The organism is Streptomyces sp. Ru73, from assembly GCF_002920575.1.
Lineage (GTDB): Bacteria > Actinomycetota > Actinomycetes > Streptomycetales > Streptomycetaceae > Streptomyces.
In genome coordinates this window covers 1-56,521 of the sequence record NZ_PQSQ01000029.1, presented here as the reverse complement: position 1 = coordinate 56,521, position 56,521 = coordinate 1, and the positions used below count along the sequence as shown (strand labels likewise).

Annotated in this window: 50 protein-coding genes, 1 tRNA gene and 1 pseudogene (1 of these 52 cut by a window edge); 26 read left to right on the top strand and 26 right to left on the bottom strand. The window is 73.4% G+C overall.

Features of this window, described 5'->3' with window-relative positions:
• The 5 genes from C3486_RS15550 to C3486_RS15530 all read left to right on the top strand — a co-directional run.
• Positions 1 to 4: the 3' portion of a 3-keto-5-aminohexanoate cleavage protein gene (locus C3486_RS15550; protein ID WP_103833293.1), read on the top strand. Its footprint begins 884 nt before the window's first position; the window shows 4 of its 888 coding nt (coding positions 885-888); its start codon lies beyond the left edge, outside the window; its stop codon occupies positions 2 to 4.
• Between the two features lie 117 nt (positions 5 to 121).
• A complete protein-coding gene (locus C3486_RS15545; RefSeq protein ID WP_103833292.1) occupies positions 122 to 1,090 on the top strand; it encodes a 3-hydroxyacyl-CoA dehydrogenase NAD-binding domain-containing protein in 969 nt (322 codons plus the stop codon).
• Positions 1,087 to 1,566, top strand: a complete 480-nt coding sequence (locus C3486_RS15540) for a thioesterase family protein (RefSeq protein ID WP_103833291.1) — start codon at positions 1,087 to 1,089, stop codon at positions 1,564 to 1,566. Before C3486_RS15545 ends, C3486_RS15540 begins: the two co-directional genes overlap by 4 nt.
• Before the next feature lie 89 nt (positions 1,567 to 1,655).
• A complete protein-coding gene (locus tag C3486_RS15535; RefSeq protein WP_103833290.1) occupies positions 1,656 to 1,991 on the top strand; it encodes a DUF427 domain-containing protein in 336 nt (111 codons plus the stop codon).
• A 155-nt stretch (positions 1,992 to 2,146) separates the two neighbouring features.
• A complete protein-coding gene (locus C3486_RS15530; RefSeq protein WP_103833312.1) occupies positions 2,147 to 2,653 on the top strand; it encodes a DUF309 domain-containing protein in 507 nt (168 codons plus the stop codon).
• A gap of 66 nt (positions 2,654 to 2,719) precedes the next feature.
• On the opposite strand, the gene C3486_RS15525 is transcribed toward C3486_RS15530, so the two are convergent.
• From C3486_RS15525 to C3486_RS15485, 9 genes are all read right to left on the bottom strand, one after another.
• Positions 2,720 to 3,688, bottom strand: a complete 969-nt coding sequence (locus tag C3486_RS15525) for a D-alanyl-D-alanine carboxypeptidase family protein (RefSeq protein ID WP_103833289.1) — start codon at positions 3,686 to 3,688, stop codon at positions 2,720 to 2,722.
• Between the two features lie 201 nt (positions 3,689 to 3,889).
• A complete protein-coding gene (locus tag C3486_RS15520; RefSeq protein WP_103833288.1) occupies positions 3,890 to 5,119 on the bottom strand; it encodes a cytochrome P450 in 1,230 nt (409 codons plus the stop codon).
• Between the two features lie 244 nt (positions 5,120 to 5,363).
• Positions 5,364 to 6,578: an MAB_1171c family putative transporter gene (locus tag C3486_RS15515; RefSeq protein WP_103833287.1), complete on the bottom strand. Its 1,215-nt coding sequence runs from the start codon at positions 6,576 to 6,578 to the stop codon at positions 5,364 to 5,366.
• On the bottom strand, positions 6,571 to 7,230 hold the full coding sequence (locus tag C3486_RS15510) for a hypothetical protein (protein ID WP_103833286.1): 660 nt from the start codon (positions 7,228 to 7,230) through the stop codon (positions 6,571 to 6,573). The genes C3486_RS15515 and C3486_RS15510 overlap by 8 nt, the downstream gene beginning before the upstream one ends.
• The gene (locus C3486_RS15505; RefSeq protein WP_103833285.1) at positions 7,217 to 7,708 is read right to left on the bottom strand and encodes a helix-turn-helix domain-containing protein; all 492 of its coding nucleotides are present in this window, start codon (positions 7,706 to 7,708) and stop codon (positions 7,217 to 7,219) included. Before C3486_RS15505 ends, C3486_RS15510 begins: the two co-directional genes overlap by 14 nt.
• Before the next feature lie 131 nt (positions 7,709 to 7,839).
• Positions 7,840 to 8,709 (bottom strand): alpha/beta fold hydrolase, encoded by an 870-nt coding sequence (locus tag C3486_RS15500; protein WP_103833284.1) that lies wholly within the window; start codon positions 8,707 to 8,709, stop codon positions 7,840 to 7,842.
• A 72-nt stretch (positions 8,710 to 8,781) separates the two neighbouring features.
• Positions 8,782 to 10,134 carry an MFS transporter gene (locus C3486_RS15495; RefSeq protein ID WP_103833283.1) on the bottom strand — a complete coding sequence of 451 codons (1,353 nt, stop codon included), beginning with the start codon at positions 10,132 to 10,134 and terminating at the stop codon, positions 8,782 to 8,784.
• A 161-nt stretch (positions 10,135 to 10,295) separates the two neighbouring features.
• Entirely contained in the window at positions 10,296 to 11,516 is a 1,221-nt protein-coding gene (locus tag C3486_RS15490; RefSeq protein WP_103833282.1) for an acetyl-CoA C-acetyltransferase, read from the bottom strand.
• A 120-nt stretch (positions 11,517 to 11,636) separates the two neighbouring features.
• Positions 11,637 to 12,551 (bottom strand): LysR family transcriptional regulator, encoded by a 915-nt coding sequence (locus C3486_RS15485; protein ID WP_103833281.1) that lies wholly within the window; start codon positions 12,549 to 12,551, stop codon positions 11,637 to 11,639.
• Positions 12,552 to 12,669: 118 nt separating this feature from the next.
• Here C3486_RS15485 and C3486_RS15480 point away from each other — a divergent pair, with 118 nt between their 5' ends.
• The 4 genes from C3486_RS15480 to C3486_RS15465 all read left to right on the top strand — a co-directional run bounded on the left by C3486_RS15480 (position 12,670) and on the right by C3486_RS15465 (position 17,334).
• Positions 12,670 to 13,641: a CoA transferase subunit A gene (locus C3486_RS15480; RefSeq protein WP_374936873.1), complete on the top strand. Its 972-nt coding sequence runs from the start codon at positions 12,670 to 12,672 to the stop codon at positions 13,639 to 13,641.
• Positions 13,638 to 14,417, top strand: coding sequence for a CoA-transferase subunit beta (locus C3486_RS15475; protein ID WP_103833280.1), 780 nt, complete (start codon positions 13,638 to 13,640; stop codon positions 14,415 to 14,417). The genes C3486_RS15480 and C3486_RS15475 overlap by 4 nt, the downstream gene beginning before the upstream one ends.
• Positions 14,418 to 14,698: 281 nt before the next feature.
• A complete protein-coding gene (locus C3486_RS15470) occupies positions 14,699 to 16,243 on the top strand; it encodes a 3-hydroxyacyl-CoA dehydrogenase (protein ID WP_103833279.1) in 1,545 nt (514 codons plus the stop codon).
• A 218-nt stretch (positions 16,244 to 16,461) separates the two neighbouring features.
• Entirely contained in the window at positions 16,462 to 17,334 is an 873-nt protein-coding gene (locus C3486_RS15465; protein WP_103833278.1) for a 4Fe-4S domain-containing protein, read from the top strand.
• Positions 17,335 to 17,403: 69 nt separating this feature from the next.
• On the opposite strand, the gene C3486_RS15460 is transcribed toward C3486_RS15465, so the two are convergent.
• Positions 17,404 to 19,449, bottom strand: a complete 2,046-nt coding sequence (locus C3486_RS15460; RefSeq protein WP_103833277.1) for a beta-N-acetylglucosaminidase domain-containing protein — start codon at positions 19,447 to 19,449, stop codon at positions 17,404 to 17,406.
• Between the two features lie 153 nt (positions 19,450 to 19,602).
• On the opposite strand from C3486_RS15460, the gene C3486_RS15455 reads away from it, so the two are divergent.
• Complete coding sequence (locus C3486_RS15455; protein ID WP_103833276.1) at positions 19,603 to 20,763, top strand: isoaspartyl peptidase/L-asparaginase family protein; 1,161 nt, start codon at positions 19,603 to 19,605, stop codon at positions 20,761 to 20,763.
• A gap of 115 nt (positions 20,764 to 20,878) precedes the next feature.
• Positions 20,879 to 22,111, top strand: a complete 1,233-nt coding sequence (gene larC / locus C3486_RS15450; protein ID WP_103833275.1) for a nickel pincer cofactor biosynthesis protein LarC — start codon at positions 20,879 to 20,881, stop codon at positions 22,109 to 22,111.
• A gap of 14 nt (positions 22,112 to 22,125) precedes the next feature.
• Here larC and larB read toward each other — a convergent pair whose 3' ends face one another.
• From larB to C3486_RS15435, 3 genes are read right to left on the bottom strand one after another with little or no spacing between them, the layout of a single operon-like run.
• Entirely contained in the window at positions 22,126 to 22,875 is a 750-nt protein-coding gene (gene larB / locus C3486_RS15445; RefSeq protein ID WP_103833274.1) for a nickel pincer cofactor biosynthesis protein LarB, read from the bottom strand.
• Positions 22,868 to 23,740, bottom strand: a complete 873-nt coding sequence (gene larE, locus C3486_RS15440) for an ATP-dependent sacrificial sulfur transferase LarE (RefSeq protein WP_103833273.1) — start codon at positions 23,738 to 23,740, stop codon at positions 22,868 to 22,870. Before larE ends, larB begins: the two co-directional genes overlap by 8 nt.
• 10 nt (positions 23,741 to 23,750) lie before the next feature.
• On the bottom strand, positions 23,751 to 25,064 hold the full coding sequence (locus C3486_RS15435) for a lactate racemase domain-containing protein (protein WP_103833272.1): 1,314 nt from the start codon (positions 25,062 to 25,064) through the stop codon (positions 23,751 to 23,753).
• A 139-nt stretch (positions 25,065 to 25,203) separates the two neighbouring features.
• Here C3486_RS15435 and C3486_RS15430 point away from each other — a divergent pair, with 139 nt between their 5' ends.
• Positions 25,204 to 26,367: a hypothetical protein gene (locus tag C3486_RS15430; RefSeq protein WP_103833271.1), complete on the top strand. Its 1,164-nt coding sequence runs from the start codon at positions 25,204 to 25,206 to the stop codon at positions 26,365 to 26,367.
• Between the two features lie 42 nt (positions 26,368 to 26,409).
• Here the strand turns inward: C3486_RS15430 and C3486_RS15425 are convergent, their stop codons facing one another.
• From C3486_RS15425 to C3486_RS15415, 3 genes are all read right to left on the bottom strand, one after another.
• Positions 26,410 to 27,435, bottom strand: a complete 1,026-nt coding sequence (locus C3486_RS15425) for a hypothetical protein (protein WP_103833270.1) — start codon at positions 27,433 to 27,435, stop codon at positions 26,410 to 26,412.
• 150 nt (positions 27,436 to 27,585) lie between these two features.
• Positions 27,586 to 28,497: a YceI family protein gene (locus C3486_RS15420; RefSeq protein WP_103833269.1), complete on the bottom strand. Its 912-nt coding sequence runs from the start codon at positions 28,495 to 28,497 to the stop codon at positions 27,586 to 27,588.
• Between the two features lie 292 nt (positions 28,498 to 28,789).
• Entirely contained in the window at positions 28,790 to 30,232 is a 1,443-nt protein-coding gene (locus C3486_RS15415) for an MFS transporter (protein WP_219822227.1), read from the bottom strand.
• Between the two features lie 111 nt (positions 30,233 to 30,343).
• Between C3486_RS15415 and C3486_RS15410 the strand changes: the two genes are divergently transcribed.
• The 4 genes from C3486_RS15410 to C3486_RS15395 all read left to right on the top strand — a co-directional run bounded on the left by C3486_RS15410 (position 30,344) and on the right by C3486_RS15395 (position 33,982).
• A complete protein-coding gene (locus tag C3486_RS15410; protein ID WP_181138562.1) occupies positions 30,344 to 31,123 on the top strand; it encodes an IclR family transcriptional regulator in 780 nt (259 codons plus the stop codon).
• Between the two features lie 68 nt (positions 31,124 to 31,191).
• Positions 31,192 to 31,953, top strand: a complete 762-nt coding sequence (locus tag C3486_RS15405; RefSeq protein ID WP_103833266.1) for a (Fe-S)-binding protein — start codon at positions 31,192 to 31,194, stop codon at positions 31,951 to 31,953.
• Positions 31,950 to 33,485, top strand: coding sequence for a lactate utilization protein B (locus tag C3486_RS15400; protein ID WP_103833265.1), 1,536 nt, complete (start codon positions 31,950 to 31,952; stop codon positions 33,483 to 33,485). The genes C3486_RS15405 and C3486_RS15400 overlap by 4 nt, the downstream gene beginning before the upstream one ends.
• Entirely contained in the window at positions 33,482 to 33,982 is a 501-nt protein-coding gene (locus C3486_RS15395; RefSeq protein ID WP_103833264.1) for an LUD domain-containing protein, read from the top strand. The genes C3486_RS15400 and C3486_RS15395 overlap by 4 nt, the downstream gene beginning before the upstream one ends.
• A 65-nt stretch (positions 33,983 to 34,047) precedes the next feature.
• Here C3486_RS15395 and C3486_RS15390 read toward each other — a convergent pair whose 3' ends face one another.
• Positions 34,048 to 35,664, bottom strand: coding sequence for an AMP-binding protein (locus C3486_RS15390; protein WP_103833263.1), 1,617 nt, complete (start codon positions 35,662 to 35,664; stop codon positions 34,048 to 34,050).
• A 450-nt stretch (positions 35,665 to 36,114) separates the two neighbouring features.
• Between C3486_RS15390 and C3486_RS15385 the strand changes: the two genes are divergently transcribed.
• The gene (locus C3486_RS15385; protein ID WP_103833262.1) at positions 36,115 to 36,975 is read left to right on the top strand and encodes a GNAT family N-acetyltransferase; all 861 of its coding nucleotides are present in this window, start codon (positions 36,115 to 36,117) and stop codon (positions 36,973 to 36,975) included.
• Positions 36,976 to 37,132: 157 nt separating this feature from the next.
• Positions 37,133 to 37,924 carry a VOC family protein gene (locus tag C3486_RS15380; RefSeq protein ID WP_103833261.1) on the top strand — a complete coding sequence of 264 codons (792 nt, stop codon included), beginning with the start codon at positions 37,133 to 37,135 and terminating at the stop codon, positions 37,922 to 37,924.
• A gap of 147 nt (positions 37,925 to 38,071) precedes the next feature.
• On the opposite strand, the gene C3486_RS15375 is transcribed toward C3486_RS15380, so the two are convergent.
• Positions 38,072 to 38,893 carry an alpha/beta fold hydrolase gene (locus C3486_RS15375; RefSeq protein ID WP_103833260.1) on the bottom strand — a complete coding sequence of 274 codons (822 nt, stop codon included), beginning with the start codon at positions 38,891 to 38,893 and terminating at the stop codon, positions 38,072 to 38,074.
• Positions 38,894 to 39,069: 176 nt separating this feature from the next.
• On the opposite strand from C3486_RS15375, the gene C3486_RS15370 reads away from it, so the two are divergent.
• From C3486_RS15370 to C3486_RS15360, 3 genes are all read left to right on the top strand, one after another.
• Positions 39,070 to 40,320, top strand: coding sequence for an EfeM/EfeO family lipoprotein (locus C3486_RS15370; RefSeq protein ID WP_181138564.1), 1,251 nt, complete (start codon positions 39,070 to 39,072; stop codon positions 40,318 to 40,320).
• A 143-nt stretch (positions 40,321 to 40,463) separates the two neighbouring features.
• Positions 40,464 to 41,723 carry an iron uptake transporter deferrochelatase/peroxidase subunit gene (gene efeB, locus C3486_RS15365; RefSeq protein ID WP_258052802.1) on the top strand — a complete coding sequence of 420 codons (1,260 nt, stop codon included), beginning with the start codon at positions 40,464 to 40,466 and terminating at the stop codon, positions 41,721 to 41,723.
• A gap of 53 nt (positions 41,724 to 41,776) precedes the next feature.
• Positions 41,777 to 43,711: a phospholipase C gene (locus C3486_RS15360; protein ID WP_103833257.1), complete on the top strand. Its 1,935-nt coding sequence runs from the start codon at positions 41,777 to 41,779 to the stop codon at positions 43,709 to 43,711.
• Between the two features lie 58 nt (positions 43,712 to 43,769).
• Here the strand turns inward: C3486_RS15360 and C3486_RS15355 are convergent, their stop codons facing one another.
• Together C3486_RS15355 and C3486_RS15350 are read right to left on the bottom strand one after the other, a co-directional pair.
• On the bottom strand, positions 43,770 to 45,209 hold the full coding sequence (locus C3486_RS15355) for an MFS transporter (protein WP_181138561.1): 1,440 nt from the start codon (positions 45,207 to 45,209) through the stop codon (positions 43,770 to 43,772).
• 358 nt (positions 45,210 to 45,567) lie between these two features.
• Positions 45,568 to 45,641 (bottom strand) — tRNA-Pro (locus C3486_RS15350).
• Between the two features lie 165 nt (positions 45,642 to 45,806).
• On the opposite strand from C3486_RS15350, the gene C3486_RS15345 reads away from it, so the two are divergent.
• The 3 genes from C3486_RS15345 (at position 45,807) to C3486_RS15335 (ending at position 47,810) form a co-directional block, all read left to right on the top strand.
• Positions 45,807 to 46,097, top strand: a complete 291-nt coding sequence (locus tag C3486_RS15345) for a YiaA/YiaB family inner membrane protein (RefSeq protein ID WP_181138560.1) — start codon at positions 45,807 to 45,809, stop codon at positions 46,095 to 46,097.
• 69 nt (positions 46,098 to 46,166) lie between these two features.
• Positions 46,167 to 46,904, top strand: coding sequence for a transketolase (locus tag C3486_RS15340; protein ID WP_103833310.1), 738 nt, complete (start codon positions 46,167 to 46,169; stop codon positions 46,902 to 46,904).
• 3 nt (positions 46,905 to 46,907) lie between these two features.
• A complete protein-coding gene (locus tag C3486_RS15335; RefSeq protein ID WP_103833254.1) occupies positions 46,908 to 47,810 on the top strand; it encodes a transketolase family protein in 903 nt (300 codons plus the stop codon).
• Positions 47,811 to 48,030: 220 nt separating this feature from the next.
• Here C3486_RS15335 and C3486_RS15330 read toward each other — a convergent pair whose 3' ends face one another.
• On the bottom strand, positions 48,031 to 48,960 hold the full coding sequence (locus tag C3486_RS15330) for an alpha/beta fold hydrolase (protein ID WP_103833253.1): 930 nt from the start codon (positions 48,958 to 48,960) through the stop codon (positions 48,031 to 48,033).
• A 206-nt stretch (positions 48,961 to 49,166) separates the two neighbouring features.
• Here C3486_RS15330 and C3486_RS15325 point away from each other — a divergent pair, with 206 nt between their 5' ends.
• Entirely contained in the window at positions 49,167 to 52,379 is a 3,213-nt protein-coding gene (locus tag C3486_RS15325) for an amidohydrolase family protein (protein WP_103833252.1), read from the top strand.
• Positions 52,380 to 52,822: 443 nt separating this feature from the next.
• Complete coding sequence (locus C3486_RS15320) at positions 52,823 to 54,064, top strand: acyl-CoA dehydrogenase family protein (RefSeq protein ID WP_103833251.1); 1,242 nt, start codon at positions 52,823 to 52,825, stop codon at positions 54,062 to 54,064.
• Positions 54,065 to 54,184: 120 nt separating this feature from the next.
• Here the strand turns inward: C3486_RS15320 and C3486_RS15315 are convergent, their stop codons facing one another.
• The 5 genes and pseudogenes from C3486_RS15315 to C3486_RS36940 form a co-directional block, all read right to left on the bottom strand.
• Entirely contained in the window at positions 54,185 to 54,793 is a 609-nt protein-coding gene (locus C3486_RS15315) for a GAF domain-containing protein (protein ID WP_103833250.1), read from the bottom strand.
• A complete protein-coding gene (locus C3486_RS15310) occupies positions 54,790 to 55,431 on the bottom strand; it encodes an ATP/GTP-binding protein (RefSeq protein WP_103833249.1) in 642 nt (213 codons plus the stop codon). Before C3486_RS15310 ends, C3486_RS15315 begins: the two co-directional genes overlap by 4 nt.
• Complete coding sequence (locus C3486_RS15305; protein ID WP_103833248.1) at positions 55,409 to 55,810, bottom strand: DUF742 domain-containing protein; 402 nt, start codon at positions 55,808 to 55,810, stop codon at positions 55,409 to 55,411. Before C3486_RS15305 ends, C3486_RS15310 begins: the two co-directional genes overlap by 23 nt.
• Before the next feature lie 2 nt (positions 55,811 to 55,812).
• Positions 55,813 to 56,259 carry a roadblock/LC7 domain-containing protein gene (locus tag C3486_RS15300; RefSeq protein ID WP_103833247.1) on the bottom strand — a complete coding sequence of 149 codons (447 nt, stop codon included), beginning with the start codon at positions 56,257 to 56,259 and terminating at the stop codon, positions 55,813 to 55,815.
• Positions 56,249 to 56,521, bottom strand: a pseudogene (locus tag C3486_RS36940) (ATP-binding protein); the annotation flags it as partial. The pseudogene C3486_RS36940 and the gene C3486_RS15300, both read right to left, overlap by 11 nt.

Below are 56,521 nucleotides of genomic sequence, written 5' to 3'. Positions count from 1 at the left end.
CTGACTCGCTCCCCGTTGTGGGCAATCGTTCCGCAGGGCGGAACGGGTGGGCACAACGGAACCCCCACCGGCGGGCAGCCGGCCCCAACTCCCGCACCCCCGACCACAGGAGCCGTACAGCATGGCCTCCACCCCCGCACCCCCCGTCACCCCGGAAAATGTGCGCCGCATAGCTTGCATCGGCGCCGGCGTCATCGGCGGCGGCTGGGTCGCGCACTTCCTCGCCCGCGGTTACGACGTGACCGCCTGGGACCCGGCCGACGACGCCGAGGAGAAGCTGCGCCGCCTGGTCTCCGCCGCCTGGCCGGCCCTCGAGCAGATGGGCCTCGCCGAAGGCGCCTCGCAGGACCGCCTCACCGTCGCGTCCACCCTCGCCGAAGCCGTCGCCGACGCCGACTTCGTGCAGGAGAGCGCCCCGGAGAAGCTGGAGCTGAAGCGCTCGCTGCTGGCCGAGCTGACCGCCGCCACCCGCGACGGCGTGATCATCGCCTCCTCCACCTCCGGCTACCCGATGTCGGACATGCACTCCGACGCCGCCGACAACGGCCGCCTCGTCGTCGGCCACCCCTTCAACCCGCCGTACCTGATCCCGCTCGTCGAGGTCGTCGGCGGTGAGAAGACCGATCGCGCGGCCGTGGAGTGGGCCTCCCGCTTCTACGACGTAGCCGGCAAGTCCGTGATCACCATGGACCGCGAGCTGCCCGGCTTCATCGCCAACCGCCTCCAGGAGGCCCTGTGGCGCGAGGCGCTGCACATGGTCGCCAACGGCGAGGCGAGCGTCCAGGACATCGACGACTCGATCACCGAAGGGCCGGGCCTGCGCTGGGCGTTCATGGGCCCGCTGCTGACGTTCGCGCTGGCCGGCGGCGAGGGCGGCATGGGCCACATGCTCGACCACTTCGGCCCGTCCCTGAAGTCCCCGTGGACCCGCCTGGAGGCCCCCGAGCTGACCCGCGAGCTGCGGGACGCGATGGTCGAGGGCTGCGAGGCGGAGGCGGGCGAGCGCACGTACGCGGACCTGGTGGCCGAGCGCGACCAGGGCGTCATCAACGTACTGCGCGCCACCGGCCGGCTGGGCGGCGCCAAGTGACCGCCCCCGCCGGGGCGTTGCCGCTCTTCCGGCAGGCCGTCAAGGACGAGTGGATCGACTACAACGGCCACCTGAGCGAGGCGTACTACGTCCTCGTCTTCGGGTACGCCACGGACGCGCTGATGGCGGAGACCGGGCTGGGCCCGGAGTACCGCGAGGCGAGCGGCTGCTCGCTCTACACGGTCGAGGCGCACGTCCGGTACCTCCGTGAGGTCGACCGCGGCGCCGGGCTGATCGTGCGCACGACGGTGCTGGGCGCGGACGCCAAGAAGGTCCGCTTCCTGCACGAGATGTACGTCGACGCCGGGACCGGCGAGCCGGCCGGCGACCCCGTCGCCACGGAGGAGCTCTTCGCCCTCCACGTCGACCGGGCCACCGGCCGCTCGGCACCGCTGCCCGGACCGGTCCGCGACCGCCTCACGGCCCTGACCGCCCCCGCACCGGACTGGGCGGGCCGGGGCATCCGGGAGGTCTGACGGCGGTGCGGGTCCGGAGGGCCTCCGGACCCGCACCGCCCGTGGGTGACATCCTGGGAGGGACCGTTCCTCGTCCGGGAGGACCACTCATGACCACTGGCCACCGCATCACCGTCGAGCGGAGCACGGACCACGTGCGCGTGGTGCACGGCGGGCAGGTGCTCGCCGACAGCACCCGGCCGCTCGTGCTCCGCGAGACCGGGTACCCGGCGCGGTACTACCTGCCGCCGGAGGACGTCCGCACCGACCTCCTCGTCCCCTCCGGGACCCGGACCCACTGCCCCTTCAAGGGCGACGCGTCCTACTGGTCGCTGCCGGACGGGCCCGCGGACGCCGTGTGGGCGTACCGGGAGCCCAAGGAGGGCGTGGCGGAGATCAAGGACCACTTCTGCTTCTACGAGACCGAGGTCGTCGACGGCCGATGAGCACGCGGGACCACGAAGAGGGCGGCGACCCGGCCTGCTGGCTGGACCGGGTCTGTGAGGAGTGCGGCCGGATCCGCGAGGACCCGGCCGCCGCCTGCCCGCACTGCGCGGCGGAACAGGCGCGGGACGCGGCGGGGAACGCCGGGGGCACGGCGGTGCCCCGTGGCGCGTCCGCCGAGGCGCCCCGGCGCCGGGACCGGGACACCGAGGGCCGGGCGCGCAACGCCCGGCCGCGGGACGGTCTGGGCCGCCCCCTGCCGTACGGCTCCCCCGGCGTCGCGCGGCAGCCGGAGGGCGTCGTGCGGGCGCCCGAGGAGTCGCTGGCGGAGGCGCAGCGGCTGCTGGACGAGGGGATGCCCTTCCACGCGCACGAGGTGCTGGAGGACGCCTGGAAATCGGGTCCCGAGGAGGAGCGCGAGCTGTGGCGCGGCCTCGCGCAGCTGGCGGTCGGCCTCACCCACGCGGCGCGCGGCAACGTCACCGGCGGCACCGCGCTGCTGACCCGGGGCGCCGCCGCCATCGGTCCGTACGCGGACGCGCCGCCGTACGGCATCGACGTCACCGGGCTGGCCCGGTGGGCCGGTGAGCTGGCGGCCTCGCTGCGCGGTCCGGTGCCGGCGGCGGCCCACGCGCCCCGGCTGCGCGCCGCTTCCGGACGCTGAGCCGGGCGCCGACGGGCCGGGGAGCCGCCGCACGGCTCCCCGGCCCGGTGCTGCCCGGCGGGCCCGTCAGGACGCCTTGAAGCCCCAGTCCAGGAGCGAGGCGGCCTCCTTGTAGACGGCGTTCTTCTTGTTGTCGGGCGCGAGGACGGTGGCCACGAGGGTGTGCCCGTCCCGTTTCGCCGCGGCGATCAGGGTGTTGCCTGCCTTGCTGGTGTAGCCGTTCTTCACGCCGAGGACGCCGGGGTAGCGCGGCACCCCGTTCGTGCCGGACAGCATCCGGTTGGTGTTCACGATGGTGTGCGAGCCCTTGGCGCCGCCGGGGAACTCGGCCCGTACGGTGCCGCAGTACCGCGCGAAGTCGGCGTTCTTCAGGCCCTTGCGCGCGAAGAGGGTGAGGTCGCTCGCCGAGGAGACCTGCCCCGCCGCGTCGTAGCCGTCCGGCGTCTTCACGGTCGTGTCCTGTGCGCCGAGCGCGCGCGCCTTGGCCTGCATCTCCTTGGCGGTGGCCTGCCAGCCGCCGTTCATGTTGGCGAGGACGTGCACCGCGTCGTTGCCCGAGCGCAGGAAGACGCCGCGCCAGAGGTCGGCGACCTTGTAGCGCTTGCCCTTCTTGATGCCGACGAGGCTGCTGCCGTCGCCCACGCCCTTGAGGTCGGCCGCGGTGACCGTGCGCACCATGTCGGCGGGGAACTTGGGCAGGACGGTGAGCGCGAAGAGGGTCTTCAGGGTGCTGGCGGGCGCCAGTTGGCGGTGCGGCTGTTTCGAGGCCAGTACCCGGCCCGTGGTGGCGTCGGTGACGGTCCACGCCTTGGCGGTGAGGCCGGCGGGCGGCGCAGCGGCGGGCCGGGCGGAGAGGAATCCCGGGAAGTTCGGTCCGGGCCAGGCCGCCGTACGGGTCACGGAAGGTCCGGTCAGTGCCCTGCCCTGGGCCGCCGGTGCGGCGTGCGCGGGGACGGGCAGTGCGGTGAGGGCCCCCGCCACGGCTATGGCCGTCAGGGTGCCCGTGGTCCTGGTCGAAGCAGCGTCGGTTCCCATGGAACCACGCTAGGGAGGCACGGGGTCACGCGCAGTATCTGTTGCGCCAGACGGCTCACGGGGCGCGCCGGGCGGCGCGGGGCGGCTTCCGGCGCCGAGGAAGGCCCGCCCGGTGCGACGGGGGATGCACACCGGGCGGGCTCAGAACCTTTCTACCGCATGCCGGAACGGTTATGCAGGAAAAGCCTGTTCGAGTCGCTGTTACCAGGCGACCGGGAGCGACATCAAGCCACGCGCACGGATGGACCGGCGCCACCGCAGCTCGGTCCGCGGCACGGCCAGCCGAAGCCCGGGAAACCGCTGAATCAAGGCGCCGAGGGCGGTCTGCGCCTCCATCCGGGCGAGCGGTGCGCCGAGGCAGTAGTGGATGCCGTGACCCAGCGCGAGATGGCCGAAAACATCGCGGTGCGGATCGAGCTTCGCGGGCTCGGGGAACCGCTCCGGGTCACGGTTGGCCGACGCGAGCGAGAGCAGCACGCTCTCCCCGGCCGGCACCGTCACGCCGCCGATCTCCACGTCCGCCACCGGAAAGCGGCGGATCGCCAGCGGCGCGGGCCCGTCGTACCGCGCGAACTCCTCCACGGCGGCGGGCAGTCCGGCCGGCTCGGCACGCAACCCGGCCAGTACGTCCGGGTGGTCCAGCAGCGCGAGGACGGCGTTGCCGATGAGGTGGACGGTGTTCTCGTACCCCGCGAAGAGGATCAGGAAGGCGAGCGAGGTCAGTTCGTCCTCGCTGAGCCGGTCCCCCGCCACGGCCCCGGTCCCGTCGTCCGGCTCGTCGCGCACGGCGATCAGGTCGGAGAGCAGGTCGTCGCCCGGCTCGGCGCGCTTGGTGGCGATCAGTCCGGTGAAGAAGGCCAGCATGGCGCCGATCGCCTCCTTCATCGCGCCGGGCCGGTTCGGGTCGGGCGTGATGAGCTGGTCGGTCCAGGCGCGGAAGTCCCGCCGGTCGCCCTCCGGGACGCCCAGCAGGTCGCAGATGACGATGATCGGCAGCGGGCCGGCGTAGTCGGCGATCAGGTCGGCCGAGCCCCGGTCCGCGACGGCGTCCAGCAGGTCGTGCGCGACCTTCGCCACCGGGGCGCGCAGCTTCTCGACGCGGCCGGGCGTGAACGCCTTGACGACCAGGCGGCGGATGCGGGTGTGGTCCGGCGGGTCCATGTTCAGCAGGTTGGCGTCCAGCGCCGGCGGCAGGGAGAACCCCCGGTAGCCGGCCGCGCCGTTCCGCTTGTCGAGCGAGAGCCGGGGGTCGGCCAGCGCGGCGCGGACGTCGGCGTAACGGGTGACGAGCCAGGCGGGCTGCCCGTCGGGGCCGGTGATCCGGTGCACGGGACCGGCCTCGCGCAGCTCCTCGTACGCGGCGTACGGGTCGTCCAGCAGCTGCGCCGGGTCGAGGGGTTCCGGACGGTCGGGCGTGGGGGTCTTCTGCATGGCTCCCGACCTTATGAGGTGCCGGGCCGCCGCCCGTATCCGGGGCAGGACGGGCTCCGGGCGGCACCGGCTATGGCTACGGCCCCGGCTCCGGCTCCGGCTCCGGCTCCGGCTCCGGAACGGACGTACCGGGCCCGGAACAGGAAACAGGGCGGCTCCGGGGTGCCGTACCCCGGTGCCGCCCTGTGCCGTAGGCGGTTCGGACCCCCGTACCGAGCCACCTCGTCTGTGTGCCGCCGGACCGCTAGGCCCCGCGCTCCTCGACCGTGCTGCGTTGCCGCAGTTCGGCGAGGACGGTCTCGGCCAGGGACGACCGGTAGACGTCCGCGACCAGCGCCAGGTGTTCGTACTCCGCCGCCGGCGCCATGTCGGTGGTGACGACGGCGGATTCGGCGTACGGCTCCGGGCACCGTCCGGCGCGCCGGTTGTCCAGCCCCCGGCGCAGCGCCACCGCCTCGGCCACGGCGGCCAGTTGGGAGCCGTCGATGCCCACCGACCGGGCCCGCTCGGAGGCGAAGTCGACGACGTCGGCCTCGACGTGGCGGCGGATGCCGCGCTGCACGTCGCGGATCTCCGCCATCTGCCGGTTGGCCCGCCACTCCAGGTCGGCGAAGGGCCAGCGGCCCGCCCGGGTGCCCTCCATCGTCACCTCCGGGGCCTGCGCGGTGACCTCGCGCCACAGGGGCGAGAGGCGGCGCAGCCGGCGCCAGGCGGAGGCGCGGGGCCCGGCGGCGGGCAGCGCGAACCCGGCGAGGACGAGGATCGCGGCGACCGAAGCGCTCAGCGGGGCCACGCCGTTGGAGAGCCAGGGCGCCGGGCTGCCGGCCCAGGAGAGCGCGAAGCCGATGAGCTTGCAGGCGCAGTACAGCAGGCCCAGCCAGCAGCCGGCGGCCAGCACGCGCAGGCCGCGGGCCAGCCAGGACGGGCCGACCTTGGCGGCGTAGCGCGGGCAGAGCGTGCCGAGCCCGGCCAGGCTGGCGCCGAAGATCGCCAGGTACAGCATCAGGAAGACCATGACGCCGGGCGCTTCGGTGTACGCGGTGCTGAAGTCGCGCGGGTGCTCCACGGTGTCCGGGCGGCCGACGGCGAAGCCGGTGACGGCCACCGCCCACGCCACCATGACCAGCCCGAGGACCGTGCGTGTACGGGACCGGGCCCGGCGGCGGCCCGCCGGGTCCTCGCCGCCGGTCCAGCGGAGCAGCAGCACCAGGGCGCCGGCCGCGAAGACCACGACGGAGGAGTACAGGAAGACCATGGCGAGGTTGGCGACGCCGGTGAGCCGGTCGAAGGCGCGGTACAGGCTCGGCGCCGAGAACAGGAACACCGTGGCGACGCCCGCCGTCATCAGGCAGGTCAGGCCCAGGTCGGCATTGCCGCGGTCGCGCAGCCAGGCACGGAACTTGTAGCCGGCGAGCGCCCAGGCGACGGCCGCGAAGCAGAGGTAGACCACGTCAAACACGCGGCGCCTCCCCGTCGTCGGGGCCGGCCCCGCGGGTGCCGTCCAGCTCGCGGCGGATGTGCTTGAGTGCCGGGCCCAGCGCGGCGGCGATCTCGGCCGCGTCGCCGCTGAGCGGCGGGTCGTCCTTGGCGGTGGCGGGCACCAGGTGCGCCATGAGGAGCGTGCCCAGCACCTCGGTCTCGCGCTCGGTGGCGTCGTCGTAGCAGTGGTGGCGCGCGAAGCGGGCTGTCAGCCCCATGCGCCGCGCCGCCGTCGCGACGTCCACGGAGGGCGTCCAGACCTTGAGCGCGTTCTCGGTGACCGTGGGGTCCTGCTCGTGGCCGAGGAGGAGGTGGCCGATCTCGTGGAGCACGATGTGGGTCTGGTGCCAGGGCGAGGTGTGCCGCTCGTAGAACACCCACCAGCCGTCGTCGGTGCCCGCCGTCATGCCGGAGACCACGCCGCCCAGGCTCATCGGCGCGATGCGCACCGGGCGCCCCACGCGCCGCGCCACGACCTCGCACAGGCCGGGCAGATCGGTGGTGGCGGGCAGCGCCAGCTCCTGGACGAGCTGCTTGCACCTCCGGCGTATGCGCCGTACCCGCATGGCCGTACCGTCCTCGAATCCCGTCCGCCGCCAGGCGGCGAAGAGCTGCTCGTCAGTCGCCGGCATGCGGTTCCTCACCGCCGGCCGCCGACGGGTCCGGCGGCAGGTCCATCTGCTGCCGGAACTGGGAGATGATCGTCGTCAGGCTGTCCTGCACCTCGGGCGGCAGGCCGACCGAGCGCAGCGCGATGGTCCGCACCCGCTGGTCCCGCATGGCCGCGAGGAAGCGCAGCTCCTCCTCCACCCGGTCCGCCTGCGGCTGGGAGAGGTCCCCGACCAGGTAGCCGACCGGCACCGCGAAGAACTTGGCGAGCGCGCGCAGCACTTCGTGGCTGGGGTTGGTGCGCCTGCCCTTGCGGAGCATGGAGAGGTACTGCTCGGAGAGCGTCACGTCGCCGTACTCGGCGCCCGTGCTGATCTCCTCGGCCACGTAGGCGTTGGTGTAGGGCGCGCCGGGCGGGTGCATGTGCGCGAAGAGGTGGTTCAGCCGCTCGGCGAGCGGGCTGTCCCCGCCCTTCGGCGTGCTGCTGCCTCCCTGCGCCATGTCGGTGCCCCATCCCTGTCTGCCTTGGTCACGGCAGCGGACGAACGCCGCACGCGCCCAACGGTCAGTTGAGTCGCGTGCGCTCCGCTGCGCCCATCCTTTCACGAGCGGAACGAGACGCACCAGTCCACCTACGGACGGTGACCACTGTCCGGTTCCGGCCAGGGATCAACTCCTGGTTGAGAAGGTTCTCCGATACGGACGGTGTCGAGGAAGCCGCCGACGGCCCGCGCGAAGCCTTCCGGGTCGTCGGCGTACAGCCAGTGCCCGCAGCCCGGCAGCTCGGCGAGCCGCGTGTGCGGCCGGGCGCCGGCCATCCACTCCGCCGTGGCACGGGACAGCAGGAAGCTCTCGCCCGCCCTGAGCAGCAGGGCCGGCTGCCGGGAGGCCGTCCACGAGGCGGAGAGGTCCCCGGTGAAGGCGCGCTGCGAGGCCATCATGTCGGCGGTGTCGAAGAGCAGCCCCCAGCCGTCCTCGAACTCCGCTGCGCTCTCCATGAAGTACCCGGCGTCCGGGATGCCCCGCGCCTCGATGGCGGCGCGCAGGGCCGCGCGGGAGGCGGCGCGGCGCGGCCAGTCCGTCACGTCCAGCACGGGGTGCGTCTCGGGTGCCTGGTTGCGTACGGTCATGTCCGCCACGACGAGCGCGGCGACGAGCCGGGGGTGGCGCTCGGCCAGCAAATGGGCGACGGCGCCGCCCATGGAGTGGCCGAGCACGGCCGCGGGGCCGGCGTCCAGGGCCCGCAGGAAGGCCGCGGCGTCCTCGACGTACGCCTCGGGGGTGAACTCACCGCCGTTGTCCGAGAGTCCGTGGCCGCGCTGGTCCAGGGCGACGACCCGGTACCGGCCGGCCAGCGCGGCGGCGAGCGGCGCGAAGATCCGGCCGCGGCCGAAGTGGCCGTGCAGCGCGAGCAGGACGGGTCCGGGGCCGCCGAAGTCCCGGTAGGCGAAGCGGCGGCCGCGCAGGCGGACGAAGGACTCGGGGGCGGGCGCGGCGGGCACGGCGGTACCTCTCTCGTGGGCGGCGGACGTCACGGACGCCCACGAGCATCGCAGCCGGGCCCGCCGCCCGCCCTACCGCGCGGGCAGCGGCGCGGTGGCCGCGGCGCCGGACACGCCCTCCGCCGCCGTCTCGTCGTGGTTCGGGCGGCGCAGGAGCAGCAGCATGCAGCCCATGGTCAGCGCGACCTGGAAGACCGCGTAGACGATGACCGCGGTGATCGAGCCGGTCCAGTTCAGCAGCGACTGGCCGATGATCGGCGTGGTACCGCCCAGCAGCGTGCCGCACAGCTGGTAGCAGAGCGAGATGCCGGTGTACCGCAGATGCGCCGGGAAGCGGCTGGCGAGCATGCCGGCCAGCGCCGCGTAGTACAGGCAGTGCGGGATCGTGGCGACCGCGACGCCAAACATCGCCAGGCCGTAGTTCTCGGTGCCGATGAGGACGAACATCACCGGCATCAGCACGAGTTCGGGGACCAGCATCACGCAGACGGCGCGGGACCAGCTCTTCATCCGCGTCGCGAGGACCGCGCCGAAGGGCTGCACGACGATCTGCGTGATGTTGGCGACCAGGATGATCGTGAGGAAGGAGCTGCGGTCGAAGCTCAGGGCGCTGGTGGCCCAGGACAGCGCGAAGGTGGACTTGAAGTACGTCGCCGACAGGCCGATGGTGCACGCCCCGATGCCCAGGACGATCAGCATCGGATGGCTGCGCAGCACCTCCGTCAGCGGCAGCTTCGCGACCTCCTTCTTCTCGATCAGCCGGGCCATCGCCGGGGACTCGGAGACCTTCAGACGGACGAAGAGGCCGACCATGACCAGCAGCGCGGAGGCGAGGAACGGCACCCGCCAGCCCCACGAGACGAACGCGTCGTCCGGCAGCTGGCTGATGGCGAGGAAGCTCAAGGTGCTGAGGGTGTTGCCGACCGGCGAGCCCTGCTGCGCGAAGGCGCCGTACAGCACGGACTTGCCCTTGGGCGCGGACTCGGAGGCGATCAGGACGGAGCCGCCCCACTCACCGCCCAGCCCGATGCCCTGGATCATCCGTATGCAGACGAGCAGGACGGGCGCGGCGACACCGATCGAGGCGTAACCGGGCAGCAGGCCGATGGCGGTGGTGGACAGGCCCATCATCAGCAGGGTGATGACGAGGGTCTTCTTGCGGCCGAGCCGGTCGCCGTAGTGCCCGAAGACGATGCCGCCGAGCGGACGGGCGAGGAAGCCCACCCAGAAGGTCGCGAAGGCGACCAGCGTGCCGAGGGCGCCGTCCAGTTCGGGGAAGAAGACCTTGTCGAAGACGAGGGCCGAGGCGGTGCCGTAGATGTAGAAGTCGAACCACTCGATGGTGGAGCCGATGAAGGCGCCGATCCCGGCGCGGTTGGCGGCTCTGGTGCGGTCGCGTGCGGTGGGCGCGGTGGGCGCACTCATACGGACTCCCTGGGCTTCGTTGATCGAGGGAAGGGGAGACCAGGGGCGCCGCGTCGTCCCGAGCGGCGCCCCTGGGCGGTGCGTGCGGGGGGTGCGCGTGTGTGGCTGTCCGTACGGCCCTCACTGCGAAGGGCCGTACGACGAGGGGTGGGGCCGGGGCGTCAGCCGACCCGCTCGAAGACGGCCGCCAGGCCCTGGCCGCCGCCGATGCACATCGTCTCCAGGCCGTAGCGGGCCTCGCGGCGCTGCATCTCGCGGGCGAGGGTGGCCAGGATGCGGGCGCCGGTGGCGCCGACGGGGTGGCCGAGGGAGACGCCGGAGCCGTTGACGTTCAGCCGCTCGTGGTCGGCCTCGCCCAGGCCCAGCTCCTTGGTGCAGGCCAGTACCTGCGCGGCGAACGCCTCGTTCAGCTCGATCAGGTCCATCTCGGCGAGCTTCAGGCCCGCCTTGTCCAGCGCCGAGCGGGTCGCGCCGACCGGGCCGAGGCCCATGGTCTCCGGCGCGCAGCCGGTCCGCGCGAAGGACACCAGCCGCACCATCGGGGTGAGGCCCAGCCGCTCGGCGGTGGCGGCGCTGGTGACCAGGCAGGCAGCGGCGGCGTCGTTCTGGCCGCTGGCGTTGCCGGCCGTGACGGTGGCCTCCGGGTCCTGCTTGCCCATGATCGGCTTGAGCTTGGCCAGCTGCTCGGCGGTGGTGTCCGGGCGCGGGTGCTCGTCGGCGGCCACCACGGTGTCGCCCTTGCGGCCGCGCACTGTGACCGGCACGATCTCGTCGTCGAAGAGGCCCGCCTCGATGGCGCGCCCGGCCCGCTGCTGCGAGCGGAGCGCCAGCGCGTCCTGCGCCTCGCGGCTGATGCCGTACTGGCGGCGCAGGTTCTCCGCGGTCTCGATCATGCCGCCGGGGATCGGGTGGCGCTCGCCGCCCGCCGTGACCCGGCCGCGCGTGAGGGAGTCGTGCAGCGTGAGATTCGGGCCCTTGATGCCCCAGCGGCCCTCGTGCGTGTAGTACGGCGCCGCGCTCATCACGTCCACGCCGCCGGCGATCACCACATCGCTGAACCCGGCCTTGATCTGCATCGCCGCGTCCAGCACCGCCTGCAGACCGGAGCCGCAGCGGCGGTCGACCTGTACGCCGGTGACGGTGTCGGGCAGGCCGGCGTCCAGGGCGGCCACCCGGCCGATGGCCGGCGCGTCGGAGGTGGGCCAGGCGTGGCCGAGGATCACTTCGTCGACCTTCTCGGGCGCGACGCCGGTCCGCCGGACGATCTCGCCGATCAGCAGCGCCGCCAGGGCGGCGGGGCGCTGCCCGGCCAGCGCGCCGCCGAACTTGCCGATCGGGGTGCGCAGCGGTTCGCAGAGGACGATTTCGGTGGGCTCGGACATGCCACGGCCTTTCCTGGTGGACGCTTCCCGGTGACTTTTCCACCCGAGCACTGAGCCGGTCCAATATCCAATTCGGCCAGGATTCGGACGCCAGCCTTATCAATTGACCATCAGCGCAGGTCAGAGCCTTGTTGGGGCCTTGCCCCCAGGGGTCGGCAGCGCCTCCTCGGCCACCGCGAGGACGGTACGCAGGGCCGCCGAGGGGTTGTCCGGACGCCAGGCCAGCGCGGCCTGCAGCCGGATCGGCGGGCCCGCGAGCGGCCGGTAGACCAGCCCCGTCTGCTGGATGTGCTGGCAGGAGGTGACCGTGAGGGTGACGCCCACGCCCGCGGCGACCAGCGCCAGGATCGTGTACGAGTCGGGCGCCTCCTGCACCACCCGCGGATTGAACCCGGCGTCCTCGCACGCGCGGACCGTGGCGTCCCGGACCGTGGACCCGGCGTTGGCGGGAAAGCTGACGAACGGCTCGTCGGCCAGCGCGGCGATGGGGATGCGCCGGCGGCGGGCCAGCGGATGGTCCGAGGGCAGCGCGCAGACCAGCTCCTCCTCGTCGATCACCCGCGTCGCGACGCCGGGCTGGGTGACCGGGAGGCGTACGAAACCGAGGTCGAGCGAGCCGTCGGCCACCCCGGCGAGCGCGACGTTGGCGTACGTCTGGCCCTTCATCACCAGCTCCAGCGCCGGATGCGCGGCCCGTACGGCGCGGGTGAGCAGCGGCAGCGTCTCGTGCGTGGAGGCGCCCGCGAAGCCGATGGTGACCCGGCCGTACTCGCCGCGCCCGGCGGCCTTCGCGGCGCGGGTCGCGGTGTCCAGATCGGCCAGCACGGTCCGTACGGGGTCGAGGAAGGACTGCCCCGCGCTGGTGAGCCGGACCGAGCGGGTGTTGCGCTCGAAGAGCTGCACCCCCAGCTCCTTCTCCAGCTGGCGGATCTGCTGACTGAGCGGCGGCTGCGCCATCTGCAGCCGCTTGGCGGCCCGCCCGAAGTGCAGCTCCTCGGCCACCGCGACGAAGGCGGTCAGATGCCGCAGCTCCATGTCCGTCCTGCCCGTCGGCCCGTGCCGGCCCACCCGACCGGTGGCCGACTATTTCCGTCTCGATATCAGTCTGACCTTAATTCGGTATTGGACGGGAATCAATGGCCGGTGAAACGGTATGCGGGACCGTTCCACACTTCGCACGCCGAGGAGCACCGTGGACAAGACCATGACGATGCGGGAGGCCGTCTCCTCCTTCGTCCATGACGGGGACACCGTCTCCCTCGAGGGCTTTACGCACCTCATCCCCACCGCCGCCGGTCACGAGATCATCCGGCAGGGCCGCCGGGACCTCACCGTCGTCCGGATGACGGCCGACATCGTCGTGGACCAGATGCTCGCGGCCGGCTGCGTGTCCCGGCTGGTCTCCTCCTTCGTCGGCAACTCCTCGGCCGGTTCGCTGGGTGAGCTGCGCCGCCGGGTGGAGAAGGCCGACCCGGAGCCGCTGGTCTTCGAGGAGTACAGCCACTACGGCATGATCTGCCGCTACCTCGCGGGCGCCCAGCGGCTGCCCTTCTACCCGCTGCGCTCGTACGGCGGCAGCGACCTGCCCTCGGTCAACGACGGTCTGCGCAAGGTCACTTCGCCCTACCCGGGACCGGACGGCGAGCCGGAGCAGGTCTACGTCGTACCGCCCGTCAACCCCGACGTGACGATCATCCACGCGCAGCGCGCCGACCGCAGCGGCAACACCCAGATCTGGGGCCTGACGGGCGTCCAGGCGGAGGCGGTGTACGCGGCGGACAAGGCGGTCGTGGTCGTCGAGGAGATCGTCGAGGACGAGGTCGTCCGCTCCGACCCCAACCGCACGGTGATCCCCTCGCACGCCGTGGACGCGGTGGTGGCCTGCCCGCGCGGCGCCCACCCGTCCTTCGCGCAGGGCTACTACGACCGGGACAACGCCTTCTACCGCGCCTGGTCCGGCATCAGCAAGGACCCCGCCACGCTTCAGGAGTGGCTGAAGGAGTGGGTGTACGGCACCGCGGACCACGCGGAGTACGTCAGCAAGCTCGGCGAGGAGTTCTGGGACTCGCTCGCGGTCGGCGAGGCCATGAGCCTGCCGGTGAACTACGGGAGGCGACTGGGATGACGGATTCGACCACCACCACCGACGTGACCTCGTCCGAGCTGCTCGCCGTGGTCGCCTCGCGCGAACTGGCGGCGCGGCGGACGGTGTTCGCGGGCATCGGCCTGCCGACGCTCGCCGCCTCACTGGCCCACCTCACGGTCGCTCCGCAGCTGGAGATCGTGTACGAGTCCGGCGTGTGCGGCGCGCACCCCTCGCACCTGCCCGAGACCATCGCCGACGCGGTGCTGATCACCGGGGCGGAGGCGGTGCTGTCGATGCCGGCGCTGTTCGGGTACGTGCTGCAGGGCGGCCACATCGACGTGGGGTTCCTGGGCGCTGCGCAGATCGACAAGTGGGGCAACCTCAACACCTCCGTCATCGGCGACTGGGACGCGCCGAAGGTGCGGCTGCCCGGCTCCGGCGGGGCGGTCGAGGTGATGGCCAACTCCCGCGAGGTGTTCGTGGTGATGCGCCGCCACGATCCGCGCTCGTTCACCGAGGAGCTGGACTTCTGCACCACCCCGGGCCCCGACCGGGCGCGCGAGGAGGGCCTGCGGCCGCTCGGTACCGGCGTCACCCGGGTCATCACCGAGCTGGGCATCCTGGCCCGCGCGGGCGTCGGCGAGGAGCTGACGCTGGTGGCCGTGCACCCGGGCGTGACGGTCGACCAGGTACGCGCGAACACCGGCTGGGACCTCGCGGTCGCCGACACGGTCGAGACCGTCCGGCCGCCGAGCCCGGACGAACTCCGGCTCCTCCGCGAGGACGTCGACCCGGACCGGGTGTACCTGCGCTGACGGCGCGGACGGCGCCGGGGGTGGGGGCGGTGCCGCCGGATTGTCAGTGGGTGGGAGTAACTTCACGAGGAGTGTGGTGGAGGCGGGGGAGGGGGTCTCGGCCACGGGGGTCTGCTGGGGCCGGAGGCTCCTTGCGGGGGGGGATTTCCCTCGCGGGGGCGGGACTTTCCTCGCGGGGAGAGGGAGGGGCCCTGCCAAGGAACAGGTGAGGCAAGGGCCCCCGCCAAGCCCCCCACCAGGCCCCCACCAGGCCCCCCGCCAAAACCAAGGGAGTATCTGACGTGCGTATCAGGATCGTGGGTGCCGGTGTCATGGGGCGCGGCATCGCTCAGTGGGCCGCCACCGCGGGGCACACCGTCGAGCTCGGCGACATCAGCACCGATGCGGTCGGCGCGGCCGTGGACTTCGTGCGCGGCATGCTCGACCGGGCCGCCGCCAAGGGCCGGCTGACCGAGGCGGAGGCCGCGGAGGCGGTCGCACGCCTCGTGCCCCTGGACTCCCCCTGGGCACCCGGCGATGACGTCGAGCTGGTCATCGAGGCAGCGCGGGAGGACCTGGACACCAAGGCCGAGGTGTTCGGGAAGCTGGCCGAGGCGCTGCCCTCGTCCACCGTCTTCGCCACCAACACCTCCTCCCTCTCCGTCACCGCGATCGCCGCCACGCTGGACGACCCGTCGCGCCTCGCGGGCCTGCACTTCTTCAATCCCGTACCGCTGATGAAGATCGTGGAGGTGGTCCCGGGCGCGGCGACCCGGCCCGAGATCCCGGCGCTCCTCACCGAGCTGGTACGGGCCACCGGCCACCGTGCCGTCATCGTCGCCGACACCCCCGGCTTCCTCGTCAACCACGCCGGGCGCGGCCTGGTCACCGAGGCGCTGGCGCTGCTGGAGGAGACCGTCGCCGACGTACCGGGCATCGACCGGATCGCACGCGACGTCCTCGGCCTGAAGATGGGCCCGTTCGAGCTGATGGACCTCACCGGGCTGGACGTGACCGCCGCGGTCATCGACACCATCTGGCACGGCTTCCGCCACTCCGACCGGCTCCGCCCGTCCTTCCTCACCCCGAACCGGGTGACCGCCGGGCTGCACGGCCGCAAGACCGGCCGCGGGTGGTACGCGTACGGGCCCGGGGACCCGGCGCCGGCCGCCGTCCCCGAGCCGCCCGTCACCGGCGACGCCAAGCGGCCCGTACGGGTGGCCGGCACCGGGCCGGGGACGGAGGCGCTGCGCTCGGCGCTCGCCGCGTCGGGCGCCGTGCTCGACGACGCCGAGCGCCCGGCCGACGAGGCGCTGGTCCTCGTCGCCACCTGGGGTACGACGGTCGCCGAGGCCGTCGCGGGGCTGGACCTGCCGGCCGCGCGCACCCTGGGCGTCGATCCGCTGTCGCTGCCCACCCGGCGCCGGGTGCTGGCGGCCACACCCGCCACCGATCCGGAGGCGGCGGCCGACGCCCGCGCGGTGCTGGCGGCCGCCGGGGGCGGGTCGGCGGAGCCGTACGCGGTCAGCGTCGTACGGGACTCTCCCGGCTCCGTCGCGCAGCGGCTGCTCGTCTCGATCGTCTCGGTCGCGGCGTCCCTCGCGGAGCGCGGCCTCGCGGCTCCGGCCGACATCGACCTCGCCGTCACCACGGGGCTGGGCTATCCGCACGGCCCGCTGGCGTGGGGCGACACGGTGGGCGCGCCCCGGCTGCTCGCGCTGCAGCAGGCGCTGCACCGCACCACGGGCGATCCGCGTTACCGCCCCACCCGCTGGCTCACCGAGCGCGCCCAGCTCGGCATGTCCCTCACGGACCCGGGCAACAGCCCGTTCCCGCAGGCGGGCTGAGCCCCCGCAGGCCGCCGGCCTGCCCCCCGATCCGGCCGCGGCGCACCGACGACCATGCCCTGACTGCCCGGTGCGCCGCGGCCGCAGCCGTGCCGCGGCGGCCGCTATTTCTGTCATGTACGCGCCATAAGCAAGCCCCGCTCAGAGACCCTCCGGCCCGCAAGTACAAGGCCCGGCCGGCCTTCCGCTTTGCCCCGCGCGGCCGTTGTACTGGCGGCATGGACAACGACTGGTACGTGGACGACCGCTGCACCGACTGCGATGTCGCCAGGCAGCTCGCGCCGGGCCTGATCGACCGGGTCGGCGGGCGGTCGGAGGTGGTGCGCCAGCCGCGCGACGCGGCGGAGGACCGGGCGATGCAGGCCGCCGCCTTCGCCTGCCCGACCCGCTCCGTCCGGCCCGCTTCCGGGCGCCTGGACCCGGCGCTCGACCCGTTCCCGCTGGCCCTCGACGCCACCGTCTCGCTGTGCGGCCACAACTCGCCGCAGACCGCCGCCGCCAACTCCTACCTGGTCCGCCGCCCGGCGGGGAACCTCGTGCTGGTGGACACCCCGCGCTGGAGCCGGGCGCTCGCCGCGCAGTACGCGGCGCTCGGCCCGGTCACCGACGTACTGCTCACCCACCGGGACCACGCGGCACACGGCCGCCGGTACGCGGACCACTTCGGGGCCCGGCTCTGGATCCACGAGGGCGACCTGGACGCGGCCCCCGACGCCGACGTGGTGCTGCGCGGCACGGACAGCACGGAGGTCGGTCCGGGGCTGGTCGCCCACCCGCTGCCCGGCCACACGCGGGGCAGCGTGCTGTACGTCGCCGACGAGCGGTACTGCTTCAGCGGCGACAGCTTCTACTGGTCCCGCACCACGGGTGACATCGAGGTGGCGGAGAGCGTCACCTGGTACTCCATCGAGGTACTGGCCGACTCCCTGGCACGCACCGCGGGGCGGCTGCGCTTCGAGTGGCTGCTGCCCGGGCACGGCGACCGCAAGCGTCTGCCCGCGGACCACATGGCGGAGCGCCTGCGGAGCCTGGCGGACCGTACCCGGCACCTGCGGCCCCGTCCGGTCGACTTCACCGCGGTGCGGTGGTGACGCCGCGCCCGGCGCGGGACGGGCGCGGGCACCGCTCCCCCACCCGAACCCGCACCCGCTCCCCGGCTCTCAGCCCTCCGTCGCCGCGTCCTGGATTTCGCGGACCTTGGCGAGGAAGTCGCCGATGAAGGGGTCGCCGATCTTCACCGGGCCGTGCGGGCGGGTTTCCGCCGGGTCGGAGGTGATCTTGCCGGCGGCGATGGCGTCGGCGTCCATGGCGGCGCGTTCCTTCGCGGCGCGCGCCGAATCGTCGTTCTGAACCGCCGTCAGCGTGGCGAGGCCGTGCCGCATGGCGCTGCCCCACAGGGCCGTGGCGTCCAGCCAGCGGTCGGCGTCGTGCAGGAAGAGCTTGTCGGGCACGCCGGCGCGGAGCACGGCCGGGGCCTCGGCGATGCCGTCGACGGTGGGGCGCAGTTGCTTGAGCGCGGCCTTCGGGTCGGTGTCGTACGCCTTCCAGAACGCGGCCAGCCGGGCGCTGAGCACCGGGGACTGCGGCTGCCACGGCGTGGGCCCGAAGGTGGGCGCCAGGTGGTTGAGGTCGACGAAGGTCTGCACGGCGTCGGCGACCCGCGGGTCACCGCCGGCCAGGTGCAGCGCGGACTGCCGGGCCGAGCGGCGTACGTCGTAGCCGCGGTCGTTCCAGGCGAAGTCGGCGATGGTGAAGACGGCGAGCTTGCTGGCCGCCTCCTGGTTCATGGGGTTGGAGACGATGCCGCTGAGGTGGTCGGAGAGGCCCGCCTCGCGCTTGTCGTACGGGGCGAGCAGCAGCCGGCCGGCGGTCTGGCCGTAGTCGTTGACCGGGTAGTTGTCCCAGACGAAGACCTTGCGGCCGAAGAGTTCGGCGGCCTTGGACGCCTGGTCATTGGTGATGCCGGAGGGCACGACCTCGGTGCCGGTCCACATCACCTCGATGCCCTTGTCGAGAGTCGAGCGGAGCTTCTGCTTGTACGCGGTGTCGGTCAGGTCGCCGTACTCGGTGGGCACCATCTGCAGCGGGTGGGTGCCGTCGTGGGTGGCGATGAAGTCGCGCTGGACGGTGTTGAGCAGGCCGACCTGTGCTTCGGCCGCGGGGCCGCGGCCCGGTGCGCCGAACTTCTTCTCGTCGCCCGCGCAGTTCCACTTGGTGTAGCTGATGTCGTCCAGCGGGACGGAGAAGGAGCGGACGCCCAGGTCGTACATCGACTGCAGCTTGGCGGTGAGCGCCTTGGTGTCGGCCGGGTCGGAGTAGCAGATGGAGTTGCCGGGCGAGACGGCGAAGGTGAAGCGGACGTGGTGCGCGGTGGCGCGCTTCACGAGCCTGCCGAGCTGGTCGAGCTTGTCGGCGGGGTAGGGGTCGCGCCACTTCTCGCGGTGGTACGGGTCGTCCTTCGGCGCGTAGACGTAGGTGTTGGCCTTGACGTCGCCGAGGAAGTCCATCTGGTCCAGGCGCTCTTCGTTCGTCCACGGGGAGCCGTAGAAGCCCTCGATGGTGCCGCGCAGCGGCATGTTCGGGTGGTCGGAGACCGCGGCGCCGGCGATCCGGCCCTTGGTGATCAGGCCGCGCAGGGTCTGTACGGCGTAGTACTGACCCGCGGCGTCGGTGCCGCCGAGTGCGACGGTGGCCTGCCCGGACCGCCGGCCGGCGACGCGCAGCGCGTACCCCTCGGCGTGGTCCGGTACGTCCGTGCCGCGCAGTGCGGCCGCGATGTCCGCGCGGCCGGCGGGGCCGAGCAGCAGGGTGAGCGGGGCGTGGTGGCCGGCCCGGGTGGTGACATCGATGTCGCGGACGCCGTGTGCGCGCAGTGTCCTGGTGAGGAGCTGCCGTGCCGCGGCGTCGGTGTCCTTGCCGACGACGACCTCGGCGCGGCCGCCGAGCCGGACGTCGTCCGCGACCCGGGACATGTGCTGGGGCGTCGGCGAGATCACCGGCAGCTGCCGCTCGGCGGCGGGTTCCGGGCGGGTCCCGTCCGGTGGCGCGGCTCCGAGGGTGGCGGCGGCGAGGAGCACGGCGAGCGAGCCGGTGAGCGGTCTGGCGAGGGCGGTCACGTGGCCTCCGGGGTGTGGCGAACTGCGGGAACGCGGGCGTCCCAGGGCGGGACGGAGCCGGTGCCTGAACCGCTGGCAAGCCTCCGACATGCGGGAACGGACGTCAATGCCGCCTCGCGGGTCGGGACTTGGACTTTTGTACGCGTCGTTGTGCGCCCGTTTCGTCCTGGTGCGCGTGCGACACAGTCAGCTGTACGGTGCATCCGCTTCACCGTCCCGCGCACCGAACCGCGAGGAGGATGCATGCGTACCCGTCCACGTCCCCGCAGGCTCGCGTCCCGTCCCTGGACGCTTCCCGTACTGGCGGCGGCCGCGGTGGCCGCCGGGCTGCTGACGGCCGTGCCGCACGGACCGGCAGCGCGCGGCGGCCCGGACGGCGCGGCCGCGGACGGTGCCGCCGGGCGCCTCGCGGCCGCCGGGGCGCCGCAGGGCAAGGCCCGGCCCGACGCCCGCGGCGTGGTGCTCGCGGTGCACGGCGGCGCGGGCACGGCGCTCCGGCGCGACGAGACCTCGCCGGAGCGGGAGAAGGCGTACCGGGACGGGCTCGCGGACGCGGTGCGGGCGGGCAAGAAGGTGCTGGACCGGGGCGGCGACAGCGTCTCGGCCGTCGAGGCCGCGGTCCGCTCGCTGGAGGACAACCCCCTGTTCAACGCGGGCAAGGGCGCGGTCTTCACCGCGGACGCCGGGCACGAGCTGGACGCGTCGGTGATGCGCGGCTCGGACCTGGCGGCGGGCGCGGTCGCCGGGGTGCGGCACGTCCGCAACCCCGTCTCGGCGGCCCGTCTGGTGATGGAGAAGACGCCGCACGTCCTGCTGTCGGGCGAGGGCGCCGACGACTTCGCGGCCGCCCACGGGCTGGAGCCGGTGACCCAGGACTACTACTGGACGCAGGCCCGCTGGGACGCGCTGATGGCGGCCAAGAAGAAGAGCGGGGGCGCGCGGTCCGCCGCCACGCTCGCCGACGAGCAGGCGAAGGGCACCGTCGGCGCGGTCGCGCGGGACGAGAAGCGGGACCTGGCCGCCGCCACCTCCACCGGGGGCCTGACCAACAAGCTGTCCGGCCGGGTCGGCGACTCCCCCGTCGTCGGCGCCGGTACGTACGCCAAGAACAGCACCGTCGCGGCCAGCGCCACCGGTGACGGGGAGGTCTTCCTGCGCGGCGCGGCCACCGCGACGATCTCGAACCTCATGGAGTTCGGCGGCAAGGACGTGGCGTCGGCGGCGTACGAGGTGCTGGTCGAGCGGCTGCCGAAGCTGGGCGGCGACGGCGGGGTGATCGCGCTGGACCGCAAGGGGACCTTCGACGCGCCGCACAGCAGCGAGGGGATGCTGCACGCGTACCTCACCGAGGACGGCACGATTGTGACGAAGATCTTCCCGGACGAGACGCCACCGAACACCTGATCCGTCCGGGTCCGGCAGGAAAGACCTGGTCGCACGGCCCGCGCACGATCCATAGGATCGGGTCCATGTCCACTCCGCCGCACCTCCGCCCCGCCGGCCGCCGGGAGACGACCGCATGACCGCGACCGGCCGGGACGCCTGGCTCGACGTCACCTCGGGCGTCGCCGGGGACATGCTGCTCGGCGCGCTGGTCGACGCCGGTGCCTCGCCGGCGGCCGTGCAGCAGGCGGTCGACGCGGTGATCCCCGGTGCCGTACGGCTGACCCGGTCGTCCGTCACCCGCGCCGGGCTGCGGGCCACCAAGGTCGGCGTCGAGCCGCTCGCCGAGGACCACCCGCACCGCACCTGGCGCGCCATCAGGGGCCGGATCGAGGAGGCCGGGCTGCCGGGGCGGGTGGGTGACCGGGCCCTCGCGGTCTTCGGCCGGCTCGCGACGGCGGAGGCCCGGGTGCACGGTGTGCCGGTCGAGGAGGTGCACTTCCACGAGGTCGGCGCGTGGGACTCGATAGCGGACGTGGTGGGCGTCTGCGCGGCGCTGCACGAGCTGGGCATCGGCCGGATCACCGCCAGCCCGGCCGCGCTCGGTTCGGGCCGGGTGCGTACCGCGCACGGCGACCTGCCGGTGCCGGTGCCCGCCGTGCTCGAACTGGCCGCCGGCTGGGAGGTGCTGGGCGGCGGTCCGGGCGAGCTGGCCACACCGACCGGCATGGCACTGGTGACGGCGCTGGCCGCGGAGTGCGGTGATCTGCCGCGGCTGCGGGCCGAGGCGACCGGGGTCGGCGCGGGCACCCGGGATACCCCCGGACGCCCGAACGTCGTACGGGTGGTGATCGGCACCCCGCCGGCCGCGGCGGCCGGGACGGACGAGGAAACCTCGGCCGTCGTGCTGGAGGCCAACGTCGACGACCTGGACCCGCGGCTGTGGCCCGGCGTGCTGGCCTCGCTGCTCGCGGCGGGCGCCTCGGACGCGTGGCTGGTGCCCATCGTGATGAAGAAGGGCCGCCCGGCGCACACGCTGCGCGTGCTGGCCCCGCGCCACCGGGCCGACGCGCTGAGGGATCTGGTGTTCCGGGAGACCAGCACGATCGGGGTGCGCGAGTCGGCGGTACGGAAGACCGCACTGCGGCGCACGTGGGTACGGGTCGCCGTGGCGGACGGGGGTGAGGTGCCGGTGAAGGTCGCGCACCGCGGCGGGATCATCGTGCGGGCCACTCCGGAGTTCGACGACGTGGCCGCGCTCGCCGCCGAACGGGGCCTGCCCGCCGGCACCGTGCTGGACGCGGCGGTCGCGGCGGCGGTGGCGAACGGACTGGTACCGGGCGCCGCGCTGCCGGACGGGGCGGCGTAACAGCCGCGGCCTCCTCAGAACGGCGCCGCGATCTGGGCCGCCATGTGGCCCGCTCCGTAGCCGTTGTCGATGTTGACCACCGCGACGCCGGGGGCGCAGGCGTTGAGCATGGTCAGCAGCGGGGCGAGGCCGCCGAAGGCGGCGCCGTAGCCGACGGAGGTCGGTACGGCCACGACCGGCGCCGCGACCAGCCCGGCCACGACGCCGGGCAGGGCGCCGTCCATGCCGGCGACGACCACGACGGCACGCGCGGCACGCAGCCGGTCGAGCTTGCCGAGGACGCGGTGCAGCCCGGCGACGCCCACGTCCGCCACGAAGTCCGTCTCCCGGCCCAGGTACTCGGCGGTGAGCAGCGCTTCCCTCGCCACGGGGAGGTCGGAGGTGCCGGCGCAGACGACGGTGACCCGGCCGCCGGCCGGGGGCGGCGGCGCGGGCGGCCAGGCGAGCAGCCGGGCCTCCGTGTCGTGGCGGGCGTCGGGGAGTTCGGCCAGGACGGCCTTGGCGTGCGCGTCGTCGGCGCGGGTGAAGAGGGTGACCGGTACCGTGCCGTCGCCCTGCCCGGCGTACCGGTCGCGTATCGCGGCGGCGATGGCGGCGACCTGTGCCGGGGACTTGCCCTCGCAGTAGACGGCTTCGGGGTAGCCGCGCCGCGCGGCCCGGTCGTGGTCCAGCTCGGCGAGGCCGGCGAGGTCCGGTCCGGGCGTGGCGGCGGGTCCCGGCTCGCCGGGCGTGCCCGCCGTGCGGTCGGCCGCGTTCTCAGTCATGGCGGCCGCCTTCCGTGACGCCGACCAGCGGCAGGGTGAAGGCGCCCGACTGGATGCCCGCGAGGTCGACGGCGACCATGCGGAAACCGGCGTCGCGCACCGCGCTCAGCACCGCCTCGCGCAGTTCTCCGGACACGGCCCTGGCGATCTCCGCGACCGGGAGTTCGACCCGCGCCACCTCGCCGTGGTGCCGTACCCGGCAGTCGCTGAACCCCAGCCCCCGCAGCGCCTTCTCGGCCCGTTCGATCTGGCCGAGCTTGGCGGGCGAGACCTCTTCGAAGTGCGGGATGCGGGAGGCCAGGCAGGGCGCGGCCGGCTTGTCGGCACAGGGCAGCCGGAGGGCGCGGGCGAGGCGGCGTACGGCGGCCTTGTCCAGGCCGGCGTCGGCGAGCGGCCGCAGTATGCGGTGGGCGGTGGCGGCCTTGCTGCCGGGCCGGTCGGGGCGGCGGGCGTCGTCGGCGTTCTCCCCGTACGCGACGGCCGCGAGGCCGTGGGCTGCGGCGACCTCGTCGGAGATGCGGGTGAACAGCTCGTCCTTGCAGTGGTAGCAGCGGTCCGGCCCGTTGGCCCGGTAGGCCGCCGACTCCCCTTCGTAGGTGGTGACTTCGACGACCCGGGCGCCGATGAAGGCGGCGACCTCGTGGGCCGCTGCACGTTCGTCGGCGGCGAGGCTGGGCGAGACGCCGAGGACCGCGACGACCTGGTCGGCGCCGAGCGCCCGTACGGCCAGCGCCAGCAGCAGCGAGGAGTCCACGCCGCCGGAGAAGGCGACGCCCAGGGGCGCGGCGCCGCGCAGCAGGGCGGCGACCTCGTCGGCCGCCGCGGCGTCGGAGCCGGTGAGCTCCGGGAGCCGAGGGGGTGTCATGTGCGGTTCCTCATTTCGTGCGGAGCCGGTGCAGGATCTCGCCCGCGTGCGGCACGACCAGGGTGTCCGGATCGCCGGCCGCGAAGGTGCCGGGGTCGATCGCCGCCGGGTCGAGGTGGTTCAGGTTCGCGGCGCGTACGACGTCCTCGGGGATGCCGGTGGCGAGGGTGACGGTGACCCGGCAGCGTTCCTCGCCGGTCTCCGCGTCGTAGGTGCCGGCGCCGCGCAGGTGCGTGGAGTGGGCCAGCACGCCCCAGTGCAGGTGCCGGAAGCGGTCCCACTGCTTGGTGAAGTAGTCCCGGCAGTGGTAGCCGATGTCCGCGATCTCCGGGTGCATGGCGGAGAGTTCGGTGATGTGCGGCGCGTAGAGGACGACCTCACCGCCGTCTGCGACCACCGGCTCCAGCTTGTAGAAGCCCTTGGCGGCGGTCCAGATGTCCTCGTACTTCTCCGGCATGACCGACAGGACGCGCCGCACGGGCGCGTCGAGATAGCGGACGTGGGTCTCGGCGGAGACCTCGGCCGCCGCGGCCCAGGCGGCCTCCGGGGTGCCGAACGCGAGGGAGTGCAGTTCATCGGCGCCGGACCGGACGACCGCGCAGAGGGCGAGCCGGCGGCCCGGGATGAGGGCCGCGGCCTCGTCGATGAGGGCGCGTACGGGCGTGATGCCGCGCGTCCCGATGATGTCGGCGCTGGTGATGAGGGCGCCGAGCCAGTGCGAGAGGTCGATGATCTCCGCGCCCGCGACGCCGGGGAAGAAGTACTTGTTGCCGCCGGAGAAGCCGACGACCTCGTGCGGGAAGACCGGGCCGAGCACGAGGGTGACGTCGTGGTCCACGACCGCGCGGTTCAGCCGGACGTCGACGGCCTGGTGCAGCAGCCCGCCGGACAGCTCCCCGACCCGGTCGGCGGAGATGGTGCCGAGGGAGACGAAGGTGTCCGGGTCCCACCACTCGTGGTTCCGCACGGTCATGCCCGGATAGCGCGCGGCGAGCCCGCCCTCCGGGTAGCCGAGGTGCGTGGCCAGCCGGGCCTCGTCCATGGCGGCGTGGGTGCCCAGCGCGATGAGGACGGTCAGCCGGCTCACCCGCCCGGCGAGCGCGCCGTGCACGGCGGAGAGCAGCAGGGGCAGCGGACAGCTGCGGGTGCCGTCGGGCACCACGACGCAGACGCTCCGCCCGTCCAGGTCCTCGTCGGCGAGCACGCCGGACACGAATTCCGTGACCCGCGCGTCGTCCAGGACCGTGCCGGGTCCTCCGATCCGGGCGGCACCGGCCGCCGCCTCTCCCCCGGCGCCGGCCGCCGGGTGCGCGTTCTCCCTCATGGCGGAACGATCTCCGAGCCCGGCCCCCGGACGCAAGGGTGCTGACCGCCTTGCGCACCGTTCCTGCCCCGGCGGCGCCGCGGCGGGAGCAGGTCGTTAGGCTGCCCCCGTGCATGACGGGGGAAGCAGTGCGGAGCGCGTGACCGCGGAACGCGGGGGCCGGCGGGGGCTGTTCCGGTGGGCGGCCGAGCACCGGCTGCTCGCGTGCGGGGTGGCCGTGGCGGTGCTGGCGGCCGGGGTGGCGGTCCCGCTGGCCGTCGCCGGCGGCGGTGACGGGCCCGGCCCGTGCCACCGGCTGCCCGCCTCGGCGCGTGCCCTCGCCGACGACCCGGCGGCCGCCACGAAGGCCCTCGACCCGGGTGCCGATCTGGCCCGCCTCGGGGCGGCGAAGCAGCTGCTGGCGCACGAGCGGGTGTGCGGCGACGGCGCCCGTGTGCTGGGCCGCGTCGTGACGGCGGCCACCCGCGCGGCGGGTCCCGGCGAGCCGCACACGATGGCGCAGGCACGCAGCGCCTACGCGGTGGCGGCCGCACTGCACGACGTCGACCTGCCCGCCGGCCTGGCCCCTGGTGTGGCCCGGATGGTGGCGGAGTACGTCGTGGACGCGGGCCGGGACAAGATGCTCCACGACGACGACGCGACCGGCCCCGCGGCCCCGCCCGAGGCGGCGCGGCTCGACCGCAGCGGCTATGTGTGGCTGGGGCGGCTGCTCGCGCCCGGTGACGCGCACGCCCTCTTCGAGTACGGCGGCGGGCCTGCGGGCTCCGGCGCGGATATCGAGGGCCTGGTCGCCGAGCTGGCGAAGGACCCGGAGGCGTTCGCGGTCCTCTACGACGCGGAGCGCGCCTACTTCGCGTACTACCTGGAGCACCTGACCCGCGAGGGCGGCGATCCGGATCACCGGGCGACCGGGCGCACGTACGCGACGACCGCGACGACCTGGCCGGACAACGACCTGGAGGACATCGCGGACCGGGTGGGCGACCTGATGAAGTACCGGGCGAAGTACGCCGAGGACGGCACGGTGCCGGACCTGGCCGCGTTCGACGCGCGGGTCCGGGCGCACACTCGGGGCACCTTCCGCCCGGCGTCCCGGCAGCTGCGGTCGCGGGTGCCGATGGGCGACATCGCTGACCGGCCGGCGTCCGGGCCGTTGCGCGGGCCGCTGACCGACGGCCGGTACCAGCTGCAGACGGTGCTGGACCGGTGGGCGCGGCAGCGGCACGTGCCGGAGCGGCGCGCTGCGGCGATGCGGCAGCTGATGGACGACGCGTACGTGCGCGCGCTGTGGCTGACGGTCTGAGCGCCTGCGCCGGCCCCCGGCCCGCCCGTTCGGGCCCGGCCGTCAGGAGGAGTAGCGCAGGCCGGAGCAGCCGTGCCGGCGGGCCTCGTCCTCGGCGAACGCCGTGAGCAGGCGCCGCCGTTCGGCCCTACCGAGGCCGGGGATGTCATCGCCCGCGCTCAGCGCGTAGTTGGCGGCCTCGCCGTCACAGCGCGCGGTGGCCGTCATGGGGCTGCGCTCGCCGTCATGGCTCGCGAGGCGGTTGCTCCAGTCGCCGTACCAGGCCACGAAGGAGAGCTGGTGCGCCGCCCCGCCGGACTGCTCGTCGGTGCCGGAGTACAGGTCGCAGCGGCCGGTGGGGGCCGCGGGGTTGCGCAGGGCGGCGAGCCGCCAGCCGCCGTCGGCCGGCAGTCCTGCGTCGGCCGCCCAGGCGCAGGAGGTGTCCTTCGCGCGGGCGAGCGGCACGGTTTTGGGGTCGTCCTCGATGTCGGCCGGCGGTGTGTCCTTGCCGGGGGCCGTGAGCGGCTTCGCGCCGCAGCCGAGCCGCTGGGAGATGCCGTTGGCGAGCGCGGCGACCGTTCCGTACGCCGCGCCGGGGACGCCGGTGAGCGTGTCGCGGCCCAATGAGGTGCGCATCAGGAGCGTGCGCTGCCGGCCTTCGGCGTCCTTGCCGAGGCCGGGGCAGTCCAGCCGGAGCTGGATCGCGCCGAAGCGGTCGATGAAGCCGGGCAGGCCCTTGGGCAGCGGGGCCTGCCGGGCGAAGCCGCCCTCGGGGAACACCGCCATGAACTCGCGGTCCTGGTCGTCCCTGCGGGTCCAGGCGGCCACGTCGACCAGCCGGTGGTCCCGCACCTCGTCGCCTTCGAGGGTGACCCGGCAGGAGTACGAGCCGAGCCCGGCGGTCCGCCGGGACTCCGCGGACGCCAAGTGCGCGCCGTCGGGCAGCAGTTGGCGTACCGCTTCGCGGGGCAGCGCGCCGTCGCACGCCCGCTGGACCAGTACCTCGTCCCGTATCCAGGGTTCGGCGACGTAGCCGCCCACCCCGAGGACCGCCACCGCGGTCAGGGCCACCTTGATCCAGCGCCGCACATCCGCCCCCGTCGCACCGCCGGCACCGCCGGCCGCTCGCCACTCGTACGGCCGAGACCCTATCCGGTGCCGGCGGTCCCCCTGCGTGCGGCTCGGCGCCGCCCGCCCGGAGGGGCGTGACGGACCGCCGAGCCGCGGGGCGGCTGCCTGCTAGTCCGGCGGCGTGGGGGTGTCCGGGCTGCGGTACATGGCCTGGAGGTCGAGCTCCAGCTTCACCGTCGGGCCGACGACGGCGATGCCGCGCGCGAGCATGCTGCGCCAGTTGAGGGTGTAGTCCTCGCGGTGCAGCTCGGTCTTGGCGAGGGCGGCGCAGCGCAGCTCCTCGCCGTAGCCGCCGTTGACGGCGCCCAGGTAGGTGGTGTCCAGGTTGACGGTGCGGCTGACGCCGTGCATTTCCAGGACGCCCTGCACGACCCACTTCTGGCCGCCCTTGTGGATGAAGCGGGTGGAGGCGAAGTGCAGGTAGGGGTAGTTCTCGACGTCCAGGAAGTCCGCCGAGCGCAGGTGGTTGTCCCGGGTGTTGTTGCCGGTGTTGATGCTCGCCGCCTCGATGCGTACCTCGATGCGCGAGTCCGCCATGTCCGGCGCGACCCGGATGCCGCCCTGGAAGCGGGTGAACCGGCCGTGCACGTTGGCCATGCCGACGTGCTTGGCGATGAACCGGATCGCGGTGTGCGGCGGGTCGAAGAGCCAGGTGCCGGGCTGGGGCAGCTCGGGCGGCTCGGAGGACTCCAGCCGGATCTGGGAGAGCGGCAGGGTCTCGCCCTCGCGGACGTCGATGGTCTGCCGGTTCGGCTGCAGCCCGTCGGCGGAGACCAGGACGCTGTACCGGCCGACGGGCAGCGTCACGAAGAACAGACCGTACGGGTCCGTCGTCAGCTTCGCCACCACCTGCCCGCCGTGTGCCGAGGTGACGGTGACCTCGGCCTGGGGCAGCGGCTCCCCGAGGGGGTCGAGCACCTCACAGTTGAAGGCACCCGCACCCGGGGGGACGGGGTGCAGGAGGCCGGCTCCGCGCGGACCACGGGCGGACCGCTTCCTCCGGAGCAGTGCGATGGGCATGCCATCACCTTTCTTCGCGGTGCATGTCAACAGAACCCCGGTGAAGGGGTCGCAGGAGAGGGGGGTGACGGTGACCAAGACCGTCCCTGCACCCACGATTTCATGCGCGGCACCCTGCCGCGCACCCGCCCCCAGGGCACTGACCTGTGCATATACGGGCGCATGGGCATGAACCACCGGCCCGCGCGGCCGATTCACCCCATGAATTCCGGGCGTCCGGCGCCCGTGTCACCGCCATTGGTCAGTGCACGGAGCGCCGGAGCCGAACGTTCACCCGCTGTGCACCCGCGCGTTACGACGCCGGCTCGCCGGACCCCTGGACCGGCGTCCCCGTGGCGGCCGCCGGGCCGGCCTGCGTTCCGCCGCCCTCCTCCTGCTCCACGTAGCCGTAGACCTCGGGGAGGAGGTAGGTGGCCGCGAGGTAGCCGGTCAGGGAGAGCAGCGAGACGATCACGGTCGCCAGCGGCACGCCCAGTTCGGTGAAGAGGATCGGGAAGAAGAAGATCGACACGAACGAGGCGAGCTTGACGAAGAGGTAGCCGAAGCCGGAGGCGGTGGCCCGGTACCGGCTCGGCGCCACCATCGAGGCGATGGTCATGCCGTTGGACGCGTCCCAGTAGTGGCCCCACATCAGGCCGGCCGCGGCCAGCGGCACCAGGACGTGCCACTCCAGGTGCAGGAAGAGGGCGGCCAGCAGCAGCGAGACGAACGCCATGCCGTAGCCCCAGCGGGCCACCCCGCGGTGGCCGATCCGCGGGGTGATCTGCGGCGCGACGAAGCCTGCCACGGTGGCGATGATGTAGATCGCGCCGGTGACGAAGTTGGTGGCACCGATTCCGGAGACACCGGTGAGTACCAGGATGACCGGCAGATAGAAGGCGAAGGCGGCGAATTCGGCTCCTTGCATCGCGTTGGAGATCCAGGCGAAGACGCTGGCCTTGCGGCGCACCGGGTCCTGCCAGATGCTGGCGAGGAAGTCCCGGGTGCGCGGCCGCTCGATGACGAAGTCCTCGTCCGGCAGCATGTCCAGGTCGTCGTTGAACATCTCCTTGGCGACGGCCTTGGCCTTCCGGAACTTGCCGCGCTGCACGAGCCACAGTGCGGTGTCCGGCACGTCCAGCCGCCCGATGAGCAGCGCGAGCGCGGGCAGCGCGCCGATGCCGAGTCCGATCCGCCACAGCAGGCCGTGGTCCATGCCGCTGAGGTACAGCACGGTGATGACGGCGATCGCGGCGATCTCGCCGAGCCCGAACATGCCCTGCCAGCGGTTGCCCATCACCTCCCGCTTGCCCTTGGGCATGGACTCCATGATGTAGGCGTAACCGGTGGAGATGTCGCTGCCCAGCGGGATGCCGAGCAGGAACCTGACCACCACCAGCTGCCACATGCTGGTCACGAAGGACTGGCTGAGCGCGAGCACCACGAACAGGGTCATCGTGATGATGAAGACCTTGCGGCGGCCGATCCGGTCGGCGACCCAGCCGCCGCCCATGGCCCCGATGAGCGCCCCCAACTGCACGGCGCCGGAGGCCAGTCCGAGCATCGCGGCGCTGGGGTGCAGGTCGTTCTTGACGAACAGCAGCAGGAAGGAGATCGCGTAGAGATCCCACGCCTCGATCAGGATCGTCGAAATCATCAGCCAGCCGGTGCGCCGCCCCGTATCGGTGCCCTGTTTGCTGAGGACGTGCTGTGCTGCGCGATCTGAGAGCTGCCGTATCTCCGCCTGAGTCGGCACGGATTCTCCTGACGTCGGCACGAATGATCCATGGCAAGTCGCCGTTCCGCCTGGCGAAACGTCGTTCAGGGGGGTGGAATATCGGGGGAAGCTAGCCCTAGCCTCGAAGACGTGTCAACGAGTTCTGCACGGGCGGATTCCGGTAAGCCCAACGACGGTGCGGGGCCCCGCAAAGTGCTGCGGCTCATCGAGACGCTGTGCCACGCGCAGGAGCCGCTGCGGCTGGCCGAACTGGCCTCGGGCGCGGCCGTTTCCAAGCCCACGGCCCACCGGCTGCTGGCCACCCTGGTCGCCGAGGGCTGGGCGGTGGCGTACCCGGGCGGGCGGTACGGCATCGGCCCGACCGCCAGCGGCATCGGTGCGGCGGTGGGCCAGGGCCGCCGGCACACCACGGTCGAGGCGGTCCTGGTCGAGCTGCAGGAGCGGATCGGCCAGACCATCCACGTCGGCCTGCGCAGCGGCGACCGCATCGTCTACACGCACAAGGTCGAGGGCGTGCAGCCGTTCGCGTTCCTCTCCCGCGTCGGCATGCAGCAGCCCCTGCACTCCACCGCCATCGGCAAGTGCGTCCTCGCCGGGCTCGACGCGCAGGCGCTGGCCGACCTGGTGGCCCGCACCGGCCTGGAGCGGCGTACGGAACGCACCCTCACCACCCTCGACGCGCTCTCCGCCGAACTGGCCGCCGTACGGGAGCGCGGCTTCGCCCTCGACGACGAGGAGAACGAACCCAACGTGCGCTGCCTCGCGGCCCCGGTCCACACCCCGGACGGCCGCACGGTGGGCGCGGTCAGCGTCTCCACGGTCACCTTCGTCACCGGTCACGACGAGGTGCTGGCGCTGGCGGACGCGGTACGGGACACGGCCCGGCGGGTCGAGTCCGTGATGGCCTGACGCCCGGCACCGCGCCGGGCCCGGCGGAACCGAACCCCCGACGGAAGCGGACGATCTGGAGGAGTCGCATGACGGAAGCGGATGCGGGAGCGCCGCAACGCCCGGCGCGGGTGGCGCTGTTCACCTCGTGCATGGGCGACCTGGCGGCGGGCGGCGCGGCACGCGCCACCGTGGAGGTGCTGGCCGCGATGGGCGTCACGGTGGAGCTGCCGCGCGGCCAGACCTGCTGCGGCCAGCCTGCGCTGAATTCCGGGCACCCGGCCGAGGCCGGCGCGCTGCTCGGCCGCTGGCTTCGGATCTTCGCGCCGTACGACGCGGTGGTCACCCCGTCCGGTTCCTGCGCCGCGTACCTCCACCACCACCTCGGCCGGCTCCGCGCGCCCACTCCGGAGCAGCGCGCGCTGGTCGAACGCACCTATGAGTTCAGCCAGTTCGTCATGGCGTACGGCACCGGGCTGCGACTCCGGCTGCCCGGCTCGGTCACGTACCACGACTCCTGCCACATGGCCCGGACGCTCGGCGAGCGCCGCACGCCGCGCCAACTGCTGGCCCGCATAGAGGGGCTGGAGGTCAGGGAGATGGCGGGCTGCGACACCTGCTGCGGGTTCGGCGGCACCTTCGCCGCGAAGTTCCCCGAGGTGTCGGTGGCGATGGCCGACACCAAGCTCGGCGCGGCAGCGGAGACCGGCACCGACTGGCTGGTCTCGGCGGACCCCGGCTGCCTGCTGCACCTCGGCGGCCGGGCACGCAAGGCGGGCCCTCCGGTGCGTACCCGGCACCTCGCCGAGCTGGTCCGCGACGCGCTCGTCCCGGCGGAGGTGGCCGCATGACCGAGCCGTCCTGTGGCGGCGCCCGCGCGGCCGGGCAGCGCTCCTCCGCCCTCGCGGGCCGCGACCGCATCCGGCCCGACCGGCCCGAGTGGGCGGCCGGCGACATCCCCCCGCACCGCCGCCCGCTGCCGCTGATCACCCGGGACGCGCTGACCGTCCCCACCGCACGCCCCACCCACGACCGCCTCGCGGCGCTCAATGAGGAACGGCACGTCGGCACCTGGACCCCGGAAATCGCCCGGCTCCGGGAACGCGGTGCCGCCATCCGCCGCGAGACCCTGCCCGACCTGGAGAAGTACCTCCAGCAGCTGGCCGGGAACGTCGAGCGGAACGGCGGCGTCGTGCACCGCGCCGCCACCCCGGCCAATGCCCGCTCCGTCATCGAGCGGATCGCCCGCGAGAACGGCGTACGCCTCGCGGTGAAGTCCAAGTCGATGGCCACCGAGGAGATCCACCTCAACTCCCACCTCACCGCGCGGGGCATCGAGGTGGTCGAGACGGACCTGGGCGAGTACATCGTCCAGCTGGCCGACGAGCGGCCCAGCCACATCGTCGGGCCCGCGCTGCACAAGTCCCGGCAGGACGTGGCGGACCTCTTCGGGCAGCTCGCCGGTGAGCCGGTCTCGGGCGAGCCGGAGGACCTGGCGTCCTTCGCGCGCACCCGGCTGCGCGCCGACTTCAAGGCCGCCGACATGGGCATCAGCGGCGTCAACTTCGCCGCGGCCGACACCGGCACCCTCGCCCTCGTCACCAACGAGGGCAACGCCGACATGGTGACCTCGCAGCCGCGCATCCACGTCGCCGTGATGACCGTGGAGAAGGTGATCCCGCGCTTCGCCGACCTCGGCGTCCTCATCCCCCTGCTGTGCGACGCGGCCACCAAGCAGCGCGTCTCCGTCTACCAGACCCTGGTCAACGGGCCCCGCCGGGCGGGCGAGACCGACGGCCCGGAACAGCTGCACCTGGTCATCCTCGACAACGGCCGCACCAAGGCGCTCGGCACCCCGCAGGAAGAAGTGCTCGCCTGCATCCGCTGCGGCAACTGCCAGATCTCCTGCCCGGTGTACCGCACGGTCGGCGGCGGCCATCCGTACAGCGCGGTCTACGGCGGCCCGATCGGGGCCGTGCTGAGCCCGCTGATCGGCGACCCCGGCACCGACTCCGACCTGCCGTTCCTCTCCTCGCTCTGCGGCGCCTGCTACGACGCCTGCCCGGTCAAGATCCCCATCCCCGACCTGCTGGTGAACCTCCGCGCGCAGCACGAACGCGAGCAGCCCGCGGCGCGCACGGCCCGGGCCGGCTGGCGCGCCTGGTCGCTGGCCTGGCGTACGGAGACCGGCTTCCGCCTCACCATGGCGGCGTCCCGGCTGGCCGGCCGGCTGCTCCCGGACCGGCTGCTGGCCCGGCTGCCCGGTCCCGGCCGGGGCTGGGCGAAGGGCCGTGCACTGCCCGCGCTGCGTAGCGCCGGCGCCTTCCGCAGCTGGTTCCGGCAGCACGAGGAGAACAGGGCACGCGACGGGAGGCAGGGATGAACCAGGAGCTGGCGGAGCTGTTCCGGGACCGGCTCGCGGAGGCCGGCGGGCAGGCGGAGCTCGCGGACTCGCACGAGGCGGCGCTGGCGCTGGTCCGGGAGTGGGCGGGCGACCGCCCGGCACTGGTCGACGACCATCCGGACCTGAAGGGGCTGACGGTCGCCGGGGAACGGCCGCACGACCCGTGGGACGCCGAGGTGGGCGTGACCGGTGTCCTGGGTGCCGCGGCCGACACCGGCACCCTCGCGCTCGGCCCGGCGCCCGGCCGCCCGCGCGGCACGGCCGTACTGCCCGGCACGCACCTCGCGGTGGTACCGCTGTCCCGGCTGCACGCCGACTACGCGGCGCTGATCGCGGCGCTCGGCCGGCTCGCCCCCATGCCCTCCGGCTTCCAGCTGGTCACCGGGCCCAGCCGCTCCGGGGACATCGAGTCGGCGATGATCCAGGGCATGCACGGGCCGCGCGCGGTACGGGTGGCGGTGTACCCGGACGCCTGACGTCCCGGCCCCCGGTGCTCCCGTACGGGCAGGTTCGCGTACGGGAGCACCGGAGCGGGCGCAGGTCAGGCAGCGGCGTCGCGGTCCTGCTCGGCCTGCTGCCGCAGCAGCTTCTTGTCCGGCTTGCCGGCGTCCGTCAGCGGCAGCGCGTCGACGAAGGCGACATGGGCCGGCTCGTACATCGCGCCGCGCTCCTCACGCACCCAGGCGCGCAGCTCCTCGGCCTCCAGACCGCTGCCGGGCACGGCCACGACCGCGGCGTGCACCTGCTCCATGTTGTCCTCGTCGCGGACGCCGAAGACGGCGCTCTGCTGCACCTTCGGGTGCGAGTTGAGCAGGTCCTCCAGCTCGGTGGTGTACACGTGGCCGCCGACGACCACGATCATGTCCTTGATCCGGTCGACGACGGTGATGTAGTTCTCCTCGTCGACGAAGCCCACGTCACCGGTGTGCAGCCAGCCGTCCTTGAGGACCTCGGCGGTGAGCTCGGGCTGCTTCCAGTAGCCGGTCATGGTGCCGGCCGAGCGGACGCAGATCTCGCCCAGCTCGCCGGCCGGCAGGTCGCTGCCGTCGGCGTCGCGGATGGCCACCTCCACGCCCGGCAGGATCTTGCCGGCCGAGCGCAGCCGCTCCAGGTTGTCCGGGTCGTGCTCCTCCGCGGGCAGCACGCTGATGCCGCCGGCCTCGTTCTGGCCGTAGAACTGCACGAGCACCTTGCCGAAGCGGCGCACCGCGTCCGCGATCCGCGCGGGCGAGGACTGGCAGCCGCCGTAGGTGAGGGCGCGCAGGCTGGAGAGGTCGCGGCGGTCGGCGTCCGGGTGGTCCATCAGCCGGTAGACCAGCGGCGGCAGCAGGAAGAGGTGGGTGATCCGCTCGCGCTCGATGGTGGCGAGCGCCTCGGCGGGGTCGAAGTCGTCGTGCAGGACGACGGTGCCGCCGCTGAGGAACATCACGTCGGCCAGCATGCCGGCGGCGTGCGCGATGGTGGTGCACACCAGCTGCTTGGGCGTGTAGTCCTGCTCGGTCTGCTCGGGCATCATCCGGCGCATCCGCTGGAGCTGCCGGAACGTGGTGACGATGCCCTTGGGGTGGCCGGTCGTGCCACCGGTGTGCCGGATGGTGCAGATGTCGTCCGGCTGGGCGGGGCTCTCGAACGGCGCGTCGGTCTGCTCGGCGGCGAGCGCCAGCACGTCCTGGCCTATCTCGCGCTTGGCCGGGCCGAGGGTGAGCACGGTCGGCACGGGGGCGCGCTCGGTCAGCTCTGCGGCGCGGTCGGCGAGCCGCGGGTCGACGATCAGGGCGCGGGTCTCGACGTCGCGCACGATGTTGGCCTGCACGTCGGCCGAGAGCTTGTTGTAGAGGTGGTTGACCCGGCAGCCCACGAGGTTGGCGGCGTACCGTGCGGCGATGGCCTCGGGGAGGTTGCCGCTGAGCAGCGTGACGGTGGTGCCGCGCTCGATGCCCTGCGCGGCCATGGCGTGCGCCATGCGGTGCACGAGGCCGCTGAACTGACCGGCCGTCAGCCGGTGGTCGCCGTGCACCAGGAGCTCGCGGTCCGGGTCCGCCGCCAGCGCGTCGAGGTTGTCCTCGACGTACGTGCGGAAGGCGGGCTCGGGCGAACCGTCCTGGTCTGCGTGGGGGGTTGTGGGGGTGGTGGGGTGTACGGCTGCCTCGGCGGGCATGAATCGTCCTTCCTGACACCGGCGCGCGCGTCCCCGCGCCCCGGTGGTGGTACTCCGTTGGTCGGTGGTGCCCGGGGGCCGGTTCGGCGCACGGCGGCGCACCCGGCACAAGTCGTCCCCCGCCGGGTAATTGGTTGCCCCAGACAACCAATTACCCATGCTAACGCTCCACCCCGCCGCCCCGCACATCGCAATCCACTCGATCCAGGCACTTGACCCCCTCTTTTCCTTTCTTTTCCTTGACCGTTCCCCGGAGTGGCCTTCCCTTCCTGCGCCGTTCGGGCGCCCGACGGGCACCGCCACCGGCCGCGCAGGGCGCCGGAACCGGCACCGCGACGACCGCCGGACGACGGCCCGGCAACCGCTGGATAGCGGCAGGCGGATCGGGAAGGATGGCCCCGCGCCCCGGGCCGCCCGCCGGCCCGCTCCCCCGCCGGAAAGGACACCGTCATGCCCCAACAGGCCGCCGAGCAGCTCGTCGTCACGCGCGCGACCCCGGAGGAGTGGACCCTCGTCAGCGAGTGGGCCGCGGCCGAGGGCTGGAACCCCGGCCTCGCCGACGCGGCCTGCTTCTTCACCCAGGACCCCGACGGCTTCTTCCTCGGCCGCATCGACGGCGAGCCGGTCTCCGCCATCTCGGTCGTCAACTACAGCCCGGACTACGCCTTCCTCGGCTTCTACCTGGTCCGCCCCGACCAGCGCGGCCGCGGCCACGGCCTCGCGACCTGGAAGGCCGCGCTCGCCCACGCCGGGGAGCGCACCGTCGGCCTGGACGGGGTGCCGGCCCAGCAGGACAACTACCGCCGCTCCGGCTTCGAACTCGCCTACCGCACCAGCCGCTACGCCGGCACCGCACCCACCGGCCACGCTCCGGCCCCGACGGGCGTCGTCCCGGCCGAGGCCGCGGGGCTGGAAGCGGTCCTCGGGTACGACAGTGCCTGCTACCCCGCCGACCGTCCGCAGTTCCTGCGCCACTGGCTCACCGCCGACGGCCACCGGGCACTCGCCCGGGTGGCGGACGGCCGGGTGACCGGTTACGGCGTGATCCGGCCGGGCCGCGACGCCCACCGCGTCGGCCCGCTCTTCGCGGACACCGCCGAGGACGCGCGCGCCCTGCTCGACGCACTCACCGCGGACCTCGACGGCGCGCCCTTCGCGGTGGACGTTCCCGAGGCCAACCCGGAGGCGGTGGCGCTGGCGAAGTCGCTCGGCCTCACCCCGTCCTTCGACACGGCCCGCATGTACACCGGCCCCGTACGCCCCGTGGCCACGGGCCGGGTCTTCGGCGTGACGACCCTGGAACTGGGGTGAGGCCCGCCGGCCGGACCGTCGCGCTCCCCTTGAATTGACCATACGTTCGAATACTTCGCCGGGCGGAACGCAAGATCACCCGATAGCGTGGCAAGCCGGACAAGCCTCCGCGGTCGCGGGGGCATCCTCGACGAGGAACAACGGAGGAAGGCAGGCCATGGCCGGTACACCTGAGGGCACGCCCATCTGGCTCGACGCTTCGTTCCCCGACCTGGCGGCCGCGAAGTCCTTCTACGGCGAAGTACTGGGGTGGACCTTCGGCGAGAGCGCCGAGGAGTACGGCAACTACACCCAGGCGTTCTCCGGCGGGAAGGCGGTCGCCGGCCTCGCACCGCAGATGCCGGGCCAGGGCGACTGGCCGACCGCGTGGTTCCTCTTCTTCGCCACGGACGACGTACAGGCCGGCACGGAGCGGATCCGCGCGCACGGCGGCCGTACGGTCATGGAGCCGATGGCCGTCGGCGACTTCGGCCGGATGACGGTCGCCGCCGACCCCGGCGGCGTCGTCTTCGGCCTCTGGGAGCCCGGCACCCACCGGGGCTTCGAGAAGCAGGGCGAGCCCGGTGCGTACTGCTGGGCCGAGGTCACCACCCGCGAGCCGGAGAAGGCCGACGCGTTCTTCCCCGCCCTCTTCGGCTACGACGTGAAGCGGATGGAGGACGACGCGATCGACTTCGCGGTGTACGAGCTGGGCGGCACCACCGCCATCGGCCGGATGAAGATGACCGAGGACTTCCCGGCCGAGCTGCCGTCGCACATCAACCCGTACTTCGCCGTCGAGGACTGCGACGAGGCGATCGCGAAGGTCAGGAAGCTCGGCGGCCAGGTGCACTTCGGCCCGCACGACAGCCCGTTCGGCCGCTTCGCCGCGGTCTCCGACCCGCAGGGCGCGGGCTTCTCGGTGATCGACCTGCACACCACGAAGGGCGAGATGCCGAAGCTCTCCTGAGGCGCCGTCCTGGGCTCTGGCCGGGGCCCTCCCCCTGTGCCGGGCGCCGCACGGCACCCGGCACAGGGGCATTGCCCTCACCGCGTCGAACTCACCGCACCGAACTCACTGCACCGAGCTCACCACGTCGGGCTCACCGCACCGAATTCACCGCATCGATGCGAGCGCGGCCCTCAGACGGTCCGTCACCGCCGCCGGCCGCTCCACGTTCATCAGGTGCCCCGCGTCCGGGATCTCCTCGTACGTCACCTCGCAGGGCGCGGCCGCCAGCCCGTCGAGCATGATGTCGGCGGCCCGGCGCGGACAGAAGGTGTCCTGCGCGGCGCCGACCACCACGACGGGGCACTTCACGGCGGCGAGCTGCGGGGTGAGCGGCCGCTCGCGCAGCCCGGCCATCGCGGCGGCCGCGTTGGCGTAGCCGCCGCCGTCCCCGATCGCCGCCATCCGCCGCGCGGTCACCGCGTCCACGTCACCGTCCGTGCCGTACAGCGCGGCCACCGTGTCGGCCCGCATCGCCGACGCGAGCCGCTGCCGGTCACCGCCGCGCACCAGCGCGATCCGCTCCTCGTAGAACTCCACGGCGGCCTTCCCGACCACCGTGGACGTGCCGAACACCACGGCACCCGTGACCAGTTCGGGAGCGGCGGCCGCAGCGGACAGCACGACGGTGCCGCCCAGTGAGAACCCGGCGCACACCGCGGGACCCGTCACCTCGCGCAGGAACGCCAGCAGGTCGTCCCGGAGCTGCGCCAGGCTCCCCTCGGCCTCGCCCAGCCCGCTCCCGCCGTGTCCGCGCAGGTCGTACGCGTACGTCCGCCATCCCGTGAGCTCCGCCTGCTGCCGTTCCCATGCACCGCCGTCCTCCCCCAGCCCGTGCACCAGCACCACGGCGGGCCCGCTCCCCGCCGCCCGGTACCGCACGTCGATGCCGTTCAGCCGGACGTCGCCGCCGGCCGGTGCCTGTGTCATCGCACGCCTTCTCTCTCCTCGTCGCCACGCTTCTTGCTTTGGCCAACTTTCCGCCAAGAGTGCAGAAAAATCATCGGCGGGGTGCGGTGTGACGGGGAGATCTCTGGCTGACTGGCTGCGGATGCGTGCATGACAGAAAGATCCCGCACGCCGAGGCCCGGGAGGAGACCGCCCTGATGTCGCTGGCGTCCGTGAAGACGGTGGCGGTCGTGGCGGTCCTGCCGGTGCTGGCGGTCGTGGCGGCGGTGAGTGCCGTGGTGGCCGTTCTCGGCGGGCTCCTGGCCCCGGCGGACGGCCACGGCACCACGGCCGGGCGAAACGGTACGCCGGCCGCCGCCGACGGGCTGCGCCACACGGCCGTCGCGGTGTCGCCCGGCGCGTGCGGCACCGGCTGGGACCGGCCGCGCGCCGGGCTCCAGGTCTTCGACCTGCGCAACACCGGCACCGCACCCACCGAGGTGTACCTCGAGGACCTGGCGACCGGCGCGGTGCACGGCGAGGCCGAGGGGCTGGCGCCGGGCGCGGAGCGGGCGCTCCGCGCCGACCTGGGCGGCGGCACGTACGCGTTCACCTGCATCCCTGACGATGCGTCAGCGGTGCGCGGGCCGGCGCGCAGGGTGCCGGGCGCCGCGGGGCACGGCGGGCCGGCCGCCGTGCCGGTCAGCGTGCACGACCTGATCCCGCCGACGCTGGACTACCAGCGGTGGGTCACGGCGCGGATGGGCGAACTGGTGCGGCGGACCGACGCGCTGGCGGACGCCGTCGACCGCGGCGACCTGCGCCGGGCGCGCACCGCCTGGCTGACAGCGCACCTGGTGTACGAGCGGATGGGCGCGGCCTACGGCACGTTCGGGGACGCCGACACCGCCCTCAACGGCACCACGGCCGGGCTCGCGCACGGCGTGCACGACCGCGGCTTCACCGGCTTCCACCGCGTCGAGTACGGGCTGTGGCACGGCGAGTCGGCGGCCGGTCTGCGCGGCCCCGTGAAGCGGCTGGCCACGGACGTACGGGCGTTGCGGCGGGACTGGGCCGACGCCCGGATGGACCCGCTCGACACGGGCCTGCGCGCCCACGAAATCCTGGAGAACACCGTGCAGTTCGAGCTGACCGGCCGTACGGACTACGGCAGCGGCACCGGCCTCGCCACCGCACGCGCCAACCTCGACGGCACCCGCGCCGTACTGGACCGGCTGCGCCCTCTGCTCACCTCTCGCACACCCGGCCTCCCGGGCATCGAACGGGCGATGACGCGGGCCCGGAAGCAGCTGGACCAGTACGAGGACGGCGGCGCGGGCGGCCGATGGGTACCGCTCGACCGGCTGTCCCGTACTCAGCGGGAGAAGCTGAACGGCACCTTCGGCGACCTCGTCGAACGCCTGGCGGAGGTGGCCGCGGTACTCGACGTCCGGAGGACGGGGTCGTGACGGGCAGGGGGGCCGGCGGGCGAGCGGGGGACGGGGACCGGGAGCGGGGCGGGGGCCGGGCGTCGGACGGCCGCGCGCGGGACGGGGACCTGGCGCGGAACGAGGGCCGGGCTCTGGACGAGGGTTCGGCGCGGGACGGGGGCCTGGCGCGGCGGCGGTTCTTGTACGGGGCGGCGGCCGGGATCGGTGGGGCGGCAGCGGGCGGTGCGGCCGTCGCGGCCACGGGCGGTGCGGCCGCTGACGGTGGCGACCGGACCACCGGCCGGAGTGGACCGGCAGCCGCGGACGGTACGGCGTCGGCCGGCCCCGTCCCCTTCCACGGCCGCCACCAGGCCGGCATCCTCACCCCGCCGCAGCGCAGCACCGCCTTCGTGGCCTTCGACGTCCTGGCGGAGAGCCGGAACGAGCTGGCCGAGGCGCTGCGCACGCTCACCGAGCGCGCCCGCTTCCTGACCGGCGGCGGCGCGCCCGCGCCCGTCGGCATCACCGCGCCGCCCTCCGACTCCGGGGTGCTCGGGCCCGACGTACCGCCCACCGGGCTCACCGTCACCGTGGGCGTCGGCGCCTCCCTCTTCGACGACCGGTACGGGCTGGCCGCGCGGAAGCCGTGGCGGTTGCGGGCCATGGAGACCTTCCCCGACGACGACCTGCGCCCCGAGTGGTGCCACGGCGACCTGAGCGTGCAGCTCTGCGCGCCGGAGACGGACGCCGTGCTGCACGGGCTGCGTGACCTCGCCCGGCACACCCGCGGGGCGCTGCAGGTGCGCTGGCGGCTCGACGGCTTCTCCTCGCCGCCGCGGCCGTCCGGTACGCCGCGCAACCTGATGGGCTTCAAGGACGGCACGGCCAACCCGTCCGTGCGCGACCGGCGGGCGATGGACCGGCTGGTGTGGGTCGGGCGCGGCACCGGCGAGCCGGAGTGGGCGGCGGGCGGCAGCTACCAGGCCGTACGGCTGATCCGGATGCTGGTGGAGTTCTGGGACCGGGTCTCGCTCACCGAGCAGGAGCGGATGTTCGGGCGCAGCCGGGACACCGGAGCGCCGCTCGACGGCACGCACGAGCACGACACACCCCGGTACGCGCTGGATCCCAAGGGCGACTCCATCCCGCTCGACGCGCACATCCGGCGGGCCAATCCGCGCGCCCTCGACACCGAGGACCAGCGCCTGCTGCGTCGCGCGTACAACTACGACCGGGGCACGGACGCCAACGGCAACCTCGACATGGGGCTGCTGTTCTGCTGCTACCAGCAGGACCTGGAGCGGCAGTTCGTCACGGTGCAGAAGCGGCTGGCGGGCGAGCCGCTGACCGACTACATCATCCCGTTCGGCGGCGGCTACTTCTTCGCGCTGCCGGGCGTGCGGGACCGCCACGACTGGCTGGGGAGGACGCTGCTCGCCTGAGGGCGCGGCACGGCTCCGGACCGCGAGGTCACTCCGACGGAAGGGGACAGGCGATGGGCAGGGCAGGGAAAGCGGCACGTCGGCCGGGCGGCCGGCGCGGCGCCAGGTGGGCGGCGCTGCTCGGGGCGGCGGCCCTCGGCGTGTGCGGGGCGGCCGCACCGGCGGGAGCGGCCCCGGCCGGCGGCGGACACGGAGGGCACACCGGACACGGCGGGCACAGCGCACACGGCGGCACCGCCACGCCCGTCAAGCACCTGGTCGTGATCTTCGACGAGAACATCTCCTTCGACCACTACTTCGCGACGTACCCCGAGGCCGCGAACACCGACGGCACCACGTTCACGCCGGCCGAGGACACCCCCAAGGACATCGACAACCTCCGCACGGCCGGGCTCCTGACGAAGAATCCCAACCAGTACCGGCCCAAGCGGCTCACTCCCGACCAGGCGATGACCTGCGACCAGAAGCACGACTACAGCCCCGAGCAGTACGCGTACCACGGCGGCAGGGCCGACCGGTTCGTGGAGAACACCGACTCGGGCAAGTGCTCCGGCGGCCTGTTCGGCGAGCCGGGCCTGGTCATGGACTACTACGACGGCAACACCGTCACCGCGCTGTGGAACTACGCACAGCACTACGCGCTCGGCGACCGCTCCTTCAGCTCCACGTACGGCCCGTCCACCCCCGGCGCCATCAACCTGGTGTCCGGCCAGACCCACGGCATCGTCACCATCGACCCCGCCTCCGGCACCGAACACCCCCGGCAGACCGACAAGCCGGACCCCGGCGTGGTCTCCTCGCCGGACGCCAAGGGCGTCGGCACGATGACGGCCGACCCCGACCCGGCGTACGACGACTGCTCGGACAAGGACCACACCGGCAAGAACAACCTCGGCGAGATGACCGGCCGCACCATCGGCGACCTGCTCAACGCCCGGCACGTCACCTGGGGATGGTTCCAGGGCGGCTTCCGGCCCGGCACGGCGTGGGACGGCAAGAAGGGGCACTACGCGCAGTGCGCGAGCGTCACCCACACCAACGCCGGCGGCCAGGCCGTCGAGGACTACAGCCCGCACCACAACCCCTTCGCGTACTACCGGTCCACCGCCAACCCGCACCACCTGGCGCCCCGCGGCGTCACCGAGATCGGCCACGCGGGCCGCGCCAACCACAACTACGACCTCACCGACCTGCACGCCGCACTGAAGGCCCGCACCCTCCCGGCCGTCAGCTTCGTGAAGGCACCCGCGTACCAGGACGCGCACGCCGGCTACTCCTCCCCCACCGACGAGCAGCACTTCCTCATCGACGAGATCAACCGCATCCAGAAGTCCGCGCAGTGGAAGGACACCGCGATCGTCGTGGCGTACGACGACTCCGACGGCTGGTACGACCACGCGTACGCGAAGCCGCAGAACGGGTCGGAGGACGGCACCCCCAACGACAACGGCCGGCCGACCGACGCGGCGGCCTGCCGCGCGGCCCCGCCGGCCGCCGGCGGCTACGCCGACCGCTGCGGCCCCGGCCCGCGCCAGCCGCTGCTGGTCATCTCCCCGTACAGCAAGGTCAACCACATCGACCACACACCGACCGAGCAGACCTCGATCACGAAGTTCATCGAGGACAACTGGCACACCGGCCGCCTCGGCGACGCCTCCTTCGACACCCGCGCCAACCCGCTGACCTCCATGTTCGACTTCACCCACCCGAACAACAAGCAGGTACTCCTGCGCCCGGACGGCTCGGTCGCCTCGGTCGGCCCCATCCCCCGGCCCCGCCCGGCCGCCGCCCCGAACACGGCGAGCACGGGCAACGCGGGAACCGCACCGAACACCATCTCCCCACACGCCGACCAGTCCTCCTCGCCCCTCCCCCTCCTCCCCACCGGCCTCGGCGCCGCCGCACTGGCCGTCGGCGTGGGCAGCACGGTTTACGCCGTACGCCGCCGCTCCCGCACCCACAAGCCGGTCACGCACGGAGGCCGGTGAGCGTACGCAGAAGGGGCCGTCCGAGGACGGCCCCTTCTGGGCGGATGGGCGGGACGGCTCAGGGGGTGGCGGCGACAGTGGTGTTGGCGTCGCCCGCGTCGTCCGCGTCGTCCGCGTCCTCCCGGGCGGCGCCGGAAGTCTCGCCGTCGTCCAGGGAGACGTTCCTGGTCTCCTTGCCGGCCACCAGCGCGACCAGGGTCAGCAGCGCCATCGCGGAGAGGTAGACGCCGACCAGCCACGGCGAGCCGTGGCCGGCCTCCCACAGCGCCACCGCGATGAACGGGGCGACGGCAGCGCCGAGGATCGAGCTGACGTTGTAGGCGATGCCGGAGCCCGTGTAGCGCACGCTGGTCGGGAACAGCTCGGGCAGCAGCGCGCCCATCGGACCGAAGGTCATGCCCATGAGCGTGAAGCCGAGCACCAGCCACAGCACCACGCCCAGCGTGCCCAGACCGATCAGCGGCACCCACACGAGCCCGAAGACCAGGATCGCTGCGGTGATCCAGATCAGGGTGGTGCGGCGGCCGTACTTGTCGGCGAGCGGGCCGGAGGCCAGGGTGAACGCCGCGAAGAACAGCACGCCGAAGATCATCATCAGGACGAACGTCGTGTAGCCGTACCCGAGGCCGGGCACGGCGGCGTTCTTCGCGGCGCGTCCGTAGCTCAGCGAGAACGTGGTCATCAGGTAGAAGAGCACGTACGTCGCCAGCATGACGAAGGTGCCGATGATCAGCTGCTTCCAGTGGTTGCGGAAGACGGTGACCAGCGGCAGCTTGCGCACCAGTCCGGCCTCGCGGGTCTTGGCGAAGACCGCCGACTCGACGAGCCGCATCCGCACCCACAGGCCGATCGCGACCATCACCGCCGAGAACAGGAACGGGATGCGCCAGCCCCAGTCCAGGAAGGCCTCGGACGGCTGGGAGGGGTCGGCACCCGCGGCGGACGGCAGCAGCGCGGCGATGACCAGGAAGAGGCCGTTGCCGATGATGAAGCCGAGCGGGGCTCCCAGCTGCGGGAAGGTGCCGTACAGGGCGCGCTTGCCGCTGGGCGCGTTCTCGGTGGCGACCAGCGCCGCGCCGCTCCACTCGCCGCCGAGCGCGAAGCCCTGCGCGATCCGCATCAGCACCAACAGCGCGGTGGCCACCCAGCCGGCCTGCGCGTACGTGGGCAGGACGCCGATGAGGAAGGTGGCGATGCCCATGGTGAGGAGCGAGATCACCAGCGTCCCCTTGCGCCCGAGCCGGTCGCCGAGGTGCCCGAAGAAGACGGCACCGATCGGGCGGGCGATCATCGCGGCGCCGAACACGGCGAAGGACGACAGCAGTGCCGTCGTCGGATCGCTGCTCGGGAAGAAGAGCTTGGGGAAGACCAGGACGGCGGCGGTCGCGTAGACGTAGAAGTCGTAGAACTCGATCGTCGTGCCGATGAGGCTGGCGATGAGCACGCGGGACCGCGAGTTGACGGGTGCCTGGGTGGAGCTGGTGGCTGATGCGGACATTTCTCGGTCTTTCGCGCGAGGGTGGCGAACGGTCGTCGGCAACACGCGCCGACGGCCCGGACGGCAGCGCGCGTCCCCCTCGCGGAAAGGCCGCGCGAACCGCCTGAACAGCGCGACGATCTCATGCATCTCATTTTCCGGTCGGGTCATATCAAAATATGGAACGCGGTGCGGATGCCGGACACCCGGCGCACGCGTACACGCCACCCGGCGCACGGAGGCTCTCGCGTCTCTCGCGGGTGTGGTCCGGTGCGCTGCGGCGCAACGAGGAGGGGGCAACACGGCGGGACGCGGGCATACGAAGAGAGGCCGTATCGGATGCCTTCCGATACGGCCTCTGCTCTGCGACTCTCTCGAGTCGGGACGACAGGATTTGAACCTGCGACCCCTTGACCCCCAGTCAAGTGCGCTACCAAGCTGCGCCACGTCCCGGTGCCGGGCCGGCTCGGGGAATCCCGGGCGGCCGTGCACGAGAACAATACCCCATGTCAGAGGGTGGGCGCTGCCGGATACGGGAGGAAGCGGAAGTGGCGGGTGTGGACGGGATGAGTAGGCGTACTCATGTGGCGCGGGTCACGACGCGCCACTCTGCTGGTCATGAGCACTCCATCCATTCAGCGCCCGACGACGACCGCCTTCTTCGTGCAGGCGGCGGTCTCGTTCGGGCTGTCGCTGGCGGCCCTCACGATCGGGATCGCCAAGCTGCCCGTGGGAGCGTGGGAGCGCGCGTTCCTCGCACTCGGGCTCGTCTTCGTGGTGTCGTCGGCGTTCACGCTGGCGAAGTGCGTCCGCGACCGGCAGGAGGTCGAGGAGGTGACCAACCGGGTGGACAAGGCCCGTATCGACAAGCTGCTCATCGAGCAGGACGTGTTCAAGCCGGGGGTGTGACGGCGTCCGGACGGGGGCGGGCGGCTGCCGGTTGACCTCAAGTTTGGTTGAGGTTACAGGGTGGTCGGCATGACGGACACGACGACCGACACCAGGCCGGAGCGTGCCGGGAGCGGCCCGCTCCCGTACGACCGGTACGACCAACTGCCCCGCCTCATGGGGCGCATGACCGGGGACGAGAAACACGGGCCCGCCGCCACCTCCACCCTCGACGCCCTCTGGGTGCTGTACGACCGGGTGCTGCGGGTATCGCCGGAGACCGCCGACGCGCCGGACCGGGACCGCTTCCTGCTGTCCAAGGGGCACGGGCCGATGGCGTACTACGCGGTGCTGGCCGCGAAGGGGTTCTTCCCGGTGGAGTGGCTGCCGGGGTTCGGCTCGTACGAGTCGCCGCTCGGGCACCACCCGGACCGGCAGCTCGTACCGGGTGCCGAGATCGGCAGCGGGTCGCTCGGGCACGGACTGCCGCTGGCGGTCGGCACCGCGCTCGGGCTGCGCGCCCAGGGGCTCACCGAGCCGGCGGTCTGGGTGCTGATCGGCGACGCCGAACTGGACGAGGGCAGCAACCACGAGGCGATCGCCTACGCGGGCCCAGCGGGGCTGGACCGGCTGCACGTGGTGGTGGTCGACAACGCGTCGGCGTCCTACCCGCTGGACGGCGGGATCGCCGCGCGCTTCGCCGCCGCCGGGTGGTCGGTACGGACGGTGGACGGGCGGGACCACGACGCGCTGTACGCCGCGTACACCGCACCGCATCCGGGACGGCCGCACGCCGTCGTCGCCCGCGTCGAGCCGAAGGAGGCCTGAGCCATGGACACCATGCGGGAACGCTTCGCCGCGGTCGCCTCGCGGCTGCTGGACGAGGATCCGCGGCTGGCCGTCGTGCTCGCCGAGATCGGCAAGGACGGCTTCACCGCGGCGCGCGAACGCCACCCGGACCGGGTGCTGAACGTGGGGATCAGGGAACAGCTGCTGATCGGCGTGGGCGGCGGGCTGGCGCTGACCGGCATGCGGCCGATCGTGCACACCTTCGCGAGCTTCCTGGTCGAGCGCCCCTTCGAGCAGGTGAAGCTGGACTTCGGGCACCAGGGGGTGGGTGGGGTACTGGTCAGCGCGGGCGGGTCGTACGACTGGCCGGCGGGCGGCTTCACGCACATGTCGCCCGGTGACGTGGCGCTGATGGACACGCTCGACGGGTGGACCGTGCACGTGCCGGGGCATCCGGACGAGGCGGAGACGCTGCTGCGGCACGCCGCGGCGGCCGGTGACGACAAGGTGTACGTACGGCTGTCCGTGCAGAGCAACGTGGCGCCGCGGCCGGTGGACGGCAGTCGTTTCCTGACGCTGCGCGAGGGCCGCGCGGGGACGGTCGTCGCGGTCGGGCCGATGCTGGACAACGTGCTGGCGGCGACGGAGGGGCTGGACGTCACTGTGCTGTACGCGACGACGGTGCGGCCCTTCGACGGCGCTGCGCTGCGTGCCGCGGCGGGCAGGACGGACGCGCCGGACGTCGTACTGGTCGAGCCGTACCTCGCCGGCACGTCCGCGGCGGCCGCGGGCGAGGCGCTGCGGGACATCCCGCACCGCGTGCTCGGCCTCGGCGTACGCCGCCAGGAGCTGCGCCGCTACGGGGACATGGCGGCCCACTTGGCGGCGCACGGACTGGACGCGGCTTCGGTGAGGGAGCGGATTGGGGGGTTCTTGGGGGGGTGAGGGGGCGTCAGGGGGTGGGGCGAGCGCGGGCGGGGATGGGGGGCCGGGGGGGTCGGGGCGGGAGGGCCGTGGCGCCGGGGGGTCCGCGGGGCGGGGGCGGGGGCCGCGGGGCGGGGGTGGGGTGCGGGGCCGCCGTTCCTGGGCAGGGCCCCTCCCTCTCCCCGAGACGCGGGGCTCGTGGCGCGACCCCCTCCCCCGCCGCCGCCACACTCATTCCAAGCTAGCGGCCGCCACTGACAACGCGCTTGTCCAGCCACTCCAGCAGGTCACGCTGGACCTCCTCGCGGTTCGTCTCGTTCAGGATCTCGTGGCGCGCGTCCGGGTACGCGCGCCACGTCAGGTCCTCGGTGCCCAGGTACCGGAAGTCCTCCAGCAGCTCGTAGACCAGCGTCATCCGCTGATTGCACGGGTCCTGGTCGCCGACCGCGACGTGGACGGGCAGGTCGCGGGGCATCCGGGCCAGGTTCGCGGGGTCGTTGACCTTGCGCACGGCGCGTACCCAGTCCAGCGCGAGGCCCGTGCAGAAGGGGAAGCCGCAGTCCTCGTCGGCGACGTACGCGTCGACCTCGGCCGCGTCCCGGGAGAGCCATTCGAAGCCGGTGCGGTGCGGATAAGGATCGTTGAACGAGCCGAAGAGGCGCGGGATGAAGCCGGACAGCGCGGTACGGCCGTGCTCGGCCGCCTCGGCCTCCAGCGCGGCGATCGAGCCCTCGATCTCGGCGCCCGGCAGGGTACGGAAGGTGCCCGAGAGGATCAGCCCGGTCAGCCCGTCGGCGTACTCCTGGGCGTAGTCGCGCGCGAGCATCGAGCCCATGCTGTGGCCAAGCAGCACCAGGGGCACTCCGGGGTACAGCCCGCGCGCCGTGTCGCCGATGGCCTTGAGGTCGTCGACGGTGCGGCGCCAGGCGTCCTCGCCGACGACGCCGCGGCCGCCGGTGGAGGCGGCGGTGGCGCCGTGCCCGCGGTGGTCGGAGGCGAGCACGCCGTGGCCGTGCGCGGTCAGGAAGCGCGCGAACCGGTCGTAGCGGCGGGCGTGTTCGGCGGCGCCGTGCGCGATCTGTACGAGGGCGCGCGGGCGGCCCGACTCGGGGAGCCAGGTGTAGGTGGCCACCCGGGTGCCGTCGGGTGCCTCGTGGAAGTCCTGCTGCATGGCGTCGTCTCCTCACTGCCCGTTGCGCCGGGCGGCCTGACCGGGCCGTGTTCTCGTCCGGGAACCAGGCCACCTTCTCGTCCGGGGGCGTGGCGCGCCAAGAGGCGGCGCGACGCGGTGTTGACCTTTCCGGTGCAGAGCGTGACAAGATCGGCAGGTTCCTGACCAGTTGTGCACCACACGTATCCCCTGTCATAGGAGGACCGTTGGACACCACGGACAGTTCCCCGGGCGCCGGTTCCGCCCCTTCTCCCCTCTCCCGCCGCGGCTTCCTGCAGGGCACGGCCACCGCTGCCGCCGCCGTGGGGCTCGCCGGGCTCCCGGTGCCCGCGGCGGCGGCACCCGCGGGCGAGACGCCCGGCACCGCTGCCCGCGCCGCCACCCTCTCCTTCACCGCCGCCACCAACGGGGCCGCCACCCTCGCGCCCGACGGCAAGCGGCTGGTCGCCGAGGTGCAGAACGTGCTGTGGTCCGTGCCGCGTTCGGGCGGTACGGCGACGGCGCTGACCCCGCCGCTCCTGGAGCCGACCCGGCCGGTGTTCGCGCCGGACGGCTCGCGGCTGGCGGTGTGCGGGTACCGGGGCGGCCAGTTCCACCTCTGGACGCTGGCCCCGGACGGCTCGGGGCTGCGGCAGGTCACCGACGGGCCGTGGGACGACCGGGGCCCCGCGTGGTCGCCGGACGGCCGGCGGATCGCGTTCGCCTCGGAGCGCGGCGGTGACCCGGTGGCGGGCAGCCCGTACCGGATCTGGGTACTGGAGCTCGCGAGCGGAAGGCTGACGCAGGTGACGGGCCTGCCGGGCCAGGACGGGCCGCATCAGGACGGCGCCTGGGAGGACTTCGACCCGGTGTGGGCGCCGGACGGCGCGCGCATCTGGTTCGTGCGGGGCCGCCTCGTGGGTGCCGCGCTGGAGTCCCGTACGGTCGCGTCGGTGCCGGCGGACGGCGGTGGCCCGGTGGTCACCGAGCACACCGAGTCGGCGGCCGCGCAGGTGATGGTGCCCGCGCTGTCGCCCGCGGGGCGGCTGGCGTATGTGCGGACCACGGCGGCGCCGGGGCCCACGTGCACGCTGGTGGTGGACGGGGTGGCGGTGGCGGTGGACGGCGATGTGATGCCGGTGCCGCCGCGCTGGGTCTCGCGCGAGGAGCTGCTGGTGACGGTGGACGGGCAGTTCACGGTCGTACGGCCGGACCGTCCGGCCGCCGCCGAGAAGATCCCGTTCGCGGCGCGGATGCGGGTGGAGCGGCCGCGGTACCGGGTGAAGGACTACGGCTTCGAGCGGGACGGCACGCGCCCGGTGCGGGGTGTGCATCTGCCCGCGCTCTCCCCCGACGGCCGCCGGGTCGCGTTCGCCGCGCTCGACGGGCTGTGGGTGGGGTCCGTTGCGGGCGGCGCGCCGCGGCGGCTGGTGCGGACCGGCGCGACGCGGTATCTCCTGGCGCCGTCGTGGTCGCGGGACGGCCGGGCGCTGGTGTACGCGGACGACCGGGACGGGCTGTACGCGGTGCGCCGCCGGGACGTGGCGACGGGCGAGGAGCGGGTGCTTGCGGAGGGCGGCCGGGTGCATCCGGCGCTCTCGCCGGACGGGCGGCGGCTGGCGATGCTGGACATGTCGGGCACTCTGCTGGTGCGGGACCTGGGTTCGGGTGCGGAGCGGAAGCTCGTGGCGCCGTTGGGCGGGGGCGGGCTGCCGGGGCGGCCGAGCTGGTCGCCGGACGGCCGGTACGTGGCGCTGTGCGACCGGAACCGGCTCAACCAGCGTTTCCGTGAGGGCTACAACCTGATCCGGGTGGTGGACACCGAGTCGGGGGCGAGCCGGCTGCACGCGCCGGCCGCGCACGTCTCGATCTCCGACCGGTACGACTCGGGTCCGGTGTGGTCGCCGGACGGGCGGTGGCTGGCGCTGGTGGCCGAGTCGGCGCTGTGGCTGCTGCCGGTGCGTCCGGACGGCACGCCGGACGGGGCTCCGCGGCAGCTGACGGAGGAGCCGGCGGACCATCCGTCGTGGTCGGGCGATTCGCGGACGCTGCTCTACCTGTCGGCCGGGCGGCTGCGGACGGTGCCGGCGGCCGGTGGTGCGCCGCGTACGGTGCCGCTGCGGCTGACGCACCGGCGGGCGCGGTCGGCGGACACGGTGGTGCACGCGGGGCGGTTCTGGGACGGCATGGGGGAACGGGTCCGGGACGACGTGGACGTGGTGGTGCGGGACGGGCGGATCGCGGAGGTCGCGCCGCACCGTGCGGGGCGCCGGGCGGGCCGCCGGGTGGACGCGTCGGAGCGGACGGTGATCCCGGGGCTGTGGGACTCGCACACGCATCCGTGGCAGACGACGTACGGCGGGCGGCAGACGGCGTTGCAGCTGGCGTACGGGATCACCACGGCGGTGTCGTTCGGCGGTTTCTCGTACGAGCAGGCGCGGTTGCGTGAGGCGGTGGCCGCGGGGGTGCTGGCGGGTCCGCGGCTGCTGAGCTGCGGTGAGCTGCTGGACGGGTCGCGGGTGGCGTACAGCATGGGGCGGGCGCACCGGACGCGGGCCGGGCTGCGCCGGTCGCTGGCGCGGGGTGCGGCGCTGGAGTGGGACTTCGTGAAGACGTATGTGCGGGCGCCGGGCTGGATCATGCAGGAGGCGGCGGAGTTCGCGCACGGGCGGCTGGGGGTGCGGTCGGGGAGCCATCTGCTGACGCCGGGGGTGCAGCTGGGGCAGGACCTGACGACGCATCTGCAGGCGACGCAGCGGCTGGAGTTCGGGCATGCGGTGTCGGCGACGTCGCGTACGTACGAGGACGTGCTGGAGGTCTATACGGGGACGGACTTCCATCTGGTGGCGACGCCGTTCACGGCGCGTGTGCTGCTGGGGGCCGATCCGGGGCTGGCGGAGGACCCGCGGGTGACGGTGCTGATGCCGCCGTGGGACGTGGCGCTGGTGAAGCAGGACGCGGGGCACCGGCCGTCGGCGGCGGAACTGGCGGACCTGGCGCGGGAGACGGCGTTCTACCGGCGGGTGCTGGGGAAGGGCGGGCTGGTGGCGCTGGGGACGGACGCGCCGCTGATGCCGATCGGGCTGTCGTTGCATCTGGCGTTGCGTGCGCTGCACGGTGCGGGGCTGTCGGTCGCGGAGACGCTGCGTACGGCGACGGCGCTGCCGGCGCGGGTGTTCGGTGCGGAGCGGGACCTGGGGACGCTGGAGGTGGGCAAGCTCGCAGACCTGGTGCTGGTGGACGGTGATCCGTTCCGTGACTTCGGCTCGCTGGTGCGGACGGCGGGGGTGTTGCGCGGCGGCCGGCTGTACGAACAGGCGGAGCTGGTGGGTTCGTTCGAGGCGACCCGGCCTGCGGTGGCGCGGGCTGCGGGCGGGGAGGACTGGGCGGAGGTGGGGCGGCGGCTGCGGCGCGATTCCTGTTGCGATCCCGGCCATTAGCCCTACGGGTGGGGAGGCGTCGGGTGGCGCGGTGCGGGCGTGCGGGTGCTACGGCACCGGCGGGCCGGGTGCCGCGCCACTTGGCGCTGTGCTCGTGCGCCGGGGTCGGCGGCGGGCGTGCGTGGGCTACGTACTCCTTCGGTGATGCGACCCCGTCGAAATTCGGTCACACGTACCCACGGGGTGAACAACTCTGATCACTCCAGCCCCAGTTCTGTGTTTTCGCATGTGGTGGCCCCAGGGGGTGGTGAAGGATCAATGCGCACTTCCATGTCTTTGCATAAATGCGGTGAGTAGAGGTTTTATGCGCCCTGCGCCAGGTATGCCAACGGGTATTGCACTCGGGGTAACCACAGAACGACTGTCCGGATCTGATCGAGGAATGACGCATACCGGATGAACGCATTCCCTTAGCGCGGACGCATCACGGAGGAGGGCTCGTCTTGCATCGCTACTTCACCGATGAGCGGCATGAGGCACTCCGGCACAGGGTGCGCGACTTCGCCGAGCGCGAAGTGCGGCCCCGCATAGCCGAGATGGAGGCCAGTCGTTCCGTTTGCCATGCCCTGTCGCGCCGGATAGCCCGCCAGGGCTGGATCGGCGCGACCGTGGAGCGCGGTTACGGCGGCATGGGGGCCGGGCACGTGGCCAAGACGGTGATCATCGAGGAGCTGTCCCGGGTCAGCGCCGCCATGGGCGCGATGGTGCAGGCGTCCCAGCTCGGCGTCGCGAAGATCATCCACTTCGGCAGCGAGGAGCAGAAGAAGACCTGGCTGCCGGCCGTCGCGGCGGGCGAGTGCCTGCCGACCATCGCCGTCACCGAGCCGCACTCCGGCGGCCACGTCCTCGGCATGACCAGCAGCGCGGTCCGCGACGGCGACGACTACGTCCTCAACGGCCGCAAGGTCTACGTCGGCAACAGCCACGTCGGCGACCTGCACGGCGTCGTCGTGCGCACCGGCGAGGGCTCACGGGGCCTCTCGGCCTTCCTCGTGGAGCACGACCGGCCCGGCTTCCGGGTCGGCCCGGAGGCGGACACGATGGGCCTGCACGGCTTCAGCTTCGGCGAGCTCTTCTTCGAGGACTGCCGCGTCCCGGCGGCCAACCTCCTCGGCCGGGAGGGCGACGGGCTGGCCGTGGCCTACTCCTCCAGCGTGCTCTACGGCCGCCCGAACCTCACGGCCGTCTCCCTCGGCATCCACCAGGCCGTCCTGGAGGAGACCGCGCGCTTCTGCGCGGAGCGGCAGCGCTACGGCAAGCCGCTGTCGGCCCTGCCCAACATCCAGCTCAAGCTGGGCCGCATCCAGTCCCGGCTGCTGACCGCCCGGCTCGCGGCGTACCACGCGGTGCACCTGCTGGACCGGGGCGAGAGCTGCGACGCCGAGCTGATGAACGCCAAGCTCGTCAACGTCGAGTCGGCGATCGAGTCGGCGCGCGACGCCATGGACATCCATGCCGCGTGCGGGCTGTTCACCGACCGGCCGGTGGAGCGCTATCTGCGGGACGCGCACCACATCTTCGCGCCCGCCGGCACCTCCGACATCCAGCTGCTGCGCCTGGGCGAGCTGGCGGTGGGCGCGGGGCGCGGCGAGTGGTCCAGCCGGCTCGCCGACCGGGTCAGGACGGAGGAGCACGTCCCCGACCAGTACGACCCCCACCACGTCTACGCGGGAGCGGGCTGCTGACCAGGGGGCGGCCCACGAAGACCTACTGCGGGAGAACACACGCGAACGGCCCGGCGGGGCCCCGCTCGGCGAAGCGGGTCCGTGCCGGGCCGTTCCTGTGGTGCCGGGAGGGCGGCCGGTTCACAGTCCCTCCGTCCGCTCCCGTTCCATCCGGTGGATCTGGTCGACCAGCCGGGCCGCCATCGACTTGATGGTCTCCAGGCCCTCGCGGCCCCAGGGGCGCGGTTCGAGGTCCACGACGCACACCGTGCCGAGCGCCATGCCCGTACGGTCGATGAGCGGCGCGCCGAGGTAGGAGCGGATGCCGATCTCGTCGACGACCGGGTTCCCGGCGAACCGGGGATAGTCGCAGACGTCCTCCAGGACCAGCGCCTTGCGGCGCACGATGACGTGCGGGCAGTAGCCGTGGTCGCGGGCCATCACCCGGCCCGGCTGGGCGCTGGCGGGCGCGGGGCCCAGCTCGACGGGGGCCTGTTCCTCGGCCGGGGTGTAGAGCCCGGCGAAGTACTGGCGGTGCTCGTCGATGAAGTTGACCATGGCGTACGGGGCCTGGGTGGTCCGGGCGAGGTTGCGCGCGAAGTCGTCGAAGGCGGGCAGCGGGGCCTCGCCGATGCCGAGCGTGCGCAGCCGGGCGACGCGGGCCGGTGCCTCGTCGTCGTCCGGTGTCAGCAGCAGGTGCCGCGTGGGGTCGTAGGTGGCGGCGTGCAGATGGGACGCGGGGCGGTTCATGGCAGCTCCGGGGCGAGGGCGGGGGTCAGTAGGTGCTGGACGAGGGAGACCAGGACGTTCGTCGCCGAACTGCAGTGCCGGGCGTCGCACAGGACGACGGGGGTGCGGGGCGAGAGGTCTATGGCGGCGCGCACCTCGTCCGGTTCGTAGTGGAAGGAGCCGTCGAACTGGTTGACCGCGACGATGAACTCGATGCCGCGGCGCTCGAAGAAGTCGACGGCGGAGAAGCAGTGTTCGAGGCGCCGGGTGTCGGCGAGGACCACGGCACCGAGCGCGCCGGCCGACAGCTCGTCCCACATGAACCAGAAGCGTTCCTGCCCCGGCGTGCCGAAGAGGTAGAGCACGTGGTCGGAGCTGACGGTGATCCGCCCGAAGTCCATGGCAACGGTGGTGGTGGTCTTGTCCTCCACCCCGTCCAGGCAGTCGGTGCCGATGCTGACCTGGGTGAGCAGCTCCTCCGTGCAGAGCGGCTCGATCTCGCTGACGGCTCCGACGAAGGTGGTCTTGCCGACGCCGAAGCCGCCCGCGACCAGGATCTTCAGGGCGGCAGGAAAGGGATCGCCGCCGTCCGTGTGCGAAGTTCCGCCCTCGGCCGCGGTGTCCGGGGCGTACGGTTCAAAGGCGCTTGCGGAGTCCATGAAGCACCGCCTCCAGGAGGGCTCGGTCGGTACGGGGCGACGGGCCGTGCGGATCCTGCGCTGGGGCCCGGGCGGTGAGCGCTCCGCAGTCGACGAGGTCGGCGAGGAGCACCTTGGTGACCACCGCGGGCAGCCGTATGTGCGCGGCGACCTCGGCCACGGAGACCGGACCGCCGCAGAGCCCGAGGACCTGCATGTGGTCGGGGCCCCCGCACGCCACCGGCCGCTTGCCGGTGGCCATCACCATCGTCAGCAGGTCGAAGTGGGCGGTGGGCCGGGTCCGTCCGTTGCTGACGGTGTACGGACGGACCAGCCGGCCGGCCTCGTCGTCGAGCCAGAGCGGCTCCGACCCCTGTCGTCGCCGGCGACGTACCGCCATGTTCAGCGCCCGCCCGCCTGCGCCTGGTGCCGCGCGGGCGTGGCGAGGTAGGGCCGTACGCTCTTGACCAGCATGCCCATCTCGTAGCCGAGCACGGCGACGTCGGCCTCGCGGCCGGCCAGTACGGCGAGGTTGGCGCCGGAGCCGGCCGTGGAGACGAAGAGCAGGGTGGACTCCAGCTCGACGACGACCTGGAGGACGTCGTCGCCGTCGCCGAAGCGGACGCCCGCGCTGCGGGCCAGGCTGTAGAGGCCGGAGGCCAGCGCCGCCATGTGGTCGGCGCTGTCCGGCTCGAAGCCGTGTGCGGCCTTGACCAGGCCGTCGGAGGAGAGCAGCAGGGCGCTGCGGGCGTGCGGGACGCGCTGGACGAGTCCGGTCAGCAGCCACGACAGGTCGGACGCCGGCCGGCCGCCGTGTCGCTGGGGCTGTACGTGCAGGTCACTCACCATGGTTCTGGTCGTCTCCTCGGGGGCGGCTCGCGGACGTTCCGGTGCCGGTGCGGTCGTACGGGGCACCGCCGTCGTGGGCGGGCGCTGTCTCGTAGGCGGAGTCCTGGGCGGCGGTCGCGGCGTAGGTGTCGTCGGCGCGGGTGATGCCGCGCCGGAAGGCGGCCATCAGGCCGGGGTCGTGCTCGGGTTCGGGGCGTCCCGCGGTGCGGGTGCCACCGGGCGGGGTGGGGTCGCCGCGGAGTTCGGGGACGAGGTGTTCCTG

Coding starts and splice junctions, on each gene's coding strand:
- C3486_RS15545 (WP_103833292.1), top strand. CDS start 122: ATGGCCTCCACCCCCGCACCCCCCGTCACCCCGGAAAATGTGCGCCGC.
- C3486_RS15535 (WP_103833290.1), top strand. CDS start 1,656: ATGACCACTGGCCACCGCATCACCGTCGAGCGGAGCACGGACCACGTG.
- C3486_RS15525 (WP_103833289.1), bottom strand. CDS start 3,688: ATGGGAACCGACGCTGCTTCGACCAGGACCACGGGCACCCTGACGGCC.
- C3486_RS15520 (WP_103833288.1), bottom strand. CDS start 5,119: ATGCAGAAGACCCCCACGCCCGACCGTCCGGAACCCCTCGACCCGGCG.
- C3486_RS15510 (WP_103833286.1), bottom strand. CDS start 7,230: ATGCCGGCGACTGACGAGCAGCTCTTCGCCGCCTGGCGGCGGACGGGA.
- C3486_RS15505 (WP_103833285.1), bottom strand. CDS start 7,708: ATGGCGCAGGGAGGCAGCAGCACGCCGAAGGGCGGGGACAGCCCGCTC.
- C3486_RS15495 (WP_103833283.1), bottom strand. CDS start 10,134: ATGAGTGCGCCCACCGCGCCCACCGCACGCGACCGCACCAGAGCCGCC.
- C3486_RS15490 (WP_103833282.1), bottom strand. CDS start 11,516: ATGTCCGAGCCCACCGAAATCGTCCTCTGCGAACCGCTGCGCACCCCG.
- C3486_RS15485 (WP_103833281.1), bottom strand. CDS start 12,551: ATGGAGCTGCGGCATCTGACCGCCTTCGTCGCGGTGGCCGAGGAGCTG.
- C3486_RS15480 (WP_374936873.1), top strand. CDS start 12,670: ATGCGGGACCGTTCCACACTTCGCACGCCGAGGAGCACCGTGGACAAG.
- C3486_RS15475 (WP_103833280.1), top strand. CDS start 13,638: ATGACGGATTCGACCACCACCACCGACGTGACCTCGTCCGAGCTGCTC.
- C3486_RS15465 (WP_103833278.1), top strand. CDS start 16,462: ATGGACAACGACTGGTACGTGGACGACCGCTGCACCGACTGCGATGTC.
- C3486_RS15460 (WP_103833277.1), bottom strand. CDS start 19,449: ATGTCGGAGGCTTGCCAGCGGTTCAGGCACCGGCTCCGTCCCGCCCTG.
- C3486_RS15455 (WP_103833276.1), top strand. CDS start 19,603: ATGCGTACCCGTCCACGTCCCCGCAGGCTCGCGTCCCGTCCCTGGACG.
- larC (WP_103833275.1), top strand. CDS start 20,879: ATGACCGCGACCGGCCGGGACGCCTGGCTCGACGTCACCTCGGGCGTC.
- larB (WP_103833274.1), bottom strand. CDS start 22,875: ATGACTGAGAACGCGGCCGACCGCACGGCGGGCACGCCCGGCGAGCCG.
- larE (WP_103833273.1), bottom strand. CDS start 23,740: ATGACACCCCCTCGGCTCCCGGAGCTCACCGGCTCCGACGCCGCGGCG.
- C3486_RS15435 (WP_103833272.1), bottom strand. CDS start 25,064: ATGAGGGAGAACGCGCACCCGGCGGCCGGCGCCGGGGGAGAGGCGGCG.
- C3486_RS15420 (WP_103833269.1), bottom strand. CDS start 28,497: ATGCCCATCGCACTGCTCCGGAGGAAGCGGTCCGCCCGTGGTCCGCGC.
- C3486_RS15405 (WP_103833266.1), top strand. CDS start 31,192: ATGACGGAAGCGGATGCGGGAGCGCCGCAACGCCCGGCGCGGGTGGCG.
- C3486_RS15400 (WP_103833265.1), top strand. CDS start 31,950: ATGACCGAGCCGTCCTGTGGCGGCGCCCGCGCGGCCGGGCAGCGCTCC.
- C3486_RS15395 (WP_103833264.1), top strand. CDS start 33,482: ATGAACCAGGAGCTGGCGGAGCTGTTCCGGGACCGGCTCGCGGAGGCC.
- C3486_RS15390 (WP_103833263.1), bottom strand. CDS start 35,664: ATGCCCGCCGAGGCAGCCGTACACCCCACCACCCCCACAACCCCCCAC.
- C3486_RS15385 (WP_103833262.1), top strand. CDS start 36,115: ATGCCCCAACAGGCCGCCGAGCAGCTCGTCGTCACGCGCGCGACCCCG.
- C3486_RS15380 (WP_103833261.1), top strand. CDS start 37,133: ATGGCCGGTACACCTGAGGGCACGCCCATCTGGCTCGACGCTTCGTTC.
- C3486_RS15375 (WP_103833260.1), bottom strand. CDS start 38,893: ATGACACAGGCACCGGCCGGCGGCGACGTCCGGCTGAACGGCATCGAC.
- C3486_RS15370 (WP_181138564.1), top strand. CDS start 39,070: ATGTCGCTGGCGTCCGTGAAGACGGTGGCGGTCGTGGCGGTCCTGCCG.
- C3486_RS15360 (WP_103833257.1), top strand. CDS start 41,777: ATGGGCAGGGCAGGGAAAGCGGCACGTCGGCCGGGCGGCCGGCGCGGC.
- C3486_RS15355 (WP_181138561.1), bottom strand. CDS start 45,209: ATGTCCGCATCAGCCACCAGCTCCACCCAGGCACCCGTCAACTCGCGG.
- C3486_RS15345 (WP_181138560.1), top strand. CDS start 45,807: ATGAGCACTCCATCCATTCAGCGCCCGACGACGACCGCCTTCTTCGTG.
- C3486_RS15340 (WP_103833310.1), top strand. CDS start 46,167: ATGACGGACACGACGACCGACACCAGGCCGGAGCGTGCCGGGAGCGGC.
- C3486_RS15335 (WP_103833254.1), top strand. CDS start 46,908: ATGGACACCATGCGGGAACGCTTCGCCGCGGTCGCCTCGCGGCTGCTG.
- C3486_RS15330 (WP_103833253.1), bottom strand. CDS start 48,960: ATGCAGCAGGACTTCCACGAGGCACCCGACGGCACCCGGGTGGCCACC.
- C3486_RS15315 (WP_103833250.1), bottom strand. CDS start 54,793: ATGAACCGCCCCGCGTCCCATCTGCACGCCGCCACCTACGACCCCACG.
- C3486_RS15310 (WP_103833249.1), bottom strand. CDS start 55,431: ATGGACTCCGCAAGCGCCTTTGAACCGTACGCCCCGGACACCGCGGCC.
- C3486_RS15305 (WP_103833248.1), bottom strand. CDS start 55,810: ATGGCGGTACGTCGCCGGCGACGACAGGGGTCGGAGCCGCTCTGGCTC.
- C3486_RS15300 (WP_103833247.1), bottom strand. CDS start 56,259: ATGGTGAGTGACCTGCACGTACAGCCCCAGCGACACGGCGGCCGGCCG.